This is a genomic window from Pseudomonas sp. MWU16-30323 (assembly GCF_020515595.1).
In the GTDB taxonomy this organism is placed as follows: Bacteria; Pseudomonadota; Gammaproteobacteria; order Pseudomonadales; family Pseudomonadaceae; genus Aquipseudomonas; species Aquipseudomonas yamanorum.
In genome coordinates this window covers 229,288-286,958 of the sequence record NZ_JAIWYM010000005.1, presented here as the reverse complement: position 1 = coordinate 286,958, position 57,671 = coordinate 229,288, and the positions used below count along the sequence as shown (strand labels likewise).

The following is a 57,671-nucleotide window of genomic DNA, read 5'->3' as shown; positions in this document are numbered from 1 at the left end:
ACACCGGCGTCGGCGGTTCCTTGCTGGTGATGAGCATTGTCGGCGGCGGGGTGATTCCGATCTTCCAGGGCCTGTTATCCGACGCCAGCGGGGGCAACATGCAGTTGGCCTACAGCGTGCCGTTGCTGTGCTTCATCGTGATCGTGATCTATGCGGTCAAATGCCTGCGCCAGTCAGACACAGCCCCATTGGGCGCGGCAGCGGCGGTGGCCTCATGAACACGCATATCCCGCTGTATCGCGCGGTATTTACCGAGCAGGAAAAGATCCTGTTGCAGTCCGGGGATTTCAAGGTCAGCGCCTGGACCTATCCGTCCGGCGTGCTGGCCGTGAGCCTGGAGAACAGCCGTGGGCGACTGGTGGTCCTGCCTTATCAGGGGCAGATGATCTGGTCGGCCGTGTTCGACGGCTGCGACCTGACCATGAGCAACCTGTTCGAACAGCCCCGTCCCAGCCCGACGATCATCGATACCTATGGCTGTTTCATGTTTCACAGTGGCCTGCTGCGTAATGGTTGCCCGGCGCCGGATGATACCCATGCCTTGCACGGTGAAATGCCCTGCGCGCCCATGGACACGGCGTGGCTGGAAATAGGCGAGGGCTTTGTGCGCCTGGGCGGCTCGTATCAATATGCCAAGGGGTTCGGCGATCGCTACCGGGCGTGCCCGAGCGTGACACTGCGCGCCGATTCGGCCGTGTTCGACATCGACATGGACGTGACCAACCTGGCCGGCAAGCCCATGGACCTGATGTACATGGCCCACATGAACTACGCCTATGTGGCCGGCGGCCGGTTCGTTGAACCGCTGGGCATGCAACGCCTGCGCCTGCGTACCAGCGTGCCGGACCACGTCAAGCCGACGCCTGACTGGAATGCCTACATGGCGCAGTTGGCCGAACATCCAGCCCAGTTGACCTGCCTCGATCAGCCGGCGCTGTACGACCCTGAGATTGTGTTTTTCTTCGACGGCGTGGGTACCGACGCCACGGGCCACGCGCACTGTCTGCTGGAGCATCGCGACGGCGCGGCGTTCTACACCCGTTACCGTCCCGAACAGTTCGAACACGCTGCACGCTGGATTCTGCACACGCCGGATCAGCAAGTGGCGGCGTTCGTGCTCCCGTCAACCTGCGAGCCCGAAGGCTATAACGCCGAGAAAGCCAAAGGGCACGTGCGTCAGCTGGCAGCCGGGGCCAGCGCCTCGTTCAGCGTGACCACCGGCTACTTGAACGCGCAGGAGCGGCAGAGGTTGCTGGGTTAAACCAGCAATTGCGCGCCGCTGGCCTGAATGGCGTCCTTGTAGGCGCGGGGGATTTTCTTGTCGCTGACCACGTACTGAAAGTCCCCCAGGGTGGCGAAGTGTGCGGTGCGCACCGTGTCGAACTTGCTGAAGTCGGCGAGCAGCACCCGTTGCTGGGCCTGGCGCAGGACCTTTTGCTTGACCTCGACTTCATTGAAGTTGAAGCAGGTCACACCGAATTCCTGGCTGACGCCCGCGGCAGTCACAAAGGCCCACGTCAGGCGCACGCTGTCGAGAATGCTGCTTTCGGCACTGCTTTCGAACACCTGGTTCTTGCGGTGAAAGGTGCCGCCGCATAACACGATGTGGCAGTTGGGCTTGTTCTGCAGCCTGAGCAGCACGTTCAACGAGCTGCACACCGCGGTGAACTCCAGCTCATCCGGGATGAAATCAATGACAAAGGGCGAGGTGGTGCCGCAGTCGAAAAATACCGTGTCACCGGGTTGTATCAACCGGGCGGCGAGTTTGCCGATGCGGCGCTTTTCCTCGACGTGGCGGGTGTCCTGGTCGGCTACCCGGTACTCGCTGGCTTCACTGCCGACCCGGGTGATATAGCCGCCCAGCAGGCGCACGTGATCGGTGAAGTGGTTGAGATCGCGGCGCAGGGTCATCTCGGAAACGTCCAGCAGCGCGGCCATTTCTCTCAGGTGAATGGCGTTCTGGTCCTGCAAGGCTTGTTGGATAAGCTTGAGTCGCTCGGCTTTTTTACTGTCCACGAGTATTCCAGTGCTTGATTGTTTCTGTTAAATAAGCAACATTAAGTGTGACTATAGTAACATTGTTATGTGGGCGCTGTGACAAGCGGCACACGATCATTGGCAACATACAGGCAAGGACTCGTTAAATGAACACTCTTCAACCTGCAGCATTGGCGAAGTACATCGATCACACCTTGCTGGCGCCCGATGCCTCCCGTGAGCAGATCCGCACCTTGTGCGAGGAAGCCCGGGAACATGGCTTTTATTCGGTGTGCGTCAATTCAGGCCAGGTCTCTTACGCCGCGTCGTGCCTGACCGACGAGAGCGTGGTGATTTGTGCGGTGGTGGGCTTCCCGCTGGGTGCCGGCCTGAGCGACACCAAGGCATTTGAAGCCCAACGGGCCATTGCCGCCGGGGCAGGGGAGATCGATATGGTGCTCAATATCGGTTGGTTGAAGGAAGGCCTGCTGGACGCGGTGCGCGATGACATTGCCCAGGTCCACAAGGCCTGTGGCGTCGTGCCGTTGAAAGTGATCCTGGAAACCTGCCTGCTCAACGACGAACAGAAAGTCCAGGCGTGCGAAATCTGCCGGGACCTGGGCGTGGCATTCGTCAAGACGTCCACGGGGTTCAGCCGAAGCGGCGCGACGGTCGAAGACGTGGCACTGATGCGCAAAACCGTGGGTGCCGGGGTTGGGGTCAAGGCCTCCGGTGGCGTGCGCGATTACGAGACGGCGATCAAGATGATCAATGCCGGGGCAACACGTTTGGGCAGCAGTTCGGGGATTGCGATTGTGGGCGGCGTGATGACAGCCGCGAGCGGTTATTGATCCTGATCGGTTTGATCGGTAGGCCCGCCTGTAACCTGATCCGCCAACTGCCTTGAACTCTGCCCGGCACCCGCGCTCGCAATAAGGAGGGCGCGGGTTTTGCCGCGTGCCGTGTTCATTCAGTCAAGGGAGCAGACCATGGATACCTACAACATCAACAAGACCGGCACCGGTTGGGCACTGACCAAGCAGGGCTCGGCGCGGCCGTCGAAAACGGCGGAGACCAAAGAGGCGATCGTTGAGTTGGCGAAGGAGTTTCTCAGCGACAAGGCGGCGTCGCTGAGGATTCACAGCATGGATGGGCGGATTCAGGAGGAGCGTACGTACCCGCGCAAAGCTGATCCGACACGATCTCCAGGTTAACCGAGTACCCAATGTGGGAGCGGGCTTGCTCGCGAAGGCGGTGGATCAGTCACACATGTATTGCCTGACACGCCGCTTTCGCGAGCAAGCCCGCTCCCACACTGGATTGGCGTCCTGCCTTAGAGAATTGGCTTACCACCGGTCACGGCATAGCGCGATCCGGAGATGTAACTCGCCTCATCCGACGCCAGCAGCACATAGATCGGCGCCACTTCCACCGGCTGCCCCGGGCGGCCCAGTGGCGTCTCGCTGCCAAAGCTGTTCACGTCCTCATCGGGCATGGTCGAGACAATCAGCGGCGTCCAGATCGGCCCCGGTGCCACACTGTTCACTCGAATGCCCTTGCTCCCCAGCAGTTGCGCCAGGCCGCCGGTAAAGTTGGCAATCGCGCCCTTGGTGGCCGCATACGCCAGCAACGTCGGCTTGGGCATATCGGAGTTCACTGAACTGGTATTGATGATCGACCCGCCGGCCTTCATGTGTGGCAGCGCTGCCTTGCAGATGCGAAACATCGCCGTGATGTTGATATCGAAGGTCTTGACCCATTCCTCGTCGGGAATCTCTTCCAGGGTCTCGTGGGTCATCTGAAACGCTGCGTTATTGACCAGCACATCGATACGCCCGAACTGCTCGACGGTCTGGTCGACAATGGCCTGGCAGTTGGCCTTTTGCGCAAGATCCCCGGGCAACAGCAGGCACTGGCGACCGGCTTCTTCGACCCAGCGTGCGGTTTCCTTCGCGTCCTCGTGTTCATCCAGATAGGCGATGGCCACGTCGGCGCCTTCCCGAGCAAAGGCAATCGCCACGGCGCGGCCGATGCCGCTGTCGGCGCCGGTGATCAGGGCGATCTTGTTGGCCAGGCGGCCGGAGCCGGTGTAGCTCTTCTCGCCGCAGTCGGGGTAGGGGTCCATCTTCTTCTGCGAACCGGGAACGGATTGGGCCTGGCTGGCGAAAGGTGGGCGTGGGTAGTCAGTCATCTCAATCTCCATAGATCACAACGGGTTCTATGGATTAGTGATTTTCAGCGGCGCGATAGTTGTAATCGATGCTGGCCGAGCCCGACGAATGGTTTGTGATCAACCGTGCTGGCAGGCATCGCCCAGGCGCATGTAGTCCAGCTCATGGCGCACGCCGTGGCTGTCGATGTAGACCATGTGGCCTTTCACCGGACCGCACTCGGTGGAGGTTTGGGTACTGACACGCACCACCTTGGCGATATCCAGGTCCTGGGAATAATCGTACGCCTCGCTGGCGGGTGCGTTGGCACTCACCGCGGGCGCCGGGGTTTCGCCTTGAGCGACGGCCAGTGTGCTGAACAGGCCCAGCACGGCGATAAGCAGATAACGCATGAGAACCTCCGACACCACGAAGGTGGTGGCTTGACTGTGAGGCTCATTCTACAAAGCGCTTGCAGCGGGCATGAACGCCTGCGGGCCAATAGAAGACATCAGCCAAATCGATATACACAGGCGCTCATGTTCATTGCTGAGGCTGCAAATGCGCCGGCAGGCGGCGCAGCGTCCACCACACGGTGAGCATTGCCGCCACAGCGCTGAGAGCGATGCCGATCAACATCGGCGCCGGTGTGTGGTCGGCGAACAGGCCGGCCAGGGACATGGCCACGGCAGCGGTGATCATCTGGATCGCGCCCAACAGCGCCGATGCAGAGCCCGCTACCGCGCCGTGGTCTTCCAGGGACAACACCCCGGCCGCAGGCAATAAGAGGCCGAGGAAACCAAAGCCGATAAACAGCAGCGCCATCATCAACGGCAGGCTGTTGGCCCACAGTGTGGTAAGTGCGAGCAAGGTCATGACCGTTGCGACGCCCGCTACGGACCAGCGAATCAAAGGGGCCAATCCGAAGCGTGCACTCAGGCGCGCAGTCAACTGGCTGAGGGCGAAAAACGATGCGGCGTTGAGGGCAAAGCACAGGCTGAATTGCGTTGGCGTGAGCCCGTAGTACTCGATGTACACGAACGGCGCGCTGCCGATGAACACAAAGAACGTCGCCAGGCCAAAACCGCCCACCACCGACAACCCGATAAACACCGGATCACGCAGCAAGGCGCCGTAGCTGCCAAACGCGTTGCCCAGGGTCTTGCCCAGGCGGCGTTCGGCGGGGTGGGTTTCCGGCAACTGCACGGCGGTCATGATCAGGCACAGCACTGCGGCCACACCCAGCACCAGAAACACTTCGCGCCAGCTCCATACCGCAATGATCAGGCTGCCTGCCAATGGCGCGAGGATCGGTGAAATACTCACTACCAGCATCAACAATGCCATCAAGCGTGCAGCTTCATGGCCGGTGTACAAGTCACGGACAATCGCCCGGGGAATCACCATCCCGGCACAAGCGCCAAAGGCCTGCAAGGCCCGGAAGCCGATCAGCACCTCGATGGAGGGGGCGAGGGCGCAACCAATGCTGCCCACGATAAAAATCACCAGGCCCGCATAGATCGGCGGCTTGCGCCCGAACACATCGCTGATCGGACCGTAGAACAGCTGGCACACACCGATGATCATGAAGAACACCGTCAGGCTCATCTGCACCGCAGCGGGAGAGGCATGCAGGCTGGCACCCAGGGTTGGCAGGGCCGGCAGGTAGATGTCGATGGCAAACGGGCCGACGGCAGTGATCAACCCCAGCAGCAGGGCGAGGTGGGCGATACTTCGAGACATGGTGATTCCGGGCAGCGGTAAAAAAGAGCGGCCAGCTTAGTGATCGCCCTGGGTGCATACAAGCTGGTGCTTACAGACTCAGTACATAGCCATGAGGGGCAGGGTGTCGCGACACGATCCCTGGATACGTAATATGCATGTAACTTATTGATTTAACTCAACTAAATATCCATTTAGTTGAGTTGTATTTAATAGTGATTAAAGTAGGAGGGTAGCTCACTCCAGAGCTGGCGACTTTTCTGGAAGGACATCAGGTTGATATGAGAAAGCATATTAAGGCTGCCGCATTGCTATTGGCTTCATTCTCAATGCTTGTGGGCGCAGTCATGGCCAACGAAACATTGCCCAGCAGCACAGCGGTTCACTATGAAAAGAAGGAGCTTTACGGTGTTTGGTACATCAACCTGAATGAAGGAAATTCCAAGGGGGTGGCGTTGCTGGTCCTGCATGAAAACGGTACGGCAACGGACTACCTGATGGTCAGCGATCAGAAGATAATCCAGAAGTCCTCTTGGTCGTATGACGCTGAACGCAATCTGTTCGAGCAGACTGTCAGTGAAGTCTCCATCCAAAATGGCAAGTCGGCAGCGGTCGTCTCGCATCCGCATGAAGTCATACGAGCATCGATCAGCCTGGCGAAACTGGGAGATGAGGTCATCGGCATCAAATTTAAAAAAGACGATGGCGAGCTCACGGGATACCTCAAAGGCAGTGACCGCATGCTGGATGTGATCACGCAGTAAAGGCTGAGGCGGTGACGCTGTTGTTGTTCTGTAGCCGACTCGGATGCAATGACTTTGGGCGGGCTCTTGTTGAAACTGACGTCACAGCCTGCCGGCAGCATCGTCCTGAACCTGTGTTGCTAGTAGCAACACCTGAGCGCTGATCACTAGGTGAAATGTAGCCTCCAGAGTCCGCCAGTCCCGTATAGGACGGTTCGCATAATGTATATTATGTTAAACGACAGGTCATGTCATAGATGTTCATGAGCTGCCTAAGCCACTGATTCGACAAATCCGTTTCTGACGTCCAATCTCTCAACGGGCCATGTCCTTCGTGTTCATGGCGAGTCATTGAATGAGGTGGCTGCCGATGAAGCTGATTCAATGCCGTTTCTCTTCAGGTCAGCGTGTACAGCTGCTCGTGCAGACTGGAGATGCGGAGCCTTTGCCCATACTTGTCCCGTTCATCTACGTTCAACTCAAGCTAAGGTACCGCGCTTACAACACTACTGCGGCACATCTGCGCGCGATCCAAGCTTTCTACATCTATGCCAAAAGCCGTGACCTCAATATTGATGACGCCATCTTGGCCTGCCACTTCGAGTCGATTCTGGCTTTACTGGATGGTTACGCCATCTGGCTCCAAAGCGGCCGTCAAGCCGACAACCTGGTCGCCCGAATCTGCAAAGCTGCAAAGGCACCTTTTCCGCAGATCGATCCGCGTACCCGTGACCAGTACCTGCGGTTGCTGAAGCAGTACCTGTCCTGGTGCGTGACTCGTTACATTCCGCGCGCCCGTCAGAACTCAACCACCCTGGCTAACATCGAAGTTGTATTTGCCGATGTCGCCGACGTCATTGAACGGCGCTTTGAGAGCCATATCATCAATCTTCGTCCCGACCGCACTCGTTACCGCAGCCTGACAGATATGCAACTTCAGATCGTTCGTACACTGATTCGCCCGGGTGCCGCGGAGAATCCGTTCCCGGAACGAGTGACGATATCGATTCGTGGAGAGGTTTTTATTGTGATGACCAGATCAGCCACCAGAAGGAAGAGCGTTGCCGGGATCATCTTCTCGCCCTTCTCCGACAAGGCCCCGAGGGCGTTGTCTACGATCCCGAAAAGCATATGGCGGCTGACAAGGAAGTAGACATCTGGTGCTCGACCGTGAGCGCTAGCATCCCTATCGAGATCAAAGGGCAATGGCATAAAGATGTCTGGGATGCAGCGGATCTACAGCTCGACAGGCTCTACACAACCGATCACCAGGCCCAGCGTTTGGGTATCTATCTTGTTCTATGGTTTGGCAAGAACGCCAAGCTGAAGGGCCCAGGTAGAGGTGCTGATGCACCTTCATCTCCAGAACAGATGGCGAGAATGCTTGAAGCGCGCAGTCAGGCAGCGACGCAAGGGCGTGTGAAAATCATCGTGCTGAATCTCGCTCATAATACTGAGGGAGTTTGAGCCCTCTCGCACACTCTTACGTCAGCAAAATTGCCACGGATTCCGCTGATGTCATGCTGCGATCCGCGCCTCCGATACCTACTGTCGTTAATATTCTGGATGCACAAAATCCAGATGGTACGGTTGCTCATTAACACTCAGCGCCTCAAGACGCTACCGGAGGCTGGGACGCCTTGCATCGCAGGCATCATTAAGAAGTCCGCGACCAGCCAACCGATCGATTTGTTCGTGGGCCCACTGCGTTCAGTTATCCTTTGCCATCCATTTTCAATCCAGTTCCCAAAACGCGTTTTCTGAAGACCAGCATCCCTCATCCCCAAGATATGGACCGTCAGAGATCGGGCTGTGGCGCAAAAGCGCGCGGACAACGGCTCAGATGTACATAAAACGATGAACAATCACATTCATTTCAGGAGCATTAAGCCAAAACTGGTAGACCTGCGAGCGACTTATGAACATCTGACATCGCCCATAAGTTAAATGATGTGTCATAGTCATAAGTGCGCCGCGTACAAAACCTGGGCCAGATGCTCCCAGGTTTTTCTTCAACCGCCGTATCCCTGCGTACCCCCTTCACTTCACCTTGCCGCTGCCTCAAGTACCACTTTTGACCTTACTCCAGATCCGCGTACGCACCCGCTCCAACTTCAGTGGCAACGGCTCCAAAGGAAACAGCGTATCCAGCACCGCTTTCGAAGGATAGACACCGGGATTGTCCCTGACCTTTTCATCTACCAGGCTGCGGGCATCCTTGTTGGCGTTGGCGTAACTGAGGTAGTTGGAGGACTGCGCAATCACTTCCGGACGCAGCATATAGTCGATGAAGGCGAGCCCTTGCTGAGGGTTCGGCGCATCGCTGAGCAGCACCAGGCTTTCGACCCAGACCGGCGCGCCTTCCTTGGGGATGCTGTACTGAATCTTCCGGCCACTGCCGGCGGCGTCGGCGGCTTTCCTGGCGTCCATTACGCCGCCGGCCCATCCCACTACGGCGCAGATATTGCCGTTGGCCAAGTCCGTAATAAACCGTGAAGAATCGAAGTAGCGAATATGCGGGCGCAGCTTCAGCAGCAACGCCTGGGCTTTTAAATAGTCATCAGGATTCTGGCTGTTATAGGGCAAGCCCAGGTAATGCAAGGCGATGGGAATGATCTCGCCTGGCGCATCCAGCATAGCCACACCGCATTCACCCAATTTGGCGAGGTTTTCTTCCTTGAAAATCAAATCCCAGGAGTTGACCGGTGCATCGCGGCCCAGGATCGCCCGGACTTTATCGACGTCATAGCCAATTCCCGTGGTGCCCCACAGGTAAGGCACGGCGTAGCGATTGCCCGGGTCGTTGGTTTGCACCTTCGCCAGAATATCCGGATCAAGGTGAGACAGATTGCTCAGTTGCGCGCGATCCAATTCCTTGAGCACACCGGCCTTGATCAGGTTCGGCAACAGGTCGCCGGTGGCCACCACCACGTCATAACCACTGCGCCCGGCCATGAGTTTGCTCTGCATGACCTCGCTGTTATCGAACACGTCATACGCGGCCTGGGTGCCGGTCTGCGCCTGGAAATTCTTCAGCGTGTCCGGGGCAATAAAGTCGTACCAGTTGTAGATATTGACTTTCGGTTCGGCGGCTTGAGCGCAAAGCACCAGGCTGCTGAAGACCGCAGCCAGGCTCCATTGCATGCATCGAATGGCGATCATGAGAACTCCCGATTATTGTTATGAGGGGGGTAAAGCGAGATCAGCGAATCAGTAATTCACGGCGCCCGTCGGCGTGTTCCACGGTCTCACCGGGGAGCGTCAGGCGGCGGTCATTGAGGTAGTGATAATCCGCGCGGGCGGCTTGGACCTGGGTCAGGTCGAGGCTGATCATTTGCCGTGTTTCCTCGCGTCCGGCTTCGAACAGCACACGGCCGAACGGGTCGACCACAGCGCTGCCGCCGGCAAACACCAGGCCGTCATCGCCCTGCCCCACGCGATTGACCATCACGCTGAACACTTGGTTTTCCTGGGCCCGGGCCATGATCGCGGTGCGATGCACCGGGCCGTAAGGGTCCATGTTGCCGTTGGTGATGATGATCAGCTCGGCGCCCAGTTGGGCGAGTGCGCGTGCGGTTTCCGGCAGTTCGATGTCGTAGCAAATCAGAATGCCGATACGCACACCGTTGAAAAGCACCGTGCCGAAGCGGTCACCGGGCGTGATGTCACCCCGCTCCGAGGGCCACAGGTGCGTCTTGCGGTAACCCAGTGAGAGTCCATCAGGCGTAATCAGTACCGACGTGTTGTAGAACACGCCCGCCTCGTTCTCGACCAGGCCGATGACCACCGAAACATCCCGTTCGCGTACCGCCTGTTGCACGGCTTGCAGCGTCGGGCCTTCGAGGGTTTCTGCAACCGCTGCCAACTGATCACCGGCGACGAAGCCCATCAAATGGGTTTCAGGAAATACCAACAGGTCGGTGTCCGCGTCGCAGTGGGCGATGGCTTCCAACGCCTGGCCCAGGTTATAGGCGGTATCGCCATCGCGACCGGCTAACTGCATGAGTTCAATGTTCATGGCTGATCCTTGCGTATAGTTGAGGCCTTACTGACACCGTGTGTATGCAGGCCTGAAACGAGTATGGGCTGTACCCACCTGGCAAAAAATCACTTCGATGGGGTACCCCCGAATGGGTAGTGAGATGAATCTGACGTTGCAGGACGTGGCTTGGCATGACTCGGTCGGCCGGTTGATCGAGACCCTGGACCGCCCGCACTTCTGGCGATCAATGGCGCGCTTGCTCGGCAGATATGTGCCGATGGACACTTGGGTGGTGCTGATCTTCAGCAACGGCAGGCCTCAGGTTCTCGCCGAATCCCAGAATGAAGATGGCAGCAGCGATTCGCTGTTCCAGGACTATCTCAAGGGGCTCTACCTGCTCGATCCCTTTTACCTGGCCAATCGGGAATCGCCGAAAAGCGGGCTGTTCCAACTGGACGATGTCGCCCCGGAATGCTTCGAGCAGACCGATTATTACCAACGCTACTTTCGCCTGAACGTGGTGGCTGACGAGATTCATATAAACGTGCAACTGGACCCTGAGCGGACCCTGAGCCTGTCACTGGGTAGCCACTGCCGCTTCAGCCAGGAGCAAATCGCATTACTGAGGCTGATCCAGCCGTGGGTAGCCGGTTTGATGCGCCAGCGTTGCGTGTTTGAGCAGGAACTCAAGAGCACGCCGGAACCGGCAGCGGACTGGCAGGAGCGTCTGCAGTCTCCCGCGCTGCAAATCAGCTCCGCACTGTCGGTCCGCGAAGCAGAGGTTGCCCAATTGATGCTCAGTGGCTGCTCGAACAAAGAGATCGCGCGCAAGCTGGCGATCTCGGCCGAGACCGTGAAGGTGCACCGCCGGCACCTGTACAACAAGCTGGGGATCAAGTCCCAGTCTGAGCTATTCCTGTTGTTTCTCCAGGCTCAGGACTAGGCCTTCAAGGCTGAGGCGCCCAACCGACTTTTGCCATTGCCGCCAACAACTGCTCAGGCTTGAGTGCCAGGGCTTTTCTGCCGCGACCTTGCACGTCGTCGGCGGCCAACATCGCGTTGAGGATCGCCTCCTCCACAGCATCCGCTGCGGCCACGAACAAGGCTGTCATGTAGTCGTTGTTGACCATTTTCAAGGGCGTCGTCGCGGGGCCCGGATGCCCCAGATTGGCGACCGGCAGGCCGCTGTTGCCTACCGAAAACGCGATGAAGATATCCCCACTGTCGTCTTCGGTGCCGCCGCCGACCCGTGCCAATCCGATGCTCGCGCGCTGGGCCAGGCGCGTGCACTGATGAGGCAGCAATGGCGCATCAGTAGCGATCGTGATCACGATGGAACCCATGCCGGGCACGCCGACATTCACCGGGCCGCTGTAGGGCGAAGGTATGTCCTTCAACACGCTGCCCACGGGGTAACCCGCGACACGCAGTGCGTCGCGCACACCATAGTTGGCCTGCACCAATGCACCGACGGTCCAACCGCCCTCCTCGCTGCTCAGAACCCGCGATGAGGTGCCAATGCCACCTTTGAACTCATGGCAGATCATGCCCGTGCCGCCGCCGACGCAACCTTCCTGCACCGGGCCGCTGCGGGCATCGGCCAGGGCGGCCTGGACATGTTCGGCGCTGACGTGTTGGTCCCAGATATCGCTGAGGATGCCGTCGTAGGTTTCCAGCACCACCGGCATGCACCAGTAGATGTGTTGCTTGCCCATCTCGCGCTCTGCGGCCACCAGCGCATCGCGTACCACCCCGACGCTGTGAGTGTTGGTGTAGGCAATCGGCGTGGTCAGCAAACCGGCTTCGCGAATCCATTCAAGGCCGGTGGCGTCACCGTTGCCGTTCAGTACGTGAACGCCTGCAAAACACGGAGCCAAATGGGCCGCCATCGGCCGCGGCTCGATGATGGTCACACCGGTGTGTATCGAGCCATCGCGGCTTTCAGCATTGAGGGTGTGGTGACCTACCCGTACACCGGGCACATCAGTGATGCCGTTGAACACCCCAGGTGTGCCTGTACCGATTGCGATGCCAAGGTCTCGTAAGCGCATGTTTTAACTCTCAATAGTCGAGTGAAGAACGTGCTGCGAGTCTAGGTTGGGGACTGTCCGCTGGCGATAACCCCCAATTGTTACCCCGCGGGCGTTAGGCCGGCATCCACCATTTACGCGTGAAATCTGGATTATCTCTGTTATAAACTGCTGATTACTTTATTCCTCGTCCAATCGGGTGCTGTATGGATCCTCTGTCCGACGTGCTTTCATTGTTGAGGGTGCGTAATTACCACTCCGCCACACTCTCCTTGGGCGGTGATTGGGCATTCACCTTTCCTGAGCGCGAAGGCATCAAGTTCACGGCGGTGGTCAAGGGCAGTTGCTGGTTGCATGTGGAAGGTGAGCAGCAGCCGCAGCGCCTTCACCAGGGCGATTGTTTTCTCATGACCCGCGGCATGCCATTTTCCCTCTACAGCGATATGTCCCAAGCGGTGATGAACTCCGACGGACACTTTCAAACGCTCGCGGCGGACGAGTTGGCCCTGCATTACGGCGGTGACGACATCCAGTTGGTCGGTGGCCGCTTTGACTTCAGCGGTGTACCCGCCCAGTTGTTACTCAGCAGCCTGCCTTCATTGGTCCACGTGCAGGCCAATGAACCGCAGGCATCGATCCTGCGCTGGGCGCTGGAGCGGTTCACCTCGGAACTGCAGCAGAAGCGCCCCGGCCGCTCGTTGATGAACGAACACTTGGCGCACCTGATGCTGGTGGAGGTGCTGCGCACCCACCTGGCGAACCTGGACAGCAGTGGCGTCGGTTGGTTTTACGGCTTGGCCGACCGTCACCTCAGCGTCGCCCTGAGCGCGATCCATGCTGACCCGGCCCATCGTTGGAGTGTCTTGGAACTGGCGCAGCTGGCAACCCTGTCGCGCTCGGCGTTCGCATTGCGCTTCAAGCAGGTGGTCGGTGCTGCACCGATGGAGTACGTGACGCGCTGGCGCATGCTGCTGGCCAGCGACCGGCTGAAGAGCTCCGATGACTCCATTTCCACCATCGCGTTTTCATTGGGCTATGAGTCCGAGAGCGCCTTCAGCACGGCGTTCAAGCGCGTCATGTCGCAATCGCCCCGCCACTATGTGCGCGGGCACACCGCCCAGGCTTAATGCAGGCCGCCGCCGATGATCAGGGTTTCACCGGTAATCCAGCTTGCATCCGACGACGCCAGGAACGCGACGGCGGGTGCAATATCCTCGGGCTGACCGATGCGACCCAGCGGCGTAATGGCTTCGATCTTCTGGCGGAACGCCTCTTCGAAAAAGCCGCTGGCATGCACACCTTCGGTGACCACCAACCCTGGGTTGACCGAATTGACACGGATATTCCTGGGGCCTAACTCATTGGCCAAGGTGCGGGTAATAGCGTCGACCGCCGCTTTGGAGGCGGTGTACACCGTCGAGTTGGCCGGTGTGAACGAGGTAACGCTGGAGCTGATGTTGACGATGCTGCCACCCGCCGAATTGAATACCTCAACCGCTGCCTGAGTACATTGGATCAGCCCCAGGACATTGAGGTTGAATTGGCGGTGGAACTCCTCCTGCGTAATGTCAGCCAACGGGTGGGTCGAATAGACGCCGGCATTGTTGACCAGGATGTCGAGGTGGCCATGCTCATGCACGATGGTTTTGAACAGGGCCTTAAGGTCAGTGCTGTTGGAAACATCGGCCTGCACTGCGTAGGCCCTGGCGCCGGTCTGCAGAATCTGTTCGACCACGCGGTCGGCATCCTCACGACTGCTGGCGTAGTTAACGATCACGGTGGCGCCATCCTTGGCCAATTGCTTGGCAATCGCCGCGCCGATGCCTTTGGAGGCACCGGTCACCAGCGCGACTTTCTTGTGCAGCTTTTTCATGTTCACACCCTTCTGTTGCTGGCTGAAAATCAGTCAGTCCAGCTTAGGAGCAACGCCCAGGCGGGTTAATAGCCAGTCCTCCAAAAAAGCTTCGCGATCGTCCAGCCGTGATACGCGGTGACGCGGGCGTGATTTCCCTCAGTACGCTGTCCCACGTCGTTCGTAAATACAGCTGAGTCGGTGCCGTCAGCGCTCCCTTATCAGGTCATGCTGACGGGCCAACACTTATGCGTGAGTGAGGTACCAGCGCCAGTCCTGCTCCCCGACCTCGGCGTTGAATTTACGGAACTCGCGCCATTTGATCGCCAGATACACTTTAAGGAATTCGGCCCCCAGCGCCTCGTGTGCCCAAGCTGAATCCTGCAGGGCCTGCAACGCTGTTAGCCAGTCGGTAGACAGGAAATCAGTTGCCTGTTCATACCCATTTCCTTCAATCGCCGCGCCGGGATCGCTTTGACGAGTGATGCCGTAGTGAATGCCCGCCAGTAATGCGGCAGCGGCAAGATATGGGTTGGCATCGGCCCCGCAAATGCGGTGTTCGATGTGCCGGCTTATTGCGGGGCCTCCGGGGACGCGGAACGACACTGTGCGATTGTTTACTCCCCAACTTTTGGCCAGCGGCGCGTAACTACCGGTCTGGAACCGGCGATAGGAATTGGCATGGGGGCAAAATATTGCCAGCGAGTCAAACAGGGTCGCCATCATCCCGCCAATTGAGTGACGCAACAGTGGCGTACCCTGTGGGTCTTCGCTCGCATACAGGTTATTGCCCTCCTCGTCGGCCAGGCTGACGTGCAGGTGCATACCGCTGCCGGCCTGGTCGCTGAACGGCTTGGCCATGAAGCACGCTTGTAGTCCATGTTTATTGGCGACACCTTTGACCAGGCGCTTGTAACGTACACCTTCATCAATAGCCTGAAGCGCATCGAAACGGTGCTCCAGCGTCAATTCGACTTGGCCTGGAGCGTACTCGGAGATGGCCGTACGTACCGGCAGCCCCTGTAGCGCGCACGCGGCGTAGAGGTCATCAAGAAAAGGTTGAAGCTGCTCCAACTCGTAAATGCCATAAACCTGCGGTGCCTGAGGGCGGACGCCATTGGTCTGCAACGCTGGCTGCGGCCGACCGTTGGCATCGCGTTGTTGGTCCAGCAGGTAAAACTCTAATTCAACGGCCATTACCGGGTGGAATCCATCGGCTTTCAGCCGGTCAATGGCATGCACCAGTACGTGTCGCGGGTCGGCCGGTGCGGCGGGAATGCCTTGGGTCGGGTGCATGCTTACCTGCACTTGGCCTGTGGGATGAGTGCGCCAAGGTTGCAAGGTCAGGCTTCCCGCTAACGGGTAGGTCCAGCAATCGGCATCAGCGACATCCCAGACCAAGCCCGTGTCTTCTACGTCTTCACCCTGCACGGTCAAGGCGAGAATGGAACTTGGCAGCGGCCGACCACTTTCGTAGATCGCCAGTAGTTCGTTGCGATGCAACAGTTTGCCCCGTGGAACACCGTTTGCGTCGATAAGAAACAACTCGATGCTCAGTACTTCAGGGTGGGCGGCCAGATAATCTACGGCCTCTTTTTTATCAGCAAATTGCATGTCAAACCTCTTGGCGCTCATTCAAGCGACTGGACAGTATTTAAGAACAATGGCGTTTTCAGGCGTGCCGTTATGAAGGGATAACCCGCGCTCCAGGTAGGGCAAGCAGCGTGGAAAGCGCGTTATCCAACTCACCGATCAGCCTGTCGATATCCGCATCACTTGTTTGCGGACAGCACAGGGTCATGTTGTGAAAAGGCGTGATCAGGATTCCGCGATTGATCAGATAAAGATGCAGCGCCATTTGAAGGCTGTCATGAAAAGCCGCCTCGGCTTGCGCGCCTGTTCTTGGCGAGGTAGCACAGAATTGAAACTCACAACGCGCGCCCAACTCTGTGACAGACCAGTTCAGTTGGTGCCGCTTGAACAACCCTCGAAATCCCTGGGCCAGCTTTGAGGCCAGGGGCAACATGTGCTCGTACGCAGACTCGGTCATGACCTCTTCGAGACTGACGCGCATGCAACGCATCGCCAATGCGTTGGCGGACAGCGTCGTTCCCATGCCACTGTGGCCATGCCCGCCGCTCTCCTCGCTGATGGTCTTCTGGACGTCGCGCATGGCCGAGGCGACTGGCTCGCTAACGCCAAACACCGCGCAAGGCACGCCACCGGCAATGGGTTTACCCACCACGAAAAAGTCAGGTTTCAAATCCCACTGGCGAGTGCATCCACCGAGGCCGGTGGAAATAGTGTGGGTCTCATCAATGACCAACAGGCTGCCATATTTAAGGGTCAGCTCCCGGCACGTTTGCATGAAACCCGGATCCGGCAGGACCATGCCAATGTTCGTCATCGCCGGCTCGCACATCAGCGCGCACACATCACCCTGGGCTAACGCCGCCTCCAGTGCGGCGACATCGTTGAAGGGGATGGATCGACTGTATTGGCTCAAGTCGTAGGCTTGGCCCACAAGACCTGAACGGGGCACTGTTTTGCCATCGCGGTAGCGCACCATCACGTCATCCACGGTGCCGTGGTAGCAGCCATCGAACACCAGCAAGACGTTGCGCTGGGTGATAGCGCGCGCCCAGCGCAGCACATACCGGTTGGCGTCAGTCGCATTGGCGGTCACTTGCCAGTAAGGCAGCTCGAATCGCTGAGCCAGCAACTCGCCGCAGATCACCGCGTCTTCGCCCGGCAGCATCGTGGTCAAGCCATTATTCGCCTGCTCGGTTATGGCGCGGACAATAGGATCAGGTGAATGGCCAAACATCGTGCCGGTGTCGCCCAGGCAAAAGTCTATGTATTCATGCCCGTCAACGTCGGTGAAGCGCGCCCCTTTGGCACGCTGGACAAAGAGCGGCGAAGGCATCGACCAATCGCTCATCCAGTGCATGGGCACACCGTTGAACAGATTCGCCTTGGCGCGCTCGGCCAGCGCCAGTGAAGTGGGGTTGTTTTCTATAAACCGGGCACGCTCGGAGGCGGTAAAAGCAGCAATCGCTGATTCACTAATTCCACTTTTCGACATGATCAATACCCTATGTCAATTATCAAATTAATTAAAAGTCCGTTGCTCAATGACAGCCGGATACGACTCAAGGAACTCAACTGTTCTTTGATACATCGCGCTTTTATAAATCTCGGTTATAGCCCCCCGCCCAATACCGTGGATTGAGCGCGCTGGAGCGTATTCAAACTTAATAATCGCCGTGAGGGGCTTTGTTCTCGATCAGACAGTTCCCGCCATCCACCACGAGGACTTCCCCCGTGATGTAACTGGCGTCAGGCGATGCCAGAAATGCAACCGCCGCCGCCACTTCGCGGGGGCTGCCTGCGCGCCCAATCGGGGTGAAGCGCCCCGCCTCGGCTTCAACGGGCGTGGTTGAGCCCGTGTTGATCCAGCCGGGGGCCACGCTGTTGACGGTAATCCCCTGGTGGGCGACTTCAAGCGCAAGCCCCATGTTCATGCCCACCATCGCTGCCTTGGCGGCGCTATAAGCGGCCTCCCCCGGATTGCTCCCCCGGGTGCCCGTGGTGGAACTGATATTGACAATGCGCCCGTAACTTCTCGCCCTCATACCGGGCAAAACGGCCCGTGTCAGAAGAAAAGCGGTGGTTAAGTTTCTGGCCAGCGAAAGATTCCACTCATGCAGTTCCATCGTTGCCAATTCCGAGAAAACTTCAGGGCTTCCTTGCATGGCCATACCGGCATTGTTCACCAGAATATCGACCCGCCCCCAGACTGACGCGGCCCATAGGCCGAGTTCACGCACCTGACTTTCATCGGTGAGGTCAGTTGCCCGGCCTTCAACTTCAAACCCTTCTGCGAGCAGCTCTTTAACTCGATCCTCGATGCGGTTGCTGCTAGCGGTGATGATCAATCTCGCGCCCGCTGCACCCAGCCTGCGTGCGATCGCCATACCCATACCCGCCTCACTTCCGGCACCACTGACAAGTGCCACCTGCCCCCTCAAATCAGTATTTAACATGGTGTACCCCACGTACTTAATTGGTAATAGGGGTGGAAATTAGGCGAATAAATCTGATAAATAAAGACGATCATTATCAGAAAATTTGACAACTGCTATGGCCTTTACCAGTGAGTCACTCAAAGTTTTCCTTGCGGTTGTCGACAGCGGCTCCTTTTCTGCCGCCGCGCGCAAATTGGGCCGGGTACCCTCGGCCATTAACATGGCGGTGTCGCAGCTTGAAGCAGAGCTGGATTTATTGCTGTTTGACCGATCAACCCGCAAAGCCATTCCTACGGCCGCCGCCAAAGCACTGGAGCCCCAGGCACGCCAGGTCGCCAGCCAGTTAAACCTGCTGGACGCCCATGCGCTCCAGCTTCATCAGGGGTTGGAGGAGCGCTTGGTCCTTGCGATGGCGCCGGAGTTGCAAACAGGCGTATGGAATCGTCCGCTGTCCATTATCGCCAGCGAGTTCCCCACGCTTGAAATCGAGATTCGCTCCGCGTCCCATCCGGAGGCGATGCGCATGCTCCATGAAGGGCGTGTGCAGTTGGCACTGGGTTTTGAACGACCAGGGCTTGACGAGCGGGAGACGTTTCTTGAGGCGGGGAGCCAATTGTTGGTAGCCGTTGCCTCTCCCGATCATCCTGCGGCCGCCGGCAAGAAACGCCCCTTAAGTGAAGAGCAACTGGTCAACGTTCGGCAGATCATCGTTGCGACTGGAGGCCCTACAGACTCTGATCCACGTGTTGTGCTGTCACGGCGGATTTGGCACAGCGACAACTATCTGGCAACGCTGGACCTGGTGCAGCAAGGATTGGGCTGGGCTTATCTTCCACAACCGCTGGTACAACCCCTGATCACTTCGGGCGCATTGACGGAGGTGGTGTTTGACTACATGCCAAGTCAGATGCGGTTATGGGTCGATATCATCTGGGTAAAGAACCGCCCCCTGGGGCTGGCAGCAAGTCGCTACCTGAGCCTGATGCGCAAGATTGCCGAGGGCGAGCCTCGTCGTGTTTAAGGCGTAAAAATACTGCCTGCGGCATGGCTCATTGCGGCCATTGCTCAAGCAGTATCGAGACGAATTTTTCCGCCGCCGGCGAAAGCGACGCCCCCCGGCGGTAGACCAAGCCCAAAGAGCGGTTCACAACCGGCTCGATCAACGGGACGCTGACCAGGGTTGGATGATCTTGCGCCGGCATGGCCAGGCTCGGCATCGCCGAAACCCCCAGGCCCGCCTCCACCAGCCCCAACGAAGTGGAAAGGTGCTGGACTTCGTAGAACCATTGTGGCCTCCAACTCAAGCCAGACAGGGCGTGATCGAGCAGCATGCGGTTACCGCTCAGGCGCCCTACCCCGATAAGACGGTAATCGCTCAATTCAGACCAGGTGACCGAGCTGCGCCCGGCTAACTCATGATCACGCCGGCAGGCCAATACAAAAGGTTCGCTGACCAATGGCACGAATTCAATATCCGGATGCTGCCCACTCATCATGTTGATACCGAAGTCGGCTTCACCCCGCAGTACCGCTTCAAGCCCTTCATTGGCGCTCAAATCCAGCAGGCGAATCCGGATTTTTGGATAGCGCTCGTTATACAAACGAATGACTGACGGCAAAAAATAGAAAGCGGCAGTAGGGATACATGCCAGGGTCACCCGGCCAATCTGGCGTTCGGCGAGTTCACGGATATTGAGAATCGACTCATCGAAGTCATCCAGCAACCGACGTGCCTTTGGCAGAAAGTCGCGGCCGACGCTCGTGAGGCTGACCTTGCGGGTGGTGCGATCGAGCAACGCGGTGCCCAACCCCTCTTCCAGTTTTTTTATCCGACGACTGATTGCAGGTTGAGACAGATGCAAGGCATCGGCGGCTTCGTGAAAACTGCCAAGTTCGGCGATTTTCACGAAGGATCGAATGTCGTTCAGCTCGTATTCCATGTCTTATCTCATCCGCAGAAGGCGTCAAAAAGTAATTCAGCGTAAATTCATCATTTGCAAAACGCAATAATCTCATCAATTTTTGCATTTGAAACATTTTTTAAAGCTTGCGACTCTTGCTCCAAGAACATCAATTAAGTCAATTGATCAACAAGAGTCAGGATCATGCAAAGAATTCCCTGTGTGCTGATGCGCGGTGGTACCTCTAAAGGCCCGGTTTTTCTTGATTGGGATTTGCCGGCAGCCGTTGAAGCGCGCGACGAGCTTCTGCTCAACCTGATGGGCTCGGGCCACGAGCTGGAGATCGACGGTATCGGTGGGGGCAGCCCGCAAACCAGCAAGGTCGCGATTGTCAGCCCTTCACTGCACCCGGACGCAGACGTTGATTACTTGTTCGTTCAAGTGATGGTTTCGCAACGCCGGGTCGACAGCGCCCCCAACTGCGGCAACATGCTGTGCGCGGTCGGGCCGTTCGCCATTGAACAGGGTCTGGTCAAAGGCAATCCAGGGCGTACCCGTGTACGCATTCGCAATGTGAACACCGGGACCTTTATCCATTCCGAGGTGTACACACCGGATGGCAAAGTCAGTTATGAGGGCGACACCGCCATCGATGGCGTGCCAGGTACTGCAGCGCCCGTGCAACTCACCTTCCTCGATGCGGCCGGCAGCAAGACCGGCAAACTCTTCCCGACCGGCAACACACAGGACGTCATCGATGGCATTGCGGTGACCTGTATCGACATGGCGATGCCCATGGTGCTCATCGAAGCCAGTCAACTGGGCAAGCGTGGCGATGAGAAGCCAGCAGAACTGGACGCCGATAAAGAATTCCTGCGTCGCCTTGAGTCTTTGCGGATCCAGGCCGGCCAGGCCATGGGCTTGGGCGATGTCAGCGACAAGGTGATTCCCAAACCGGTCCTGGTATCGCGTGCGAAAGCCGGCGGTACGATTCAGGTTCGCTATTTCATGCCGCACAACTGCCACCGTGCGCTGGCCATTACTGGCTCGATTGGCTTGGCTACCGCGTGCGTGATAGAAGGCAGCGTCGTCTCGCAGATGCTCGGCGGGATCAGTACGCCGCGCCTTGAAGCTGTGCGTATCGAACATCCCAGCGGCGGGATTGATGTCGTATTGTCCTACACCGGCGTCAACGGTGAGACAATTCAAGCGTCCGTCGTACGCACCGCGCGCAGGCTTTTTTCAGGTTACGTCTACGCCACGGGCTCTCGGCGCCTCGCCGGATAATTCCGGCGGTCGTTGGCATTTTTGCATCCGCACAATTCTAAAAATGGGTGATGCCATGAAAGTTGTTAAATCGCTCTACTTCCAGATTCTCTGCGCCGTGGTGCTGGGCATCGTGGTTGGCCATTTCTGGGCTCAGCAGGCCATCGCACTCAAGCCATTGGGTGATGCGTTCATCAAGCTCATCAAGATGATGATTGCCCCCGTGGTGTTCTGCACCATCGTCACCGGCATCGCCGGGATGAGCGACAAACGCTCGCTTGGACGCCTGCTCAGCAAGACCATGCTGCTGTTTTTTTGCCTGACGGTGATCAGCCTGGTGATTGGCCTCGTGGCGGTGTACGTGTTCCAGCCGGGCGCCGGCATGAATATTGATCCCAGCCAACTGAGCACCAAAGGCTTGGCCCAATACACGGAGTCGGCTGCAAAGCTTGGGGTTGTGGAGTTTTTCATGCACATCATCCCCGACACCTTTATCGGTGCCTTCAGCAAAGGGGAAGTGCTGCCGGTGCTTTTTATTGCGGTATTGTCCGGCTTTGCCTTGTCTTCACTGGGCGAACGCGGCAAACCGGTGCTCGACGTGCTCGAATCCGCCTCGCAAATGGTCTTCAAGATCTTCGCTTACCTGATGCGCTTTGCGCCGATCGGTGCCTTCGGGGCCTTGGCATTCACCGTTGGCCAGTACGGCATCACTTCGCTGGGTTCGCTGGCGAAGTTGATCATGACCTTGTACATCGCCTGCGGCTTCTTCGTGTTCGTGGTGCTGGGCAGCATTTGCCGCAGCAATGGCTTCAGCCTGTGGAAACTGTTGCGCTACTTTCGCGAAGAATTCCTGGTGGTGCTAGGGACGTCCTCCACGGAACCTGTCATGCCACGCATGCTGGAAAAACTTGAAGCGTTAGGCTGCAAGAAAGGCGTCGTGGGCCTGGTACTTCCAACCGGCTACTCGTTCAACCTGGACGGTACGGCCATCTATTTGTCGTTGGCGGCGATTTTCATTGCCCAGGCCTGCAACATTGACCTGAGCTTTACGCAAATCATCACCATGCTGGCGATCATGTTGTTGTCCTCCAAAGGAGCCGCCGGCGTGACTGGCAGCGGGTTCGTGGCGCTCGCCTCGACCCTGACGGTCATTCACGACATCCCGTTGGCCGGCCTGGCGTTGCTGATCGGGATAGACCGCTTCATGTCTGAAGCGCGCGCCCTGACCAGCCTGGCCAGCAACGCAGTCGCGACGGTGGTGATTTCGATATCCGAAAATGCCTGCCACCGCGAAACGCTGAACCGGATGCTCGACGCAAAACCCTCTGCGGCACCCGTAAATGCCTGGGAAGACCTGAAGATCGCAAAGGCGTCCAGCAAGACCGGATAACGCCCTCCCCTGACCTGACTGAACCGCCGACCCCGCCAGGCGCCGTTGTGCAGCCCGGTGGGCCAGGGCTCGTGCGCCTTGGCATTTGTCACCATTACGATAACAACAAGAGAACCGTCCTATGCTCGCTTTCCTTGGCTTGGCCATGGTAGTCGTATTCACCTTCCTCATCATGACCAAGCGCTTGTCGCCGATCGTCGCACTCACCGTCGTGCCTATCGTTTTTGCGGTGATCGGCGGTTTCGGCGGCACCACCGGCAAGATGATGCTCGATGGCCTGAAAATGGTCGCACCGTCTGCCGCATTGCTGCTGTTTGCGATCCTGTTCTTTGGCTTGATGATCGATGCGGGCCTGTTCGATCCACTGATCCGCAAGATCCTCAAGCGCGTCAATGGTGACCCCATGAAGATCGCGGTGGGCACTGCCCTGCTCTCGTTGCTGGTCGCTCTCGACGGCGATGGCACAACGACCTACATGATCACTTGTGCTGCGATGCTGCCGCTGTATAAACGTATCGGTATGAACCCGATGATCCTGGCCACCATCTCCATGCTGTCCTTGAGCATCATGAGTGGCATGACCCCCTGGGGCGGCCCCGCTACACGGGCCATCGCCGCGCTGGGTCTGGATGCCGGCGAGTACTTCGTGCCGTTGCTGCCGACCATGATCGGCGGCGCCATGTGGGTGGTTTTCACGGCCTTCCTGCTGGGGCGAGCCGAACGCAAGCGTATCGGCAACGTGCAACTGCAAAGCGGTGGCGGCGATTGCTACATCAACGCGATTCTTGAGGACACCCCTCACAAACGCCCCAGGCTGGCCTACGTCAATCTGGTGCTGGTGATTGCGGTGATGGCGGCTCTGGTGATGGGGTTGATGCACTCGGCGATCTTGTTCCTGATCGGCTTCGTGCTTGCGCTGATGATTAACTACCCGCAATTGGACATCCAGAAAGAACGCATTCTGGCGCATTCGGGCAACGCCATGACGGTGGTGTTGCTGGTATTCGCAGCCGGTATTTTCGCCGGTATTTTTTCCGGTACCAAGATGGTCGACGCCCTGGCACAGACCCTCGTCGACTGGATCCCACCCTCTTGGGGCCACCTGTTTCCACTGGTCGTCGCGATCACCAGCATGCCGCTGACGTTCGTGCTGTCCAATGACGCCTACTATTTTGGTGTCGTACCGATCCTGGCTAATGCCGCCGCAGCGTATGGCATCGACCCGATTGAAATCGCGCGCGCCTCGATCCTGGGACAGCCCGTGCACTTGATGAGCCCGTTGGTTGCCTCGACCCTTTTGCTGGTAGGCATGGTCGATCGCGACATCGGCGACTTCCAGAAAGCCACCGTCAAATGGGCAGTGCTGACCTCCCTGGTCGTCACTGCACTGGCCTTGCTGACCGGCGCCATTAGCCTGTTTAAATAATTCACGCACCCACCCCCGCTGACTTTCAACGCGCCTCACTCAGGGCGCGGGTGTAGCCGTGCATCCAAAATAACAACAACGAGTCATTTGCCATGAACCCTATGTATACCCGTCGAGCTTTGTTTTGCGCGTTAGGCTTGGTCCCCGTCGCGGGCGCCAACGCCGAAGGTTTTATTGATGACAGCAAACTCAAGCTGCAACTGCGCAATGTGTATTTCAACGAGAACTTTCGTGACGAGCACGGCTTGAGTGCACGAGCCGCCAGAACGGCAAAAAGCGAACGGACCGAGTGGGCCCAGGGATTCCTGCTGGACTATCAGTCCGGATTTACCGCGGGCACCCTCGGCTTCGGCGTGGATGCCCTGGGTCTCTATGGCGTAAAGCTCGATTCAGGGCGCGGTCGCAGTGGTACCGGGCTTATGCCGGTGGATGATGACGGGCGAGCGGCCGACGAGTTTGCCAGCGCCGGCGCTACCGCAAAAGCCAGGTTCGCGAAAACCACCGTCAAGTACGGCACCTTGCTGCCCAAGGTGCCGGTGCTGATTTACAACGATGCACGTTTATTGCCCCAGACCTACCAGGGCACCCAGGTCAGCAGCACCGACATCGAGAACCTGACAGTCACCGGCGGGCACTTGGACCGATTCAAATTACGCGACTCCACCAACAGCGTGCCCATCGTGCCTGATGGCTATAGCGGGGCAAAGTCGGGAGACTTCAACTACGCCGGGGCCGAGTACAAGTGGGGCAAAAATATCCGCCTGAGCTATTTCTATGGCGAGCTCGAAAACTTCTACCGGCAGAACTTCGCTGGCATTCAGTACGACCTGCCACTGGCGGGTGGCGTACTCACCAGCGACCTGCGTTACTTCAACAGCGCAGATAGCGGCTCTGCGTATGCAGGCAAAATCGACAATGACATGCTCAGCGGCCAACTGGCCTACGCGATCGCCGGCCACACCGTCGGCGGTGGCTATCAGACCCTTCGCGGCGATGCCGGTTTGCCCTACATCAGCGGCGCGACCGTGTATTCATTCAGCAACGCAGGCATCGGCAAGTTCATCGAGGAAGACGAGAAGACCTGGATGCTCAACTATGCCTACAACTTCGCTGCCGTCGGCGTGCCCGGCTTGACCTTCTCCGCGCGCTACCTGAGCGGCAATGACGGCAAGTCCACGACCACGGTCAAGGAATGGGAGCGTGATACCGAGCTGGCTTACGTAGTACAGGCGGGTACGTTCAAGGGGCTGGGTGTGCGCATGCGCAACTATGTCTACCGCTCTGAGTTCTCCCGGGGGCGCGACAGCAATCGCCTCTACCTCACCTATGACATCGCCCTCTGGTAGGTCGACGATCGTTCAATGCCTTTGCCGATAAGATTCACGGTCTGGTCAGCCAGATCGTCAGCATGGCCCGGGCGTTGAATACATCCGTCACCCAGGTGGCCGAACAGAGCAGTTGGGCACCCTGACCGAGGACCTGTCTGCGGGGGGCGTGTCGTTGAAAAGCCTGCAAGGCGATGTAGACGCTGGCAGGGCGATGATGTTGAACGCTCTGGCTCACGCGTGTTGGTCACGGGCCCCTTCTGAAAGAGGTTCCCCACGCCAACGGCTTCAACCCCAAATGCGCCGCCAGCGTCTGGCCAATATCGGCAAAGCTGTCACGCTCACCCAACCACCCCGCCGCCACGCCCGCACCATAAGCCAATACAGGCACATGCTCGCGGGTGTGATCGCTGCCCGGACGAGAAGGATCACAACCGTGGTCGGCGCTGATGACCAGTAACGTTTGCGGGTCCATCAACGCCAATAACTCCGGCAGCCTGCGGTCGAACGCTTCCAGCGCGGCCGCATACCCGGCCAGGTCCCGGCGGTGCCCGTAGAGCATGTCGAAGTCGACGAAGTTGGCAAACACCAGGCTGTTGTCTGGCGCTTCCCTGTAGGCCTTGAGCGTGGCATCGAACAGCGCGTCGTTGCCGTCGGCCTTGTACAACCGACTGATGCCTCGGTGGGCGAAAATGTCGCCGATCTTACCCACCGCATGCACGGTGCCGCCGGCTTCGCAGAGATGATCAAGCAATGTCGCCGACGGCGGTGGCACGGTGTAGTCGCGGCGATTGCCGGTGCGGCGAAACTCACCCGCGTGTTCCCCGGTGAACGGTCGGGCAATCACCCTGCCAACGGTGTATTCATCACACAAAGTGCGGGCGATTTCACATACCCGGTACAACGCCTCCAGCCCGAAATGGCTTTCATGGGCGGCGATCTGCATCACGCTGTCGGCGGAGGTGTAGCAAATCGGCTGCTTGCTGCGGATGTGTGCCTCACCCAATTCGTCCAGCACCGTGGTACCCGAGGCATGGCAGTTGCCCAGGATGCCCGGCAAGCCTGCCTGCTCAATCAGGTCGGCCAGCAACTGTGGCGGGAAGGAGTTGACCGGCTTTTCGAAATAACCCCAGTCGAACAACACCGGCACGCCCATCATTTCCCAATGCCCGGACGGTGTGTCTTTGCCAGACGATTGCTCCCGTGCATGGCCGAAGGCACCGCTCGGTGCAGCGTCGCCCCAGTCGCCCGGCAACGGGCCATCGCCACTGGCCGCCGCTGCAGCCCCCAATCCCAACCGTCCCAGGTTCGGCAGGGACAAAGGCCCCCGGCGCAACGGCCCATCCGCTTCGCCACGGGCGCACGCCTCGGCGATATGGCGCAAGGTGTCGGCGCCCGAGTCGCCAAAGAGGGCGGCGTCGGCACTGGCACCGATGCCCAACGAATCCAGCACCAACACGATGGCCTTGCTCATAGTATTTCCTGGATCAAGTTGCGTTCGGCCAGGGGGTTACCGCCTAACCGATAGGCTGCGCGCAAGGCGGATGCGCCCTGCCCGGCCTGCTCTGTATTGCGCGCGTGTACCCAGCCCAAGGGTCTTTGCGCGCTCACCTGTTCACCGACAAAGGCCAACTCGCTGAAGCCGACCGACAGGTCCAGCACGTCGTCTGGATGACTGCGCCCGCCGCCCAATGCCACCACCGCCAACCCCACCGCCCGGGTGTCGATCTCGCTGACGCAGCCCTCTTCCTCGGCCCACACCGGTATCGACACGGCGGCCTTGGGTAAATACGCATTGGGGTTGTGGGTAAAGCCCTGCGGGCCACCCAGGGCACTGACCATTTGCTCGAAGCGCTGCAAGGCTGCCCCGCTCTGCCAGGCCTGAAGCAATTGATCACGGGCCTGAGCCTCATCCCTCGCCAGGCCGGCCATCGTCAGTACCTCGGTCGCCAGGGCCAGGGTCACCGCCCACAGGCGTTCACTGCGCACCTCACCCTTGAGCAGCGCTACCGCTTCGGCAACCTCCAGGGCATTGCCGGCACTGCGGGCCAGCGGCTGGTTCATGTCGGTGATCAGGGCGCGGGTGTTGACCCCGGCACCGTTGGCCACGGCGACGATGCTCGCAGCCAGTTCGCGCGCCTGTTCGGGCTCGGCCATGAATGCGCCGTTGCCGGTCTTCACATCCATGATCAACACGTCGAGGCCGGCGGCGAGCTTCTTGCCAAGGATCGATGCGGTGATCAGGTCAATCGACTCGACCGACCCCGTCACATCGCGGATCACATACAAACGCTTGTCTGCGGGTGCCAGGTTGGCGGTCTGGCCGATGATGGCGCAACCGACTTCGGCCACCACCGTGCGCAAACGTTCAGGGCTGGGTTGGCAGTCGTAACCGGGGATGCTCTCGAGCTTGTCCAGGGTGCCGCCGGTGTGCCCCAGGCCACGCCCGGAAATCATCGGCACGTAACAGCCGCAGGCCGCCAGCAAAGGCGCCAGCAGCAAGCTGATCATGTCACCGACGCCGCCGGTGGAATGCTTGTCCACGATCGGCCCCGGCAGATCCCAACTCAATACTTGGCCGGAGTCGCGCATCGCTTCGGTCAAGGCGATGCGCTCGGTCACATCCATACCCTTGATAAAAACCGCCATGGCGAACGCGGCCACCTGTCCATCGCTGAGGCTGCCGTCGGCAATGCCGGCGACAAACCGTTGAATGTCCATTGCGGCCAGGGCGTGACCGTCGCGTTTACGGCGAATCACTTCTTGTGGCAACCACATACTGTGCTCCTTACAGCGAGATGAAAAAGCCGACAATCGCCGCACTCATCAGATTGGAAAGCGTGCCGCCGATCATGGCCCGCAGGCCCAGCCGCGCCAATTCTTGACGACGTTGCGGGGCGATACCGGTCAGGCCACCGAGTTGAATGGCAATTGAAGACAGGTTGGCAAAGCCGCACAGGGCGAAGGTGACGATTACCTGGGTGTGGACCGACAACAGCGGCACACCGGCTTCCGCGGCCTTGGCCGGGGTCAGGTAGTTGGCCAGGTCGGCATAGGCGACGAACTCGTTGAGGACCAGTTTTTCACCGATAAAACCGCCGGCCATGACCGCCTCGTGCCACGGCACCCCGAGCAGAAAAGCGATGGGCGCCAGTATGTGGCCGAGGACCAGTTGCAAGGTCAACTGCGGGTAGCCAAACCAGTTGCCCGCCCACCCCAGCAGCCCGTTGAACAGGGCGATCAACGCGATAAATGCCAGCAACATGGCACCGACGGACAAGGCCAGGCGCAAGCCGACCTGAGCCCCCTCGGCGGCAGCATCGATGATATTGGTGGGGCGATTCTCGGCCTGTCCCAGCTCCTCGATCACCTGTTCGGTGCGGGCTGATTCGGTCTCCGGCTCCATCAGCTTGGCCATCAACAGCGCCCCCGGTGCCGACATGAAACACGCCGCGATCAGGTACTTGAGTTCCACCCCTAGCCCGGCGTAACCCAACAGCACCGAGCCGGCCACCGCCGCGAAACCACCGACCATCACCGCGAATAACTCCGAGCGCGTCAGCTTGGCAATGAACGGCCGTACCACCAGCGGTACTTCCGACTGACCAATGAAAATCGCCGACGTCACCACCATCGACTCAATGCGGCTGGTGCCCAGCAGCAGGCGCAGGGCGCCGCCCACCAACCGTATGATCCAGCCCATCACGCCGATGTAATACAGCACCGAGATAAAGCTGCCGAAGAACACGATCATCGGCAATACCCGGATCGCGAACACAAACCCACCGCTGCCGAACACTTCAAACATGTGCGGCGAACTCAGGCCGCCAAACAGAAACTCGATGCCTTTGTTCGCGTACAGCTGCAGCGAGGCCACCGCCCCCGATAGCGAGGCCAGCACCGTCTGGCCCCAAGGCACGTACAGGGCAAAAGCGCCGATCAACACCTGGATCAGAAACGCTACCGAGACGGTGCGCCAGTTGATCGAGCGTCGTTGATGAGATAAAGCAATGGCAATGACAATAAGGGTCGCTATTCCGACAAGACTGATCATGCAGGCGTCTCAACAATGGACCAAGCGGACGCAGGCCCAACGGCCTGCCCAGGATTAGAAAGCGTCGAAGGCGCCCGGCAGCAATTGCGCCAGGGTCCAGGTACGCGTGGCCGCCGGGTCACTGCCCTGGCAAATCACCACTGCATCCTTGGCCATCAACTCCAGCATCACCTGGCGGCAGGCACCGCAAGGGCTTATCAGTGAAACGTTGGGTGCATAAACAGCCATCGCCTTGAAACTGCCCGGCGCATGGCCCTGGCTGATGGCGCTGAACAACGCGCTACGCTCGGCACAATTGGTCAGCCCGTAGGAGATGTTCTCCACGTTGCAACCCTGAACCACCTCACCGTCGGCAGTCAGCAACGCCGCGCCGACCGGGAAATGGGAGTAAGGCGAGTACGTGCTCTCGGCGGCCCGCTTTGCCTGTTCCATCAAACGCTCTTCAATTGTCATGCACAGGGTCATCCCATCTTGTTGCGAGCACGGCCAGGGAGGTCGTGACGCTATTGTGTTGTTATTTAAATAACAATAGATGTGAATATTCAATCTTTTTCTGCGCATATGCACAAACATTGCGCAAGCGTGGGCATACGGTGCTGCATCACATCGAAGCGTTGCTAAGGGGTGACGAGGCGCCGCCGCTGCCGGAACCTGAACAGCCAGTGGCGTCACGGAGGCTGAGGTGGTGGTGAACTTCGGTCGCATCGGCACCGAACGCGCCGTGCGCGAAGCGGAAAAGCTGATCGCGGAGAAACTGCGCAAGGGCTATCAAGAGCAGACGCGATCAATCACACCGGGATGATTCAAGGACGTTATAAATCTCGGAAATGACCTGCCGTGTCGCGCCGTCAAGGGTTCCTTCATTACGGCACAACACCCAGCCGTGATCCGCAACCGCTCGCTCGAACGCCTGGGTACAGGCGATGTGTTCTTCCAGCCTGTGGATCACGGTGCTGCTCAGCCCGCGCCGGCGTGCAGCGGCCCTTGCCCATGAAATATCGGGGTCGGTGACCACGCCGACATGCAGGTCCGGCACTTGCACATTTCGATCAATGTTCAGCCGCAGGATGTCTGCCAGCGGGACGCCACGGCGAAACGCGGCATCCGACGGGTACCAGCGGTCAATCAAGACAATGCTGCCTGGCGGCTGTTGAGTCAGCACGTGCCGGGAAATCCAGGCACGGCTCTCAGCGAAGCGCTGACAGACTTCCCACTCCAACTCCCGGCTGGGCGTTCTGGCGAGTTGGTTGACGAGGGCCATTGTTTCACTTCGGTAGGGATCGCTTTTTCTCTCGCACAGCCGGATCACCTTTTTGTTGTCAGCCCTCAGTGCTTTCGTAACGGCTTCCAGCAGTGTGGTTTTGCCGGTGCCCTTGGGCCCATCCAGAGAAACAAACAGCGGACGATTCCTTCTTCAACTAGCGATTGATAATGGATGAACTGTATCTGAATTGCCGGCTGACGGTTCTCACCATTCGGCAAAGGACGCATCTATTGCTGTTCGACTTCACGGGCATGCTCATCAGAATCGCCCACATAAATCTCGGCGCCGGGCATCACCAGCAATTGCGCCGGATCACGGCCATGGTGCACCGCCCTGTCCTTGATATCCCGGTAGAAAGCCTGGCCGTGCTCGATGCTGGCCGCGTGGGTGAAGATCACATCGGCGGTGGCGGCGCCCAAGTCACGTTCCAGCCAGCGCGGCCTTTGCTGATCAGGTCGAGTCATGTCAGTGGCTCCAGCCGATTCAAGTAATGGGATGGCGAGCCCTGGATGCCGCGTGCAAAATACTGATTGCGCATAACCTATTTCGATAAGTAACCGTTACCGGCGTTAGTGCCGGTGCCGATGAAACCTTCAGCCGCCTGGGTTGAGGCGCCAACACCCAACAAAAGAACGGTGAGCAGAATGCGAGAAGCTTTTTTCATGGTGAATCGACGTCCCTTTCGAGGTTAAACCGCGTTTTATCAAGCGGGCACTTTAACGTCATACAGGTCATTCGCGGTATGCCTCCATGCTTGATGCCCCCTACGCAAGATAGTCCGGAACCTCACCGACCCCCGCCCGATAAAGATTCCCTCTATTGGCGGTTACCGCAATCTTGAATTAACGTTCAACGCACCTGACCAACGCGACGTTACCCCAGTCAACCCGCGTCCTTCATGGGCCGGCCTGATGCACCGCCACTCATTGCTCAACCAAACAGTTAACCCGCTGATTAATCAGAGTAAATATGAAAGAGCAGCCTCGGCAGCTTGCATCGGCACCGCAACCAGTGGCGCATATACGCGCCCTTTTTCGACAACCACACCTTCTGGCTCCCTTGAGTCTGCTGTGCATCGCCCTCGCGGGTTGTACGGTCGGGCCGGATTTCACGCGGCCCGATGTGCCGGCGAATGCCGATTACTCACGAGAAAAACTCTCTGCCACCGCCAAGGCCGATATCGACGCCGGCGGCGCAGCGCAGCGGCTGATCGCGGGGATGGATATTCCCGGGCAATGGTGGACGCTGTTCCGCTCACCGGCCCTGAATGCCCTGGTGGAAGAAGCCTTGCGTGCCAACCCGGATGTCACCGCCGCTCAGGCCGCGTTGCGCCAGGCTAATGAACTGGTCTATGCCGACCAGGCGTCGCTCTTCCCTTCCGTCAGCGGCAATGTGCAGAAGGCCCGCGAGAAAGTCTCAGGCGTCACCTCGGGCATCCCGGAATCGCCGATTCTCACGGTGAGCTCGGCATCGCTGAGTGTGTCCTATGCGCCGGACGTGTTCGGCGGTACGCGCCGGCAAATCGAATCCACCTCGGCCCAGGCCGAGTACGAGCGCTTCCAGCTGGAGGCGACGTATCTCACCTTGACCTCCAACGTGGTCAATACGGCGGTCAGTCTGGCGTCGATACGCGATCAAGTCGCCGCCACCGAAGAAATCATCCGGATCCAGGGTGGCCAGCTCGACCTCCTGCAGGCGCAGCGCCGGCTGGGGGCCATCGGCGACACCGACGTGCTCACGCAGCAGACCGCACTGGCGCAAACCCGTGCCAGCCTGCCGCCCCTGCAAAAGCAATTGGCGCAGACCCGCAACCAGTTGATGGCCTACCTCGGCCGGTTTCCCAATCAGGACCGGGATGAGCGCTTCAACCTGGCCTCCCTGCACCTGCCGGAAGAACTGCCCCTCAGCCTGCCTTCGGCCATCGTCGGCCAGCGGCCGGACGTGCGTTCTGCCCAGGCGCAACTGCATCAGGCCAGCGCGAACATTGGTGTCGCCGTGGCCAATCAGTTACCCCAGTTCAGCATTACCGGGTCCGTGGGCTCCACGGTGGCCAGCGGGACTAAATTGTTTTCGGCGGGCAGTGGCGTCTGGAGCCTGGCCGGGTCGATCACCCAACCGATCTTTGATGCCGGCGCACTGGAGCATCGCAAACGCGCCGCCGTGGCGGCCTATGACGAATCGGCAGCGCGCTACCGTGGCACGGTGATCGGTGCGTTCCAGGACGTGGCCAACGCGCTGCGGGCGCTGGAGGCCGATGCCGATGCGCTCAACCAGCAGGTGGTGGCCGAGCGCTCTGCCCAAGCCAACCTGGACCTGGTGCAGGCGCAGTTCAAGCTCGGTGCCGTGGCCTACATCAACCTGCTTACGGCCCAGCAAAGCTACCAGAACACCGTGCTGGCCCGCGTCAAGGCCCAGGCTTCCCGTTACAGCGATACCACGGCGCTCTTCCAGGCATTGGGTGGCGGGTGGTGGAACCGAACCGATGTGGACCCTGCCACCAAGGGCCGGCCTGATCGCTTCGGCCTGCCGTCGTGGAACGAGATCATGCCGGCCAAAAACAAGGCAGCGCCTGCCGATTCGGCACGGTTCGACTGAACTGAAATCTGAAACAGCGAGAACACCCATGGCTGACGTCATTACTGCCTCTCCCCTGCCACCCGAGCCCGGCGCACCGCGCAAGCGTCGACTGTGGCGGCCGATGCTCATCATGATCGTGGTGGTGCTGGTGATTGTGGCGATCATTGCCGGGGTGAAGTTCGTGCAGATTTCGGCGCTGATCGCCCAGTCGAAAATGCCCAGGCCCGCCTCCGTGGTCACGGCCATGAAGGTGCCGTTCAGCGATTGGCAACCGAATGTCAGCGCCGTGGGGTCGATGAAGGCGGTCAGAGGGGTGGATGTGACCACGGAAGTGGGCGGCATCGTGCGCACCATCGGCTTTACGCCTGGGCAAGAGGTGGCGGCCCAGGCGCTGCTGGTGCAGTTGAATGCCGACTCGGACATCGCGCAACTGCATTCCCTGGAAGCAACGGCTGATTTGGCGGTGATCGTCCTCAAGCGTGACAAGGCGCAACTGGCGGTCAACGCCATCTCCCAGGCACAAGTGGACACTGACACCGCCGACCTGAAAGCCAAGCTTGCTGCCGCCGAACAACAGCGCGCACTGGTGGCGAAAAAGACCATACGTGCACCGTTCGCCGGGCGCATCGGGATCACCAGCGTCAACCCGGGCCAATACCTCAACCCCGGCGACAAGATCGCCACCCTGCAGACCTTTGATCCGATCTACATCGACTTCACGGTGCCCCAGACCCAACTGGAGGCGATCGCCATCGGCCAGGGGGTTTCTGTGACGGCCGACGGCCTGACCAATCAAACCTTCACCGGCAAGGTCAGCACCATCGACACCCAGTTCGACTCGACCACGCGCAACGTCACGGTGGAAGCGACCGTCGACAACCCCAAACAAAGTCTCGTGCCCGGGATGTTTGCCCGCGCCGTGGTCAACTCTGGTGCGACGCAGCGCTACCTCACCGTGCCGCAGACATCGGTGACCTACAACCCCTACGGCACCACGGTGTTCATCGCCACATCGAGCAAGGACGACAAGGGTGAGGAAGTGCTCACCGCGCAACAAACCTTTATCAAGACCGGGCCCACCCGGGGCGACCAGGTGGCGATCCTGTCGGGCGTGAAGGAAGGCGACCTGCTGATCACCAGCGGCCAGATGAAGCTCAAGAATGGCTCGCCGGTGAAGGTCGATAACAGCGCCGCGCCGCTGAACGATCCTGCGCCGACTCCCCAAGAACACTAAAGGTGTCCCATGAAGCTTACCGATACCTTTATTCAGCGGCCGGTCTGGGCGATTGTCGTCTCGCTGTTCATCCTGATCCTGGGGCTGCGCTCGATCTTCGAATTGCCGGTGAACCAATGGCCACGCACCGAAAACACCGTGGTCACCATCACCACCGCTTACTACGGCGCGGACGCGTCCACGGTAGCCGGCTTTATCACCCAGCCGCTTGAGTCGGCCATCGCCCAGGCCCAGGGCATCGACTACCTGTCTTCAACGAGCATCACCGGCGTCTCGACCATTACCGCCACACTGCGATTGAACTACGACGCCAGCAAGGCGCTTACCGAGATCAATACCCAGGTCAACTCGGTCAAGAACCAACTGCCGGCACAGTCCCAGGAGCCGGTGCTGACGGTGGCGGTCGGGCAGACCACTGACGCCATGTACCTGGGCTTCTACAGCGACACCCTGGCCACCAATAACATCACCGATTACCTGGTGCGGGTGGTCAAGCCCAAGCTGGACTCGATCCAGGGCGTGCAAACCGCAGAAATCCTCGGCGGGCGTCAGTTTGCCCTGCGCGCCTGGATGGACCCGGACAAACTCGCCGCACATAACGTGACCGCCCAGGACGTGTCCACCGCCCTGGCCAACAACAACTACCTGTCTGCGGTCGGCTCCACCCGCGGGCAAACGGTGACGGTCGACCTGACGGCCGGGACCGATTTGCACACGGTGGATGAATTCAAGCGGCTGGTGATCAAACAGAAAGGCGATGCCCTGGTGTACCTGGAGGACGTGGCCACCGTCACCCTCGGCGCTGAAAGCTACGACAGCAGCGTGGCGTTTTCCGGCAAGCGTTCGGTGTTCATCGGCATCAAGACAGCGCCGACTGCAAACATCCTGACGGTGGCCGACAGCGTGCGCGAGGCCTTCCCCGAGCTGCAATCCCAGTTGCCCACCGGGGTACGCGGCGAGATCGTGTATGACTCCACGGCGTTCATCAACACCTCGATTTATGAGGTGGTGAAGACCCTCGTCGAGGCGATGATCATTGTGTCGGTGGTGATCTACCTGTTCCTCGGCTCGTTCCGTGCGGTGATCGTGCCGTTGGTGGCGATCCCGCTGTCCCTGGTGGGGACCTTCTTCATCATGTACCTGCTGGGGTACTCGATTAACCTGCTGACCCTGCTCGCCCTGGTACTGGCGATCGGCCTGGTGGTGGACGACGCGATTATCGTGGTGGAAAACGTCGACCGGCATATCAAGGAGGAAGGCAAAGGCGTGCTCGAGGCTGCGCTGGTCGCGGCACGGGAACTGGGTGGCCCGATCGTTGCGATGACCGTGGTGCTGATCGCCGCGTACGTGCCCATCGGGCTGCGCAGCGGGCTTACCGGTGCGCTGTTCAAGGAGTTCTGCTTCTCCCTGGCAGGTGCCGTGACTGTATCGGCCGTGGTGGCGTTGACGCTTTCGCCGATGATGACTTCCCGGCTGTTCAAGACCGGGCAGGAAGAAGGTCGTTTCGCCCGCAAGCTCGATCAGTACTTTGACGGGTTGCGGGGTCGTTATCACCGCGTGCTCTCAGGCGGCCTGAACGTGTGGCCGGTGCTGGTGACATTTGGCTTTGTGCTGTTCCTGCTGGTGGCCGCCAGTGGCATGACCGCCAAAAGCGAACTGTCGCCCACCGAGGACCAGGGGCTGGTGTTCATGCAGATCAAAGGCCCGCCCACCGCCTCGCCGCAGCAGATGGAGCGGATTGCCGACCAGGCTTTCCAGATCGCCAACAAAGAGCCTGAATACGCGCAGATGTTCCAGTTGACCGGGCTGCCGATCCTCAACCAGGGCCTGGGCGGTGTGCTGCTGAAAAACTGGGGCGACCGCACACGCTCCCAGGCCCAACTGATCCTGGATCTCCAGCAAAAATGGAACCAGGTGCCAGGCGCTACCATTGCAGCCTTCCCGTTGCCGTCGCTGCCGGGTGCCCAAGGGTTGCCGGTGCAGTTTGTGATCACCACCACCGACTCGGTGGAAAACCTGAATGAAGTCGCCCAGGCCGTGGTGGCCGAGGCCCAGAAACAACAGCTGTTCTATTTCTCCGACATGGACCTGAAACTCGACAAGCCACAAGCCAAGCTGGTGGTGGACCGGGAAAAAATTGCCGCGCTGGGCATGACCCAGGCCGACGTCGGTGCGGCGTTGTCCGCTGCACTCGGTGGCAACTACGTGAACTACTTCTCCACTGCCGGGCGCTCGTACAAAGTCATTCCCCAGGTGTTGCAGGTTGATCGCCTCAACCCCGACCAGATTCTCGATTACTACATCCGCACGCCATCCGGCAGCATGATCCAGGCGCGCACCGTGGCGCATATCGAAACCTCGACCCAGCCGGAATCCATCAACCACTTCCAGCAACTCAACTCGGCGACCTTGTCGGGTGTGAGCGGCGTGGCCCAAGGCGAACTGCTGGCAAAACTGAACACCATCCTGACCAACGTTGCACCTTCGGGCTACACCTCGGACTTTTCCGGCGAGTCGCGCCAGTTCATGCAAGAGTCCGGCGGGTTCTTTGGGTTGCTGATGTTCTCGATCCTGATCGTGTACCTGGCCCTGGCCTTCCAGTTCGAGAGCTTCCGCGACCCGGTGGTGATCCTGTTCTCGGTGCCCCCTGCTCTCTTTGGTGCGCTGGCGTTTATCACCATGGGGTTTGCCTCGATCAACGTGTACACCCAGGTGGGCCTGGTGACGTTGCTGGGGTTGATCACCAAGCACGGGATCCTGATCGTGCAGTTTGCCAACGAGCTGCAGCGCGCCGGTCACAGCAAGCGTGAGGCGATAGAAGAAGCCGCCGGCGTGCGTCTGCGGCCGATCCTGATGACCACCGCCGCCATGGTGCTGGGCGTGGTGCCGCTGGTGTGGGCCTCCGGCGCCGGGGCTGCGGGACGGCATGACATGGGCCTGGTGATCTTCGCCGGGTTGTCGATCGGTACCGTGCTGACGCTGTTCATGGTGCCGGCGATGTATATGTTTATTGGCTCCACACACCGTCAGGAGGCGAAGCAGCCGGTCCCCGTGTAGGAGCGAGCTTGCTCGCGAAGAACCTGAGGGCGCCGCGTTCATTCTGAATGCCCGCGTCATCGTTAACGTCCTTCGCGAGCAAGCTCGCTCCTACAGTGGATCAGTGGGTCAGTGGTTCAGATCACTACCCGCAGCGCCAAGCCTTCATACGCATCCAGGGTGATGGTGAAATCACCCTCGGGCGTCAGGTCGCCTTCCACCCGCTCATTGATGATGTCCACCACCGGGCCCGGCGCGATATTGGGCAGGTGCAGGGTTTCCGTAATCGGCGTCGAGCCGAAGTTCAGTGCGGTGATCTGGGTACCTTTGCCCGCCGGCAGTTCGTGCACCATGATCAACAGCCCCGGGTGCTGCACATCCGGCACCAGGATCTGGCGGCTGGCGGCGATGTCGTAGGCACGGCGCACGGCGAGGATTCTTTGCAACTGCGAGGCGAACGAGTCCGGGTCGGCTAGTTGGCTGATCAGGCTGCCGTACAAGGTCTTGGGGCGTGGCATCTGCCCGGCGGATTGCTCCGCCTCCGGATTCAGGTCCACCAGGTCATAGGCGCCACGATGGATCCAGCGTGTGTCGCCATCGAGCATCAAGTGGGCCACCTCCTCCGCCGGTAACGGCAATGCGCCCACCAGGTCCCAGCCGGACAGTGCAAACACTCCCGGTTGCATCGCGTTGTACATCACCAGCAGCAGGTGAATCTGGCGGATCTGCTGGATATCCGCCGGGGTAATCGCCTCGAGGTCGCGAATCCCCAGTGCCGCCGTGATGATGCTGGCGGTGGTGCAGGACACGCCATTGGTCACGAACTTCAGGTTATAGGGTGCGTGTTCGCCGGCCAGGCGTTCGTACATCTGCTCGCGGATATGCTCGCGCAGGATGCCGCCGGGAAAGGTCTGCCCCTGATAGAGGTAGGTGTCATGGGCGTGCAGGGTCCAGAAGTGCACCAGTTCCAGGGTCAGCTCGTCATGGTTCTGCAAGGCATGGATCAGCGAGCCAGGGTCGATGCCCTGGGTGTGCATCTCCCGCAGCATCAGGCGCAGGAATTCGGTGTCGCCCATCAGTAAGGCGTGCTGATACGCCGGCCGGGTGATGAAGTCGTAGGACAGGTCGGCGCCGCCGTGGGACATGGCGGCGATGTCGTCCACCGTCAGGTTCAGTTCCTGGAAGCTGAAACCGCCCGCCTTGCGAATCGCGCCCCCCAGGATCTGGTTGCCGGTGATAGACAGCGGATGGCTTTCGGACCAGGCGTTACCTTCCAGTTTACGTTCCACGCCGAGGAAACCGTTGGCGTCCAGGCGCAGGATTTTCGCGCCCATCACGTCGATGGCGTGCAAGGCGTCGCCAATGATCATCTGCTGCGCAGCGAAGGTCGGGTCCAGCCAGTTCAGGGACGGCTGCCCTTCCTTGAAGTAATGCAGGTACACCCAACGCCGGGGCTTGCCGTCCACGCCGATCACCACGTCGGTGGCGCTCCAGTCGGTTTCCTTGACCCCGGGCTCGAAGAAGATCACCCGTTGCAACTGGCCGACGATGTAGTGCTTGTCCCTGAGTACGTCCACCTGCTGCGGGCTGAGGTTCTGCGCATCGCGGCCCTCGCTGATGTCGGGCAGCAGCGGCCAGTCTTCTTCGCGGATCTCCACCATGTGGTAGAGCCCGGGATAGTCTTCGTAGGCCATCTCGGCCAGGCGGAAGTCCGCGCCCTTGCCGGTGTGGGACGGGATCACGTCGTCGATGATCACCGCGTTGTGCGCGGCGGCCATGCGGGCCAGTGCCTGAAGCTGGGCTTCGGTGCCCAGTTGCGGGTCGATGTCGAAGCTGATGCGGTCGAAATTGCCGTCAATGGTCGGGGTGTGCTCGGTGCCGGACAGACCGCCCGAGCGTTTCAATGGGCCGTTGTGAATGCCCTGGATGCCGATTTTTGACAGCGCGTGCCACAAGGTTTCATCCCCCAGGGCCTCCAGTACGCTGCCGTTCTCGCGGGTGACGATGGACGCCGGGTAGGCCGTGAACCACACCGACGACAGGGCTGAAGCATCACGGGGCCGGGTATGGGCATACGGCTGTTGCCACAACCGGCCCTGCCCCGAGTAGAGCCTGGCGCGCTGCTTCGCAGCCTGCAGCATCGATTGTTCCACCAGCCAGGCCACGTGTTTCTTATCGGCGTCCGTCATAAATCAATCACCTGAACCCATGAAGTAGTCGGTTGCGGTGGCTGCATGTGAACCACCGTTCGTTACTGTATGAGGCCCCGGGCGACGATTCGTTGCATCCGGGATGGCGACCCTTCCCCGGCCTAGACCCAGCCACCGTCCACAATGAAGTTCTGTGCGGTGCACATCGCCGACACATCAGAGGCCAGGAACAGCGCCATATTGGCGATATGTTGCGGCTCCACACTGCCCGGCAGGCACTGGCTGCGGGCGATCAATTCCCGGGCCGCGTCATCCACCCACATCGCCAGTTGTTTCTCGGTCATCACCCAGCCGGGCACCAGTGTATTGACCCGGATCCGGCTCGGGCCCAGTTCCCGCGCCAGGGCCCGGGTCATGCCGTGGGCAGCGGCTTTGCTGGCGGCGTATACCGGGTAGCCGCTGGAAGCCATCATCCAGCCAATGGAGCCCAGGTTGATGATCGACCCACCGCCGGCGGCCTTCATCATCGGCACCACGGCCCGTGCCGCGAAAAAGGCGTGCTTCAGGTTGACCGAGATCAGTTGGTCGAACCGCTCTGAATCGATGTCATCCAGGGTGTGCCGAACGTCGTTGGCGGCATTGTTCACCAGCACGTCGATCGGCCCAAGGCTCTGCGCCAGGCACGCTATCGCGGCCTTGTAAGCGATCTCGTCGGTGATGTCGCAATGGGCGAATTCGACGGCATGGCCCTCGGCCGACAATATCGCCGCCAAGCGGTCACCCTGCCCTTGCGCCCGGTCCACGAACGCGACCTTGGCCCCCTGGCGTGCGAAGGCACGCACCATCGACTCGCCGATCCCGGAAGCACCACCGGAGATCAACACGGTTTTATCCCGCAGGTCCGGGTACATCGCTTGGGCGCCGGGCTGTTTTTCAGTGTTCATGGGGCAGTCACTCCGCTGTATTTAGTCTTATTTTATATTGCATGTTTCGCGATATTGGCTATAAATCAGCCTTGCAACCGAATAAATAGTAGAACTATTTAATTAACAACAATAAAGGTAGCTCAGTCATGCGGCAATCCCGATTCCTGCTTACCGGCCTCGGCCTCTCCCTGGCGATGGCCAGCCTAGGCGCTCAGGCGGCTGGCTTGTCCAGCGAACACAAACCTTTCGGCAAAACCAACGACGGCACTGCTGTCGAGCAGTACGTGTTGCGCAACAGCCATGGCGTACAAGCCACGGTGATCACCTACGGCGCTGTGTTGCAGTCGCTTAAGGTACCGGACAAACACGGCCAGTTCGCCGACGTGGTACTGGGCTTCGATGACGTCCAGGGCTACCAGGCCGGCACCGCGTTCTTTGGTGCGACCATTGGCCGTTTTGGCAACCGCCTGGCCAAGGGCAGCTTTGAACTGGACGGCAAACGCTATCAAGTGCCCCTCAACGATGGGCCGAACTCGCTGCATGGCGGCCCCCAGGGTTTCGACAAGCACGTGTGGAAAGCCCAGCCGGTCAAGCAAGACGACTCGGTGGGCGTGACCCTGAGCTACCTGTCGAAAGACGGCGAGATGGGCTTTCCCGGCAACCTGAAAGTGGATGTCACCTATAGCCTCAACGACAAAAACGAACTGCACATCGACTACAAGGCCACCACCGACAAACCCACGGTGCTGAACCTCACCAACCACAGTTACTTCAACCTCGCCGGCGCCGGTAACGGTGACGTGCTCAAGCAGCTGGCCACCTTGCACGCCAGCCATTACACACCAGTCAACAGCACCTTGATTCCCACGGGTGAACTGGCCCCGGTGGCCGGTACACCGATGGACTTTCTCAAGCCCACCGCCATCGGCCAGCACATCAAGGACGATCATCCCCAACTGAAATTCGCCGAGCCGAAACAAGGCGGCTTTGACTTCAACTGGGTGCTGGATGCCAAGGGTGATATCGGCAAACTGGCCGCCGACGTTCGTGACCCGCAGTCCGGTCGGCGCTTGCAGCTGTATACCAGTGAACCCGGTGTGCAGTTCTATACCAGCAACTTCCTCGACGGCTCGATCAAGGGCAAAGGCGGCAAACCATATGCCCACTGGAGCGCGTTTACCCTGGAAACCCAGCATTTTCCTGACGGGCCCAACCAGCCGAATTTCCCCTCAACCCGCCTGGATCCCGGCCAGACCTACACCCAAAACACCGTCCTGAAATTCTCCGCCGACTGAATCAGCTTGATCGTTCCCACGCACAGCGTGGGAACGATCGCAGCTCCTCCCAAGGATCAGCGTTGTTTCATACGGTCGATCACCACCGCCAGCAGCAGGATCGAGCCGCGGATCACGTACTGATAGAAGGTGTCGATGTTCTTCAGGTTCATCGCGTTCTCGATGATCGCCAGAATCAGCACCCCGGCAATCACGTGGCGAATCATGCCGACCCCGCCGCTCAATGACACCCCGCCCAGCACGCAGGCAGAAATCACCGTCAACTCGAAACCCTGGCCAATCATCGGCTGCCCCGAGGTCATGCGCGAAGCAAGGATCACGCCGGCCAAGGCGCCGATCACCCCGTGCACCGCGAAGATGACGATCTTGGTGCGATCGACGTTCACCCCCGCCAGCAACGCGGCCTCCGGGTTGCCGCCGATGGCCATGGTGTTGCGCCCGTAAGTGGTGTAGTTGAGCAGCCAGCCGAAGAACAGGAAGCACAGGATGGTGATCAGGATCGGCACCGGCACGCCAAACAACTGGCCGTTGCCGAACACGAAGAACCCGTCCTGGGAGACGCCCACCGCCTTGCCATTGGCAAAGATATAGGCCAGGCCGCGCACGATCTGCATGGTCGCCAGCGTGGTGATAAGCGCATTCACCCGCAACTTGGCGATCACGATTCCGTTGATCAACCCCACCACCAGGCCCATCAGCAGTGCGGCACCGATGCCGAGCAAGACGCTGTCGGTGTCGCGCATCACGATCGCCGCCACGACCCCGGCGCAGGCAATCACCGAGCCCACGGACAGGTCGAAATGCCCTGACGCCAGGCAATACAGCATGGTGCACGCGGCAATCCCGGTGGTGGAGATCGCCAGCCCAAGGCCGCGCATATTGAGCGGCGACAGGAAGTTGTCGATCAGCAAGGTGCAGAGCACGAAGATCCCCACCGCGGCCATCAGCATCGCCCAGTTGTCGAGCAGGCTGCGCAGGTCCAGCGGTTTGCGCGCTGTGGGCACAGCCGTGTTTTGGCTTGTCATAGTCACCTCGTCAGTTCCCCTGGCCAGCGGCGCGTTGGCGCGGCAGGGCCATTTGCAGCAAGTTGGATTCATTGGCGTGTTCGCGGCTCATCTCACCGCACATCGCGCCTTCACACAGCACCAGGATGCGGTCGGAAATGCCCATCACCTCCATCAGGTCGCTGGACACCACAATCACCGCAATGCCGCGAGCGGCCAGGTCATGGATGATCTGGTAAATCTCGGCCTTGGCGCCGATATCGATGCCACGGGTAGGCTCGTCGAGCAGCAGGACTTTCATCGGCATCGACAGCCACCGCCCGAGAATCGCCTTTTGCTGATTGCCGCCGGACAGGTACATGATCTTCTGTGCAGCCGTGGGCGTCTTGACCTTCAGCGCCTTGATCTGCGTGGCGGCGTTGTCTTTCTCCCAGCCACCGCGCAACAACCAGCCAAAGCGCGAATGGGCACTGCGCGCGCTGATATTGATGTTCTCGGCGACACTGGACAGCGGCACGATGCCCTCCTTCTTGCGGTCCTCGGGGCACAGCAAAATACCGGCGTCGATGGCGTCACGGGGTGAACGCAGGCGCAGCGCATCGCCGCACAACTCAAGGCTGCCGGCGCTGTTGCGCTCAAGACCGCCCAGCAGCCGCAGCAACTCGGTACGCCCGGCGCCCACCAACCCGAACAGGCCGAGAATCTCGCCCTGGTGCACCTCGAAACTCACCGGTTCACGCAAGCCAGGGCCCTGCAAGCCATTGACCTTGAGGGCCACCGCACCCCGCTCGCGGGGCCGGTAGTCGTAGATGTCCTGAATGTCGCGACCGACCATGCAGGTCACCAGTTGATCGTGGGTCAGCGTGCTCATGTCCTCGAACGTGCGCACGTAGCGGCCGTCCTTGAACACCGTCACCGCGTTGCAGATGCGGAACACCTCCTCCATGCGATGGGACACGTACAGCACCACTTTGCCCTCGTCCCGCAGGCGACCGATGATTGCCATCAGGCGGTCGATCTCCCGCGCTGACAGGCTGCTGGTGGGTTCGTCGAACGCAATCACATGGGCGCCACGGGACAGCGCCTTGGCGATTTCCACCAACTGGCGCTGGCCCAGGGACAGGCGGCCGACTTTCTCCTGGGGATCGATTTCATCCGCCAGGCCCTTGAGGCACGCCAATGCCTGTTGGCGCAACGCGCTGCGATTGATCAAGCCAAAGTTGGCCGGCAGATGCCCGAGGAACAGGTTTTCGGCGACGCTCATTTCCGGCACCAGGTGCAGCTCCTGGTGGATCACCGCGACGCCGCTGGCGATGCTGTCCGCCGCGCACTTGAAGGCCATGGTGTGCGCGCCGATCTGGACGCTGCCGGTGCTCGGCACATAGGCGCCACCGAGGATTTTCAGCAGCGTGGATTTACCGGCGCCGTTCTCGCCCATCAAGCCGTGGACTTGCCCCGGGTGGGCGCTGAAGCTGATGCCATCCAGCGCCTTGACCCCGGGAAACGCCTTGCCGATACCGTTGAAACACAAGCTGGCGCCGGTGTTGTCGGGTTGTTTCTGTTGCGCGTGCATAACCACCTCGTCACACAGGTCAGGCGACCCTGTCAGCAGGGCCGCCGGGGAACGTCAGCGGTCTTCAGTTCCACAGACCGATCTTTTCCAGCTCCTGCTTGAAGTTCTCGCGGGTGATCAGCGTCACCTCGTCCATCGCGGTGTACTTCGGTGGTTCCTTGCCGGTGGTGACCCACTCGAACATCATGCTTGCGGTGTTGTAGCCCTCGATGTGCGGGCTGGGCAGCATGGAGCCGAAGAATCCGCTGTTGGCTTTCTTCAACTCGCCGATGGCGTCGGTGCCGTTGATCCCGATGCCGATGACATTGGCAGCGGCAAAGCCGGCGCTTTCGGTGGCGCGCACGCCGCCGAGCACCGTGTTGTCATTCATGCCGCCGATGATCAGGTTTTTCGCACCGCTGGGCAGTTTCACCAGTGCCGAGTTGGTGGCGTCCATGCTGCCGGGGACGTCGAGGGTCTTGAGGGCGGCATACAGGATGTGGTCGTCCGGAATACCCGCGGCCTTCAGGGATTTGACCGAGCCGTCGGTGCGCTTTTTGCCGGTGTCGAGTTCGTTGTAGGTGTTGATCACGGCATAGGTGTCTTTCCAGTCCCAGCCGCGTTTTTTCGCTTCAGCGGCCATGGCACTGCCCTGCTTCTCGCCCACTTCAAACGCGGCCATGCCCAGGTAAGGCACGTCTTCCATGAAGTTGCCCTTGGCGTCCACAAACCGGTCATCCACGGCGATCACTTTCAAGCCATTGGCTTTGGCCTTGGCCATGATGGCCGGGCCGAGGGACACGTCCGGCGGGCAAATCACAAAACCCTTGGCGCCGTTGGCCGCCAGGCTGTCGATGGCCGAGAGGGTTTTCTCGCCGTCGGGCACGGCGATCTTGATCACTTCAAAGCCCTTGTCCTTGCCGGCCTTTTCGGCGAAGGCCCATTCGGTCTGGAACCAGGGCTCTTCGGCCTGCTTGACCAGAAAGCCGATCTTCACCGGCTCGGCCGCCAGCAACAGGCTGCTCAGGCTGACGGCGGATACCGCCACAGCGGCGCAGCACAGGGAACGGATACCACGACGACGATTCATAGGGTGACTCCTTGTTGTTGTATTTGAATGCGTTAAACAGCCTGTTGGTTATCCTGCAAAGCGGTGACAGATTTTCCCCGGTACATCGACCTCCATCGCCAGCACCGCACCGTCCAGCGGGTGATCCAGCGGGCTGGCGGCACTGGTGATGTACAAGGTCTTGAGGTCCGGGCCTGCGAACACGCAACTGGTGGGACGGCTGACCGGCAGCTCGATCACCCGGTCGACTTCACCGCCCGGCGTCAAGCGCAGCAGGCAACTGCCGTCCCAGCGGGCGTTCCAGATATAGCCTTCGGCGTCCATGGCCGAGCCGTCCGGGCCACCCCGGGAGTGAGGCCCGAACCAGAGCTGCGCGGGTGCGAGCAGGCCCTCTTGATTAATCGGATATTGATAGAGCGTGCCGTCCAGGCTGTCGCCGAAATGCACATGGGTGGCGGCGTCGTTCCACAGCAAGGTGTTGGGAATCCCCAGGCCTTGCAGCAGCGGCGTGACCTGCCCGTCGGCATCGACCCGGAACAGGCCGCCGGAACGCCGCAGCACCGGCAAGTCTTCACCCTGCTCGCCGATGTTGTTCTGCATGGTGCCCAGCCACAGCCGGCCCTGAGCATCGCAACGGGCTTCGTTGGCACGGTTGCCCGGTTGCGGGTCAGCGACGCAGAGCAAGGTCAGGCGTGGATCCCTTGGTGCCGAATCGAGGTCGAGGCGATACACGCCACTGCTCAGGGTTACCAGCGCATCGCCGCTGGCACACGGGATAAAGGCCGAGACGGGCTCAGGCAGTTGCCAGGTGTGCAGTTGCCCGTCTTTCAGGCGTAACGCCTGCTGGCCGATGATATCCACCCAATACAGCGCCTGGCCCTGCTCGTCCCAGAACGGGCCTTCGCCCAGCCGAGCGCGGTGCGGTGTGACGGCATTCCACGACATGAAACCTCCTGCTTTCTTGTTGTTTTCAGGTGGTACCGGTTACAGCGCGTCCCGCGACGGCTGCCCATCTACCAGACGCTGAATGCGCAACGGGTTGGCATTCTTCAGCGCGTCGGGGAGCAGGCTATCAGGGTAGTTCTGAAAGCACACAGGTCGCAGAAAACGCTCGATTGCCAGGGTGCCCACCGAGGTGCCACGGGCATCGGACGTTGCAGGGTACGGCCCGCCGTGGACCATCGCGTCACACACCTCGACGCCCGTGGGGTAACCGTTGAGCAGGATGCGGCCGACCTTTTGTTCCAGCAGCGGCGTCAACTCACCAAACTGGGTGAAATCTGCCGGCTCGCCAATGATCGTCGCCGTCAGTTGGCCGTGCAGGCCGTGCAACGCGGCACTCAATTGCGCCTGATCAGCGACTTCCACGAACACGGTGGTGGGGCCGAACACTTCTTCCTGCAGCACTTCATCGCCGTTGATCAGCAGGCTGGCATCCGCTTTGAACAGCTGTGGCTGCGCCTGATTGCCGGCCTGCGCCTGGCCCGCCAGGTGCTCGATGCCTGGATGGGCGAGAAGTGTGTGCAGGCCTTTGCCGTAGCTGCTCAAGGTGCCGGCATTGAGCATGGTTTGCGCCGGTTGGTCGCCGATCAGTTGGGCGACCTGTTGGGTGAAGGCTGTGAACGCTGGCGATGCAATCCCGATCACCAGGCCTGGGTTCGTGCAGAACTGGCCACACCCTTGCACCACCGACGCCACCAGGTCGCGGGCGATGGTGTCTGCCCGGGTTTGCAGGGCCTGGGGCAAGACGATCACCGGGTTGATGCTGGACATCTCGGCGAACACCGGGATCGGCTGCGGGCGTGCCGCCGCCATATCACACAGGGCCCGGCCCCCCTTGAGCGAGCCGGTGAACCCCACGGCGCGGATCGCCGGGTGCTTGACCAGTGCTTCACCCACCCCACCGCCGAAGATCATGTTGAACACGCCGTCGGGCATCCCGGTGCTCTGCGCCGCCCGCAGGATCGCATCGGCGACACGCTCGGCAGTGGCCATGTGGCCGCTGTGGGCCTTGAACACCACCGGGCAGCCGGCCGCCAGCGCGGCGGCGGTGTCACCACCGGCAGTGGAAAAAGCCAAGGGAAAATTGCTTGCGCCGAACACCGCGACCGGCCCGAGACCGATGCGGTATTGGCGCAAGTCCGGGCGTGGCAAGGGCTGACGATCCGGCAGCGCCAGATCGATCCGCGCCCCGTAGAAATCACCGCGCCGCAGCACCTTGGCGAACAGCCGCATCTGGCCGCTGGTGCGGCCGCGTTCGCCCTGGATACGTCCGGCGGGCAATGCCGTTTCGCGGCAGACCAGGGCGATAAAGTCATCGCCAAGGACGTCCAGCTCATCGGCTATCGCCTCCAGGAACGACGCACGATGTTGCGCGCTCAGGCTGCGATAGGCCGGGTAAGCCGCCGCTGCGGCGTTGGCTGCGGCGTCGACTTCCTGCGCCGTCGCCTGGTAGAAATCATAAGGCAACGCTTCGCCGGTAGTGGCGTCGACGCTGTGCAGTGTGACGCTGCCGGCAGCGCTACGCTGGCCGCCGATGTAGTTGTGGCCGTAAATCCGGGTCATGCCTGTCTCCTTCAAAGGGTGCCTATGCCGCCAGGTGCCACGCCGCCATTGGCCACGGCAATGCCGTTGATCAAGGGCGCGCCGAATTCGGCCTGGCTGATTTCAAACACATCGCCTGGCTGGGTACGAATGCCGTCGGCAAACGATAAGGTTGCGGTGCCGAAAAAGTGGATATGCACATCCCCTGGGCGCAGGAACTGGGTGTATTTGAAATGGTGGTATTCAAGGTTCTCGAGGCTGTGGCACATGTTGGCTTCGCCACTGAGGAATTCGTGCTGCCACAGCACCTCGCCGTTGCGCAGGATACGGCTGGTGCCCGCCAGGTGCTGGGGCAGTTCACCCAGGCGCAATTCGGGACCATAGCTGCAACTGCGCAATTTGGAGTGGGCCAGATACAGGTAATTCTTGCGTTCCATCACGTGGTCGGAAAACTCGTTGCCCACCGCGTAGCCCAGGCGATACGGCTTGCTGTCGTGACCAATTACGTACAGCCCGGCAATTTCCGGCTCTTCACCGGCGTCTTCGGCAAACGCCGGCCACGGAAATGGCTGGCCCGGGCGCACCACGATGCTGCCGTCGCCTTTGTAGAACCACTCCGGTTGTACACCGGTCTGGCCAGAAGCGGGCTTGCCGCCCTCCACGCCCCATTTGAAGATGCGCATGCTGTCGGTCATCGCGCTTTCGTCACTGGCGTTCTGGTGCATCTTGTCCCGCGCCGACGCACTGCCCAAGTGGGTCAAGCCGGTACCGCTGACCAGCGTGTGCGCCGGGTCCGGGTGATCCAGCGGTGGCAGGATCCTGTGCCCGGCCAGCAGTTCGGCGTAGGCGTGGCGCTCGCCCAGGCCGAGGTGGTCTATGTGCTGTTGCAAGGTCACGCCGGCCTCGATGGCGGCGAGTGCCAGGTCGCGTACCGTGCGTGCGGCGCGCACTTCGCGTACCTGATCGCCCTCGACCACGCCCACCCGGCGTTCGCCGTTGTTCAATTCAAACTGCACTAACCCCATGAGTGTTCTCCTGATTGCCAATTAAGTACGGGTGGCGCCACGGGCGCTGGCGGCGAACGAGTCCGGCGGCAGTACGTGCTTGCGCTCCAGCAGCCGATAGACCACAGCCGTCAGCACCACCCCGAACAGCATCACGCACGCCAGGAAGTACAGGCCCGACGCAAGGTTGCCGGTGTACTCCTTGAGGGCGCCGATCACGAACGGCCCGATGTAGCCGCCGAGGTTGCCCACCGAGTTGATCAAGGCGATGCCCGCCGCTGCACTCGCGCCGGCAAAGAAACGTCCCGGCAAGGTCCAGAACACCGCCGTGCAAGAGAACAGCGCGAACGCCACCAGGCACAGCGCTGCCAGTTGCCACAGCGGCGCTGTCAGCCAGGCGCTGAGGAACAGGCCGATGGCGCCCAACACGTAGAGCACCGCGAGGTGGCCGTAGCGATCATTCAGGCGATCGGAACTGCGCGGGACGATCAGCAGACCGATGATCCCGAAGATGTAGGGCACCGCCGACACGAACCCGGTGGTCAGGTCGCTGCCGCCGAACTGCTTGATCAAGGTCGGCAGCCACAGGCCCAGGCCATAAATGCTCAAGGTCACCGGCAGGTAGAACAGCGCCAGCAGCAACACGCGTTTGTCCTTCAGGGCATGCAGCGGGTTGCCGTGCCGGGTCTGGCCGTAGGCTTGCAGGTCTTTGGCCAGCTCGCCGGTGAGCCAGTCCTTCTCGGCCTGGTCCATCCATTTGACCTGTTGCGGGCCGTCCGGCAGGTAACGCAGCACCGGCCAGGTCAGCAGGATCGCCGGGGTGCCGATGACGATGAACAACCACTGCCAGCCGTGCAGGCCGAGGATCCCGTCCATGCCGAGCAAGCCGCCCGCCACGGGGCCGGTGATCATCATGGCGATGGGCTGGGACAGGATGAACAACCCGAGGATCTTGCCGCGGTGGCGCACCGGGAACCATTGGGTGATGTAGTAGAGGACACCCGGGAAGAACCCGGCTTCGGCGGCGCCCAGCAGAAAGCGCATCACATAGAAACTGTGGGGACCCTGGACGAACGCCATGCCGATGGTGATGGCGCCCCAGGTGACCATGATCCGCGCAAACCAGCGCCGGGCACCGAAACGGTCGAGCATCAGGTTGCTGGGGATTTCCAACAGGAAGTAACCAATAAAGAACAGCCCTGCCCCCAAGCCATACGCCGCATCGCCGATGCCGACATCCGCGCCCATGTGCAATTTGGCGAAGCCCACGGCCGAGCGATCCACGTAGGCAATCAGGTACAGCAAGATCAGGAAGGGAATCAGTTTCAGCGTGATGCGACGTATCAGCCGCTGTTCCTGGCTCATGTGAGCAGTCTCCGATTGTTATTTTTATAGAGCGTTGCGGGTCGCCTCTCGCGAAAAACCGCCAGGGCCAGGCCTCGTTGAATCGGACTATATAGTAATACTATTTAATCAACAATACTTCCAAAGCTTCGAATTTGCGCCTATGTTAAGCCAGGATTAGATCGATATAGTCTTACAATAAGAGAGTCAGCCATGTCCGAGAAAAAGCCCGTCCTGCGCTCCGCCAGCTGGTTTGGTACCGCCGATAAAAACGGCTTCATGTACCGCAGCTGGATGAAAAACCAGGGAATTGCCGATCATCAGTTCCATGGCAAGCCGATCATCGGGATCTGCAACACCTGGTCGGAACTGACGCCCTGCAACGCGCACTTCCGCCAGATTGCCGAGCATGTGAAACGCGGCGTGATCGAAGCCGGTGGCTTTCCCGTGGAGTTCCCGGTGTTTTCCAACGGCGAATCGAACCTGCGCCCCACCGCGATGCTCACCCGCAACCTGGCCAGCATGGACGTGGAGGAAGCCATACGCGGCAACCCCATCGACGGCGTGGTGCTGCTGACCGGCTGTGACAAAACCACCCCGGCGCTATTGATGGGTGCCGCCAGTTGCGACGTGCCGGCAATCGTTGTCACCGGCGGGCCGATGCTCAACGGCAAGCACAAGGGCCAGGACATCGGCTCGGGCACCGTGGTGTGGCAGCTCAGCGAACAGGTCAAGGCGGGCACCATCACCCTCGATGATTTCCTCGCGGCCGAAGGCGGCATGTCCCGCTCGGCAGGCACCTGCAACACCATGGGCACCGCCTCGACCATGGCCTGCATGGCCGAAGCCCTCGGCACTTCCCTGCCCCACAACGCGGCGATTCCGGCGGTGGACGCGCGGCGTTATGTGCTGGCGCACATGTCCGGCATGCGTGCGGTGGAGATGGTGCGTGAAGACTTGAAACTGTCGAAGATCCTGACCAAGGAGGCGTTCGAAAACGCGATCCGTGTGAACGCGGCCATCGGCGGCTCCACCAACGCGGTGATTCACTTGAAAGCCATCGCCGGGCGTATCGGCGTCGAGCTCGACCTGGACGACTGGACCCGCATGGGTCGCGGCATGCCGACCATTGTCGACCTGCAGCCATCCGGGCGCTTCCTGATGGAAGAGTTCTACTACGCCGGCGGCCTGCCAGCCGTGCTGCGCCGCCTCGGTGAAGCCAATCTGATCCCGCACCCGAACGCCTTGACCGTCAACGGCAAGTCCCTTGGGGAAAACACCCGGGAAGCGCCGATCTACGGCCAGGACGAAGTGATCCGCACCCTCGACAACCCGATCCGCGCCGACGGCGGCATTTGTGTGCTGCGGGGCAACCTCGCGCCACTCGGTGCAGTACTCAAGCCTTCGGCTGCCAGCCCCGAACTGATGCAGCATCGCGGGCGTGCAGTCGTATTCGAGAACTTCGACATGTACAAGGAGCGGATCAACGACCCGGAGCTGGACGTGGATGCCAACTCGATCCTGGTGATGAAAAACTGCGGGCCCAAGGGTTACCCGGGCATGGCGGAAGTCGGCAACATGGGCTTGCCGGCGAAACTGCTGGCCCAGGGCGTGACCGACATGGTGCGGATTTCTGATGCACGCATGAGCGGCACGGCCTACGGCACCGTGGTGCTGCACGTGGCGCCGGAAGCGGCGGCCGGCGGTCCATTGGCGACGGTGAAGGAAGGCGATTGGATCGAACTCGATTGCGCCAACGGCCGCCTGCACCTGGACATCCCGGACGCCGAACTGGCGGCGCGCATGGCCGACCTCGCACCGCCGCAGCAGCTGATTGTCGGGGGCTACCGGCAGTTGTACATCGACCATGTACTGCAGGCCGACCAGGGCTGCGACTTCGACTTCCTGGTGGGTTGCCGTGGTGCGGAAGTGCCGCGTCATTCCCACTAATTGGGACGGGAGCAGTGCTATGATGCCGCGTATTTCGCCAGAGTAGCCTCCCTGTTATGGATCAGCAGCCGACCAAGCCGCGCAAGAGCATGCACGCCCAAATCGTTCAGGACTTGGGCATGCACATCGTTTCCGGACGCTTCAAGCCGGAAGAACGATTGCCCATGGAGGCCACCTTGTGCGAGGAGTACAAGGTCAGCCGCTCGGTATTGCGTGAGGCGACTCGGGTGCTGAGCGCCAAGGGCCTGGTGATGTCCAAGCCCAAGGTCGGCGCCGTGGTGCGCCCTCGGGTGCAGTGGCACTTGCTGGACCCGGACGTGCTGTCCTGGCTGATGCAGTCGACGCCCCACAGCGAGTTTTTCAATACCCTGGCCGGTGTACGCCGGATCCTCGAGCCGGAAATCGCCGCCATGGCTGCGACCACCGCCACCGACGCCGACATCGCCATCATCGAAAAAGCCTACCTCGGCATGGAAACCGCCAATACCCACGACGCGCTGTTACAGGCCGACCTGGACTTCCACCGCGCAATTGCCGATGCCACCCGCAACGACTTGCTGGCCTACATGTGCAACATGCTGTCGCTGCCACTTCGCGAGTCCATCAACATCACCAACCGCCGCCCCGACATCCAGGGCCTCAGCCTGCCCCGGCACAAGGCGATCCTCACCGCGATCAAGAACCGTGACGCCCTCGGCGCGCGGCATGCTTCCCTGGTGCAACTGGACGATACCCGGGTCGCGCTGGACACCGTGATGAATGTGCTGACGCCGCTGTAGCGCCAGGCAACCCACCGTCAAGATCGAGGCCGCCCTTGGATTACTTCGCTGCGTTAACCGCCTTTGTCGAAGCCGCCGAGGGCAATAACTTCTCCCGCGCCGCCGACCGGCTTGGCATCAAGGCCTCCACGGTTTCACGCTATGTGAAGGACCTTGAACAGGACCTCGGCATCGCCTTGTTCAACCGTTCCACCCGTACGCTGCACCTGACTGAAGGTGGCCAGACATTCCTGATGCACGCACGCCGGGTGCTGGACGAACTGGAGCAAGCCAAGGCCGCCACCTCCGCGCTGAACGAACAGCCACGGGGCTTACTCAAGCTCAACCTGCCGCCCGCTTTTGCCCGTCACCATGTCCTTCCCACCTTGAATGCCTTCCTGGCCCGCTACCCGCAGATCAAGCTGGAACTGGTGCTGGACGACAGCCACGTCAACCTGATTCATGCCGGCGCCGACTTGGCGATCCGCATTGGCACCCTGGCGGATTCCACGTTGAAGGCACGCAAGATCTGCGATGAGCGCTACCGGCTGGTGGCCAGCCCGGCGTTTCGCCGGGAGTATCCGGCGCCGTCCGCGCCTTCGGAACTGGCGGCGCTGCCGGTGATTCTGGGGCGGGATATCGCGGCGGATATCGCGTTTGCCAACGGGCATGAGGTGTCGCCGCTGGTGCACAAAGACGTTATCCGGATCAACGACCTCGACGCACAGCTGATCGCCGCGCAACAAGGCCTGGGGTTTGCGTTGCTGCCCGATTGGCTGGTGGCCAAGGGCATTGAGGCCGGGGAGCTGGTGGTGTGGCTGCCAGAGTGGACTGTCCGGATCGCCGGCCGCGAACCGGCGGTGTGGTTCGTCTATCCACCCAAGCGCATCGTGTCTTCCAAAGTGCGGTGCTTCATCGACTTTATCGTCGAGCAGTTGGGCGAAACACCGCACTGGAAACGGCTCAACTGAAGCGGATATCCAGCGACCGCAGATAGGTTTGCAGCCCGGCGTCCTGGATCGGAATCAGGAAAGCTTCCGTGTCGGATTCGTTGAAGTGGGCATGCCAGTAGCCAGGAGGTGTGACGAACGCCAGGCCCGGCGACCAGTCGACCCGCACCGGGTTGCGGATTTGGCCATCGGCGTCCAGTTCGGTGCCCACCAGCGAGTAGCAACCCTTTGGGCAATCGATGATGAAATCCAGCGCAATCGACTGGTGCCGGTGAGGCTTTTGAATCGACCCGGCGGGCAGGATGCCATACATCGCCCACAGCACATGGGTCACGGTACGGGTCTGCGGGAAGTTGCGATTACCCAGCAGGATACTGATACGGCTACGGTCCTGGGCGCGGGGATCATCGGCGGCTTCGCGCAGTTTTGCGTTGGCCAGTGCTGCGGGATACAGCGTCGGCACGAAGCGATCGGCACTGCGGGTCACGCCCAGGTAACGCAACAGCGGCTCATCGTGCACGTAGTACAGGCGCGTATCCTCAGATGCGCTGAACTGCGCCTGCTGCAGGCCTGGCAGCGCGATGAAGCAGCCTTTGGACCATTCGATGTGATGCTCGCCCTGAACCACACTGCCCTGCCCGGCGATGACATAAAACACCTGTGAAGTGGCATTGGGCTGCAGGCTCAGCGTGTCGCCGGCGTTCAAACGAATGAAGTTCGCACACAACCCCGGGCCGGTCGCCGGGCCTTCGCAGTCCAGTGCCTCGCTGAGGTCCAGCGGGACCACCCGGGACGGGCCGCTGTCATACAGCGAGGCCGGGAAGCTGTGGTAGGGAATGCGAGTGATCAGGTTGGCGCTGATGGGGTTGGCGGCCTTGCTGTATTCGAAGTACTCGGCGTCGAGCAGGTGCAGGGGTTGGGTATCGGTCACATCAGGCTTGAATTCGCTGTTCATTATGATCACCTCAATCTACGGCTGGATTTCGCAACGCTCCGTGGGGCGCTGCGGCGGTGAGAGGACTATAGGCATTCAGCGGTGGTGGATTAACCCCTCATCTTGCACAGCAGTTATGCGAAATGGGGCAGGCACGAGCTCGTCTCGGTGTATTGATAGTTCGGTTCAGCCAACTATCAAAGTGCCACTTTATAAATCAGTTAAATATATATACATCAGCACCCATAAAAAATCCGCCGCAGAGACTGCGGCGGCAAACCAAAGGATGTTGTCGAAGCAGAGCGGCTAAGACAGGGTTGAAATTACAGCAGTGTGCGCGTATGCACAGTGAATTTTAATTAATCGAGTTTAACCAGTCGTGCACCTGCGCGCGCAACTATTGGCAATTAAACTCTCCGCGAAAACAACAAGCCTAGTTAAACAAACACGGTTGATCGTGGACTTCCGTTTTACTTTGCTGTTTCGCAGAAAAGGCCTGGATTTGCCCCGGGCCTTTTTTTCGGGGACCATAACGGCCTTCTTTTTGACGTCACCCAAGGGAATCCCATGGCCAACCACGACCTCGCCTTCACCCCCGACCTCGACCCGGATTCCATCTCCTCCGACGTCATCGGCTTCAACGGCATCCTCGTCTCCACCCAGATTCCCACCCGCGTTGACGGCAGCCTGGAACTGGGCGACATCACCCTGCAAAGCGAATGCACCCTGCAAGCCCTCAAGGTGGCCCTGGAACGTGCCGGCAGCTCGATCGACCGGGTCATGCACCTGACCATTTATCTGACCGACATGGCCGACCGCGCCGCGTTCAACGAAGTCTACAAGCGCTACTTCGCCAAGCCTTGGCCGGTGCGTGCGGCGGTTGGTGTTGCCGCCCTGGCCGTCGAAGGTATGCGAGTGGAAGTCACGGCGATGGCTGCCAAGGGCTGAGCCAAACGCTCTATATCAACCAACGATGATCAAATGTGGGAGCTGTCGAGCCCCAGCGAGGCGGCGATGGGATCGCCTCGGTGTCACTGATACACCGCGGCGTCTGCATCGCGGGCAAGCCCGGCTCCCACAGTTGAGTGCATTCCAACTTGGGAGCACACATAGGGCTTGATAGATGTCGATCAGGCATTTCACAGCTACAATGCCCGCCTCCGTGACAAGCCTGACTAAAAAAACTATGTCCTTGCCCAAGCATCACCTGGAATTGCTCAGCCCTGCCCGCGATGTTGCCATCGCCCGCGAGGCCATCCTGCATGGCGCCGACGCCGTGTACATCGGCGGCCCGAGTTTCGGCGCGCGCCATAACGCCTGCAACGACGTGAGCGATATCGCGCAGTTGGTGGAGTTCGCCCGGCGCTACCATGCGCGGGTGTTCACCACCATCAACACGATCCTGCACGACAACGAGCTGGAGCCGGCGCGCAAGCTGATCCACGAGCTTTACGATGCCGGCGTCGACGCGCTGATTGTCCAGGACCTGGGGGTGATGGAGCTGGATATCCCGCCCATCGAACTGCACGCCAGCACCCAGACCGACATCCGCACCCTGGGCCGGGCCAAGTTCCTCGATCAGGCCGGGTTCTCGCAACTGGTGTTGGCCCGTGAGCTGAACCTGCAAGAGATCCGGGCGATTGCCGATGAAACCGATGCCGCCATCGAGTTTTTCATCCACGGCGCCTTGTGCGTGGCCTTCTCCGGCCAGTGCAACATCTCCCACGCCCAGAATGGCCGCAGCGCCAACCGCGGCGATTGCTCCCAGGCCTGCCGCCTGCCCTACACCCTGAAAGATGACCAGGGCCGTGTGGTCGCCTTTGAAAAGCACCTGTTGTCGATGAAAGACAACAACCAGAGCGCCAACCTGCGCGCCCTGGTGGATGCCGGCGTGCGTTCGTTCAAGATCGAAGGCCGCTACAAGGACATGGGCTATGTGAAGAACATCACCGCCTATTACCGTCAGCGCCTGGACGAAATTCTCGAAGACCGCCCGGACCTGGCCCGCGCTTCCAGCGGTCGCACTGCGCATTTCTTCCTGCCGGACCCGGAAAAGACGTTCCACCGTGGCAGCACCGACTACTTCGTCACCGACCGCAAGGTCGACATCGGCGCCTTCGACACCCCAACCTTTACCGGCCTGCCGGTGGGTGTGGTGGAAAAAGCCGGCAAGCGTGACTTGCAAGTGGTCACCCATGAGCCGCTGTCCAACGGCGACGGCCTCAATGTGCTGA

The 57,671-nt window shown here is 60.2% G+C and carries 52 protein-coding genes and 1 pseudogene (2 of these 53 only partly in view); 24 read left to right on the top strand and 29 right to left on the bottom strand.

Translation table 11 applies throughout. The features are described 5' to 3' along the window. Both fucP and LIY45_RS09200 read left to right on the top strand, forming a co-directional pair. A protein-coding gene (fucP, locus tag LIY45_RS09205) for an L-fucose:H+ symporter permease (RefSeq protein WP_226476076.1) crosses the window boundary here: on the top strand, positions 1-218 show its 3' end. 1,114 nt of this gene lie to the left of the window's left edge; 218 of the gene's 1,332 nt are visible here — the last part of the coding sequence; its start codon lies beyond the left edge, outside the window; it ends in the stop codon at positions 216-218. After that, positions 215-1,261 (top strand): aldose 1-epimerase family protein, encoded by a 1,047-nt coding sequence (locus LIY45_RS09200; protein WP_226476075.1) that lies wholly within the window; start codon positions 215-217, stop codon positions 1,259-1,261. Before fucP ends, LIY45_RS09200 begins: the two co-directional genes overlap by 4 nt. Here LIY45_RS09200 and deoR read toward each other — a convergent pair. After that, on the bottom strand, positions 1,258-2,016 hold the full coding sequence (gene deoR, locus LIY45_RS09195; protein WP_017480333.1) for a DNA-binding transcriptional repressor DeoR: 759 nt from the start codon (positions 2,014-2,016) through the stop codon (positions 1,258-1,260). The genes LIY45_RS09200 and deoR overlap by 4 nt on opposite strands. A gap of 128 nt (positions 2,017-2,144) precedes the next feature. Between deoR and deoC the strand changes: the two genes are divergently transcribed. Together deoC and LIY45_RS09185 are read left to right on the top strand one after the other, a co-directional pair. Beyond that, the gene (gene deoC, locus LIY45_RS09190) at positions 2,145-2,828 is read left to right on the top strand and encodes a deoxyribose-phosphate aldolase (RefSeq protein WP_226476074.1); all 684 of its coding nucleotides are present in this window, start codon (positions 2,145-2,147) and stop codon (positions 2,826-2,828) included. A gap of 138 nt (positions 2,829-2,966) precedes the next feature. Then, entirely contained in the window at positions 2,967-3,191 is a 225-nt protein-coding gene (locus LIY45_RS09185) for a DUF2188 domain-containing protein (RefSeq protein WP_226476073.1), read from the top strand. Between the two features lie 119 nt (positions 3,192-3,310). Here LIY45_RS09185 and LIY45_RS09180 read toward each other — a convergent pair whose 3' ends face one another. The 3 genes from LIY45_RS09180 to LIY45_RS09170 form a co-directional block, all read right to left on the bottom strand. Beyond that, complete coding sequence (locus tag LIY45_RS09180; protein WP_003217640.1) at positions 3,311-4,168, bottom strand: SDR family oxidoreductase; 858 nt, start codon at positions 4,166-4,168, stop codon at positions 3,311-3,313. A 99-nt stretch (positions 4,169-4,267) separates the two neighbouring features. Then, on the bottom strand, positions 4,268-4,540 hold the full coding sequence (locus tag LIY45_RS09175) for a DUF2790 domain-containing protein (RefSeq protein WP_226476072.1): 273 nt from the start codon (positions 4,538-4,540) through the stop codon (positions 4,268-4,270). 130 nt (positions 4,541-4,670) lie between these two features. Next, positions 4,671-5,870 (bottom strand): multidrug effflux MFS transporter, encoded by a 1,200-nt coding sequence (locus LIY45_RS09170; protein WP_226476071.1) that lies wholly within the window; start codon positions 5,868-5,870, stop codon positions 4,671-4,673. A gap of 260 nt (positions 5,871-6,130) precedes the next feature. Here LIY45_RS09170 and LIY45_RS09165 point away from each other — a divergent pair, with 260 nt between their 5' ends. The 3 genes from LIY45_RS09165 (at position 6,131) to LIY45_RS09155 (ending at position 8,059) form a co-directional block, all read left to right on the top strand. Continuing rightward, positions 6,131-6,613 carry a hypothetical protein gene (locus LIY45_RS09165; protein ID WP_226476070.1) on the top strand — a complete coding sequence of 161 codons (483 nt, stop codon included), beginning with the start codon at positions 6,131-6,133 and terminating at the stop codon, positions 6,611-6,613. Positions 6,614-6,962: 349 nt separating this feature from the next. Further along, positions 6,963-7,745, top strand: coding sequence for a hypothetical protein (locus LIY45_RS09160; protein WP_226476069.1), 783 nt, complete (start codon positions 6,963-6,965; stop codon positions 7,743-7,745). Between the two features lie 17 nt (positions 7,746-7,762). After that, complete coding sequence (locus LIY45_RS09155; RefSeq protein WP_226476068.1) at positions 7,763-8,059, top strand: hypothetical protein; 297 nt, start codon at positions 7,763-7,765, stop codon at positions 8,057-8,059. A gap of 594 nt (positions 8,060-8,653) precedes the next feature. Here the strand turns inward: LIY45_RS09155 and LIY45_RS09150 are convergent. Both LIY45_RS09150 and LIY45_RS09145 read right to left on the bottom strand, forming a co-directional pair. Continuing rightward, entirely contained in the window at positions 8,654-9,754 is a 1,101-nt protein-coding gene (locus tag LIY45_RS09150) for a polyamine ABC transporter substrate-binding protein (RefSeq protein WP_226476067.1), read from the bottom strand. Positions 9,755-9,794: 40 nt separating this feature from the next. After that, positions 9,795-10,610, bottom strand: a complete 816-nt coding sequence (locus LIY45_RS09145) for a carbon-nitrogen hydrolase family protein (protein WP_226476066.1) — start codon at positions 10,608-10,610, stop codon at positions 9,795-9,797. 124 nt (positions 10,611-10,734) lie between these two features. Here LIY45_RS09145 and LIY45_RS09140 point away from each other — a divergent pair, with 124 nt between their 5' ends. Next, positions 10,735-11,517 (top strand): helix-turn-helix transcriptional regulator, encoded by a 783-nt coding sequence (locus LIY45_RS09140; protein WP_226476065.1) that lies wholly within the window; start codon positions 10,735-10,737, stop codon positions 11,515-11,517. A gap of 4 nt (positions 11,518-11,521) precedes the next feature. On the opposite strand, the gene LIY45_RS09135 is transcribed toward LIY45_RS09140, so the two are convergent. Beyond that, the gene (locus tag LIY45_RS09135) at positions 11,522-12,625 is read right to left on the bottom strand and encodes a P1 family peptidase (RefSeq protein ID WP_226476064.1); all 1,104 of its coding nucleotides are present in this window, start codon (positions 12,623-12,625) and stop codon (positions 11,522-11,524) included. A gap of 185 nt (positions 12,626-12,810) precedes the next feature. On the opposite strand from LIY45_RS09135, the gene LIY45_RS09130 reads away from it, so the two are divergent. Continuing rightward, positions 12,811-13,731 (top strand): AraC family transcriptional regulator, encoded by a 921-nt coding sequence (locus LIY45_RS09130; RefSeq protein WP_226476063.1) that lies wholly within the window; start codon positions 12,811-12,813, stop codon positions 13,729-13,731. Here the strand turns inward: LIY45_RS09130 and LIY45_RS09125 are convergent. From LIY45_RS09125 to LIY45_RS09110, 4 genes are all read right to left on the bottom strand, one after another. Beyond that, positions 13,728-14,477 (bottom strand): glucose 1-dehydrogenase, encoded by a 750-nt coding sequence (locus LIY45_RS09125; protein WP_226476062.1) that lies wholly within the window; start codon positions 14,475-14,477, stop codon positions 13,728-13,730. The genes LIY45_RS09130 and LIY45_RS09125 overlap by 4 nt on opposite strands. A gap of 225 nt (positions 14,478-14,702) precedes the next feature. Next, a complete protein-coding gene (locus LIY45_RS09120) occupies positions 14,703-16,070 on the bottom strand; it encodes a glutamine synthetase family protein (protein WP_226476061.1) in 1,368 nt (455 codons plus the stop codon). A 70-nt stretch (positions 16,071-16,140) separates the two neighbouring features. Next, a complete protein-coding gene (locus LIY45_RS09115; protein WP_226476060.1) occupies positions 16,141-17,541 on the bottom strand; it encodes an aspartate aminotransferase family protein in 1,401 nt (466 codons plus the stop codon). A gap of 169 nt (positions 17,542-17,710) precedes the next feature. Then, entirely contained in the window at positions 17,711-18,502 is a 792-nt protein-coding gene (locus LIY45_RS09110; RefSeq protein WP_226476059.1) for an SDR family NAD(P)-dependent oxidoreductase, read from the bottom strand. 97 nt (positions 18,503-18,599) lie between these two features. On the opposite strand from LIY45_RS09110, the gene LIY45_RS09105 reads away from it, so the two are divergent. Continuing rightward, the gene (locus LIY45_RS09105; RefSeq protein ID WP_017480302.1) at positions 18,600-19,505 is read left to right on the top strand and encodes a LysR family transcriptional regulator; all 906 of its coding nucleotides are present in this window, start codon (positions 18,600-18,602) and stop codon (positions 19,503-19,505) included. Positions 19,506-19,533: 28 nt separating this feature from the next. Here LIY45_RS09105 and LIY45_RS09100 read toward each other — a convergent pair whose 3' ends face one another. After that, a complete protein-coding gene (locus tag LIY45_RS09100) occupies positions 19,534-20,424 on the bottom strand; it encodes a LysR family transcriptional regulator (RefSeq protein ID WP_017480301.1) in 891 nt (296 codons plus the stop codon). Positions 20,425-20,589: 165 nt separating this feature from the next. Between LIY45_RS09100 and LIY45_RS09095 the strand changes: the two genes are divergently transcribed. From LIY45_RS09095 to LIY45_RS09080, 4 genes are all read left to right on the top strand, one after another. Next, the gene (locus tag LIY45_RS09095) at positions 20,590-21,672 is read left to right on the top strand and encodes a 4-oxalomesaconate tautomerase (protein WP_226476058.1); all 1,083 of its coding nucleotides are present in this window, start codon (positions 20,590-20,592) and stop codon (positions 21,670-21,672) included. Positions 21,673-21,715: 43 nt separating this feature from the next. After that, positions 21,716-23,041, top strand: a complete 1,326-nt coding sequence (locus LIY45_RS09090) for a dicarboxylate/amino acid:cation symporter (RefSeq protein WP_017480299.1) — start codon at positions 21,716-21,718, stop codon at positions 23,039-23,041. Positions 23,042-23,162: 121 nt separating this feature from the next. Further along, complete coding sequence (locus tag LIY45_RS09085) at positions 23,163-24,467, top strand: citrate:proton symporter (protein ID WP_017480298.1); 1,305 nt, start codon at positions 23,163-23,165, stop codon at positions 24,465-24,467. A gap of 92 nt (positions 24,468-24,559) precedes the next feature. Next, positions 24,560-25,813, top strand: coding sequence for an OprD family porin (locus LIY45_RS09080; protein ID WP_226476057.1), 1,254 nt, complete (start codon positions 24,560-24,562; stop codon positions 25,811-25,813). A 226-nt stretch (positions 25,814-26,039) separates the two neighbouring features. Here the strand turns inward: LIY45_RS09080 and LIY45_RS09075 are convergent, their stop codons facing one another. The 4 genes from LIY45_RS09075 to LIY45_RS09060 are packed head-to-tail and all read right to left on the bottom strand — an operon-like array spanning position 26,040 to position 30,299. Further along, entirely contained in the window at positions 26,040-27,266 is a 1,227-nt protein-coding gene (locus tag LIY45_RS09075; protein WP_226476056.1) for a phosphopentomutase, read from the bottom strand. After that, entirely contained in the window at positions 27,263-28,570 is a 1,308-nt protein-coding gene (gene deoA / locus LIY45_RS09070; RefSeq protein WP_226476055.1) for a thymidine phosphorylase, read from the bottom strand. Before deoA ends, LIY45_RS09075 begins: the two co-directional genes overlap by 4 nt. Before the next feature lie 10 nt (positions 28,571-28,580). Continuing rightward, a complete protein-coding gene (locus LIY45_RS09065; protein ID WP_226476054.1) occupies positions 28,581-29,846 on the bottom strand; it encodes a NupC/NupG family nucleoside CNT transporter in 1,266 nt (421 codons plus the stop codon). Between the two features lie 54 nt (positions 29,847-29,900). Beyond that, a complete protein-coding gene (locus tag LIY45_RS09060) occupies positions 29,901-30,299 on the bottom strand; it encodes a cytidine deaminase (RefSeq protein WP_152416432.1) in 399 nt (132 codons plus the stop codon). Positions 30,300-30,528: 229 nt separating this feature from the next. On the opposite strand from LIY45_RS09060, the gene LIY45_RS09055 reads away from it, so the two are divergent. Continuing rightward, positions 30,529-30,648, top strand: coding sequence for a WGR domain-containing protein (locus LIY45_RS09055; RefSeq protein ID WP_226476053.1), 120 nt, complete (start codon positions 30,529-30,531; stop codon positions 30,646-30,648). On the opposite strand, the gene LIY45_RS09050 is transcribed toward LIY45_RS09055, so the two are convergent. The 3 genes and pseudogenes from LIY45_RS09050 to LIY45_RS30695 all read right to left on the bottom strand — a co-directional run bounded on the left by LIY45_RS09050 (position 30,631) and on the right by LIY45_RS30695 (position 31,774). Next, the gene (locus tag LIY45_RS09050; RefSeq protein WP_226476094.1) at positions 30,631-31,245 is read right to left on the bottom strand and encodes a dTMP kinase; all 615 of its coding nucleotides are present in this window, start codon (positions 31,243-31,245) and stop codon (positions 30,631-30,633) included. The genes LIY45_RS09055 and LIY45_RS09050 overlap by 18 nt on opposite strands. A 98-nt stretch (positions 31,246-31,343) precedes the next feature. Continuing rightward, positions 31,344-31,535: pseudogene (locus tag LIY45_RS09045) on the bottom strand (LLM class flavin-dependent oxidoreductase); the annotation flags it as partial. 116 nt (positions 31,536-31,651) lie between these two features. Further along, the gene (locus tag LIY45_RS30695; protein ID WP_260525269.1) at positions 31,652-31,774 is read right to left on the bottom strand and encodes a hypothetical protein; all 123 of its coding nucleotides are present in this window, start codon (positions 31,772-31,774) and stop codon (positions 31,652-31,654) included. A gap of 395 nt (positions 31,775-32,169) precedes the next feature. Here LIY45_RS30695 and LIY45_RS09040 point away from each other — a divergent pair, with 395 nt between their 5' ends. From LIY45_RS09040 to LIY45_RS09030, 3 genes are read left to right on the top strand one after another with little or no spacing between them, the layout of a single operon-like run. Then, positions 32,170-33,705 (top strand): efflux transporter outer membrane subunit, encoded by a 1,536-nt coding sequence (locus tag LIY45_RS09040; RefSeq protein WP_226476052.1) that lies wholly within the window; start codon positions 32,170-32,172, stop codon positions 33,703-33,705. Positions 33,706-33,733: 28 nt separating this feature from the next. Further along, positions 33,734-34,921, top strand: coding sequence for an efflux RND transporter periplasmic adaptor subunit (locus LIY45_RS09035; RefSeq protein WP_226476051.1), 1,188 nt, complete (start codon positions 33,734-33,736; stop codon positions 34,919-34,921). Between the two features lie 9 nt (positions 34,922-34,930). Further along, positions 34,931-37,978 (top strand): efflux RND transporter permease subunit, encoded by a 3,048-nt coding sequence (locus LIY45_RS09030; protein ID WP_226476050.1) that lies wholly within the window; start codon positions 34,931-34,933, stop codon positions 37,976-37,978. Positions 37,979-38,094: 116 nt separating this feature from the next. Here LIY45_RS09030 and treS read toward each other — a convergent pair whose 3' ends face one another. Together treS and LIY45_RS09020 are read right to left on the bottom strand one after the other, a co-directional pair. Continuing rightward, positions 38,095-40,146 (bottom strand): maltose alpha-D-glucosyltransferase, encoded by a 2,052-nt coding sequence (treS, locus tag LIY45_RS09025; RefSeq protein WP_226476049.1) that lies wholly within the window; start codon positions 40,144-40,146, stop codon positions 38,095-38,097. A 122-nt stretch (positions 40,147-40,268) separates the two neighbouring features. Beyond that, positions 40,269-41,051, bottom strand: a complete 783-nt coding sequence (locus LIY45_RS09020) for an SDR family oxidoreductase (RefSeq protein WP_017480283.1) — start codon at positions 41,049-41,051, stop codon at positions 40,269-40,271. A 128-nt stretch (positions 41,052-41,179) separates the two neighbouring features. On the opposite strand from LIY45_RS09020, the gene LIY45_RS09015 reads away from it, so the two are divergent. Then, positions 41,180-42,328: an aldose epimerase family protein gene (locus tag LIY45_RS09015; RefSeq protein ID WP_017480282.1), complete on the top strand. Its 1,149-nt coding sequence runs from the start codon at positions 41,180-41,182 to the stop codon at positions 42,326-42,328. A gap of 56 nt (positions 42,329-42,384) precedes the next feature. Here the strand turns inward: LIY45_RS09015 and araH are convergent, their stop codons facing one another. The 7 genes from araH to LIY45_RS08980 all read right to left on the bottom strand — a co-directional run bounded on the left by araH (position 42,385) and on the right by LIY45_RS08980 (position 50,866). Further along, entirely contained in the window at positions 42,385-43,353 is a 969-nt protein-coding gene (gene araH / locus LIY45_RS09010) for an L-arabinose ABC transporter permease AraH (RefSeq protein ID WP_226476048.1), read from the bottom strand. A 10-nt stretch (positions 43,354-43,363) separates the two neighbouring features. Next, entirely contained in the window at positions 43,364-44,905 is a 1,542-nt protein-coding gene (gene araG, locus LIY45_RS09005; RefSeq protein ID WP_226476047.1) for an L-arabinose ABC transporter ATP-binding protein AraG, read from the bottom strand. 64 nt (positions 44,906-44,969) lie between these two features. Continuing rightward, entirely contained in the window at positions 44,970-45,974 is a 1,005-nt protein-coding gene (locus LIY45_RS09000; protein ID WP_017480279.1) for a substrate-binding domain-containing protein, read from the bottom strand. A gap of 48 nt (positions 45,975-46,022) precedes the next feature. Continuing rightward, the gene (locus LIY45_RS08995) at positions 46,023-46,898 is read right to left on the bottom strand and encodes an SMP-30/gluconolactonase/LRE family protein (RefSeq protein ID WP_226476046.1); all 876 of its coding nucleotides are present in this window, start codon (positions 46,896-46,898) and stop codon (positions 46,023-46,025) included. A gap of 39 nt (positions 46,899-46,937) precedes the next feature. Beyond that, positions 46,938-48,518, bottom strand: coding sequence for an aldehyde dehydrogenase (NADP(+)) (locus LIY45_RS08990; protein WP_226476045.1), 1,581 nt, complete (start codon positions 48,516-48,518; stop codon positions 46,938-46,940). An 11-nt stretch (positions 48,519-48,529) separates the two neighbouring features. Then, positions 48,530-49,522: an AraD1 family protein gene (araD1, locus tag LIY45_RS08985; RefSeq protein ID WP_017480276.1), complete on the bottom strand. Its 993-nt coding sequence runs from the start codon at positions 49,520-49,522 to the stop codon at positions 48,530-48,532. A gap of 21 nt (positions 49,523-49,543) precedes the next feature. Then, positions 49,544-50,866: an MFS transporter gene (locus LIY45_RS08980; RefSeq protein WP_226476044.1), complete on the bottom strand. Its 1,323-nt coding sequence runs from the start codon at positions 50,864-50,866 to the stop codon at positions 49,544-49,546. 192 nt (positions 50,867-51,058) lie between these two features. Between LIY45_RS08980 and LIY45_RS08975 the strand changes: the two genes are divergently transcribed. The 3 genes from LIY45_RS08975 to LIY45_RS08965 are packed head-to-tail and all read left to right on the top strand — an operon-like array spanning position 51,059 to position 54,524. Next, entirely contained in the window at positions 51,059-52,795 is a 1,737-nt protein-coding gene (locus tag LIY45_RS08975) for an IlvD/Edd family dehydratase (RefSeq protein WP_017480274.1), read from the top strand. A gap of 56 nt (positions 52,796-52,851) precedes the next feature. Continuing rightward, positions 52,852-53,574: a FadR/GntR family transcriptional regulator gene (locus LIY45_RS08970; protein ID WP_017480273.1), complete on the top strand. Its 723-nt coding sequence runs from the start codon at positions 52,852-52,854 to the stop codon at positions 53,572-53,574. 35 nt (positions 53,575-53,609) lie between these two features. Next, the gene (locus tag LIY45_RS08965) at positions 53,610-54,524 is read left to right on the top strand and encodes a LysR family transcriptional regulator (RefSeq protein WP_226476043.1); all 915 of its coding nucleotides are present in this window, start codon (positions 53,610-53,612) and stop codon (positions 54,522-54,524) included. Here the strand turns inward: LIY45_RS08965 and LIY45_RS08960 are convergent. Next, the gene (locus LIY45_RS08960) at positions 54,517-55,458 is read right to left on the bottom strand and encodes a cupin (protein ID WP_226476042.1); all 942 of its coding nucleotides are present in this window, start codon (positions 55,456-55,458) and stop codon (positions 54,517-54,519) included. The genes LIY45_RS08965 and LIY45_RS08960 overlap by 8 nt on opposite strands. Before the next feature lie 546 nt (positions 55,459-56,004). Between LIY45_RS08960 and LIY45_RS08955 the strand changes: the two genes are divergently transcribed. Next, a complete protein-coding gene (locus LIY45_RS08955) occupies positions 56,005-56,385 on the top strand; it encodes a RidA family protein (RefSeq protein ID WP_226476041.1) in 381 nt (126 codons plus the stop codon). 238 nt (positions 56,386-56,623) lie between these two features. Beyond that, positions 56,624-57,671, top strand: partial view of a U32 family peptidase gene (locus tag LIY45_RS08950; protein ID WP_003217801.1) — the 5' portion only. It continues 941 nt past the right edge of the window; 1,048 of the gene's 1,989 nt are visible here — the first part of the coding sequence; it begins with the start codon at positions 56,624-56,626; the stop codon falls past the right edge of the window.

Coding starts and splice junctions, on each gene's coding strand:
- LIY45_RS09200 (WP_226476075.1), top strand. CDS start 215: ATGAACACGCATATCCCGCTGTATCGCGCGGTATTTACCGAGCAGGAA.
- deoC (WP_226476074.1), top strand. CDS start 2,145: ATGAACACTCTTCAACCTGCAGCATTGGCGAAGTACATCGATCACACC.
- LIY45_RS09185 (WP_226476073.1), top strand. CDS start 2,967: ATGGATACCTACAACATCAACAAGACCGGCACCGGTTGGGCACTGACC.
- LIY45_RS09180 (WP_003217640.1), bottom strand. CDS start 4,168: ATGACTGACTACCCACGCCCACCTTTCGCCAGCCAGGCCCAATCCGTT.
- LIY45_RS09175 (WP_226476072.1), bottom strand. CDS start 4,540: ATGCGTTATCTGCTTATCGCCGTGCTGGGCCTGTTCAGCACACTGGCC.
- LIY45_RS09170 (WP_226476071.1), bottom strand. CDS start 5,870: ATGTCTCGAAGTATCGCCCACCTCGCCCTGCTGCTGGGGTTGATCACT.
- LIY45_RS09165 (WP_226476070.1), top strand. CDS start 6,131: ATGAGAAAGCATATTAAGGCTGCCGCATTGCTATTGGCTTCATTCTCA.
- LIY45_RS09160 (WP_226476069.1), top strand. CDS start 6,963: ATGAAGCTGATTCAATGCCGTTTCTCTTCAGGTCAGCGTGTACAGCTG.
- LIY45_RS09150 (WP_226476067.1), bottom strand. CDS start 9,754: ATGATCGCCATTCGATGCATGCAATGGAGCCTGGCTGCGGTCTTCAGC.
- LIY45_RS09145 (WP_226476066.1), bottom strand. CDS start 10,610: ATGAACATTGAACTCATGCAGTTAGCCGGTCGCGATGGCGATACCGCC.
- LIY45_RS09140 (WP_226476065.1), top strand. CDS start 10,735: ATGAATCTGACGTTGCAGGACGTGGCTTGGCATGACTCGGTCGGCCGG.
- LIY45_RS09135 (WP_226476064.1), bottom strand. CDS start 12,625: ATGCGCTTACGAGACCTTGGCATCGCAATCGGTACAGGCACACCTGGG.
- LIY45_RS09130 (WP_226476063.1), top strand. CDS start 12,811: ATGGATCCTCTGTCCGACGTGCTTTCATTGTTGAGGGTGCGTAATTAC.
- LIY45_RS09125 (WP_226476062.1), bottom strand. CDS start 14,477: ATGAAAAAGCTGCACAAGAAAGTCGCGCTGGTGACCGGTGCCTCCAAA.
- LIY45_RS09120 (WP_226476061.1), bottom strand. CDS start 16,070: ATGCAATTTGCTGATAAAAAAGAGGCCGTAGATTATCTGGCCGCCCAC.
- LIY45_RS09115 (WP_226476060.1), bottom strand. CDS start 17,541: ATGTCGAAAAGTGGAATTAGTGAATCAGCGATTGCTGCTTTTACCGCC.
- LIY45_RS09110 (WP_226476059.1), bottom strand. CDS start 18,502: ATGTTAAATACTGATTTGAGGGGGCAGGTGGCACTTGTCAGTGGTGCC.
- LIY45_RS09105 (WP_017480302.1), top strand. CDS start 18,600: ATGGCCTTTACCAGTGAGTCACTCAAAGTTTTCCTTGCGGTTGTCGAC.
- LIY45_RS09100 (WP_017480301.1), bottom strand. CDS start 20,424: ATGGAATACGAGCTGAACGACATTCGATCCTTCGTGAAAATCGCCGAA.
- LIY45_RS09095 (WP_226476058.1), top strand. CDS start 20,590: ATGCAAAGAATTCCCTGTGTGCTGATGCGCGGTGGTACCTCTAAAGGC.
- LIY45_RS09090 (WP_017480299.1), top strand. CDS start 21,716: ATGGGTGATGCCATGAAAGTTGTTAAATCGCTCTACTTCCAGATTCTC.
- LIY45_RS09085 (WP_017480298.1), top strand. CDS start 23,163: ATGCTCGCTTTCCTTGGCTTGGCCATGGTAGTCGTATTCACCTTCCTC.
- LIY45_RS09080 (WP_226476057.1), top strand. CDS start 24,560: ATGAACCCTATGTATACCCGTCGAGCTTTGTTTTGCGCGTTAGGCTTG.
- LIY45_RS09075 (WP_226476056.1), bottom strand. CDS start 27,266: ATGAGCAAGGCCATCGTGTTGGTGCTGGATTCGTTGGGCATCGGTGCC.
- deoA (WP_226476055.1), bottom strand. CDS start 28,570: ATGTGGTTGCCACAAGAAGTGATTCGCCGTAAACGCGACGGTCACGCC.
- LIY45_RS09065 (WP_226476054.1), bottom strand. CDS start 29,846: ATGATCAGTCTTGTCGGAATAGCGACCCTTATTGTCATTGCCATTGCT.
- LIY45_RS09060 (WP_152416432.1), bottom strand. CDS start 30,299: ATGACAATTGAAGAGCGTTTGATGGAACAGGCAAAGCGGGCCGCCGAG.
- LIY45_RS30695 (WP_260525269.1), bottom strand. CDS start 31,774: ATGAAAAAAGCTTCTCGCATTCTGCTCACCGTTCTTTTGTTGGGTGTT.
- LIY45_RS09035 (WP_226476051.1), top strand. CDS start 33,734: ATGGCTGACGTCATTACTGCCTCTCCCCTGCCACCCGAGCCCGGCGCA.
- LIY45_RS09030 (WP_226476050.1), top strand. CDS start 34,931: ATGAAGCTTACCGATACCTTTATTCAGCGGCCGGTCTGGGCGATTGTC.
- treS (WP_226476049.1), bottom strand. CDS start 40,146: ATGACGGACGCCGATAAGAAACACGTGGCCTGGCTGGTGGAACAATCG.
- LIY45_RS09020 (WP_017480283.1), bottom strand. CDS start 41,051: ATGAACACTGAAAAACAGCCCGGCGCCCAAGCGATGTACCCGGACCTG.
- LIY45_RS09015 (WP_017480282.1), top strand. CDS start 41,180: ATGCGGCAATCCCGATTCCTGCTTACCGGCCTCGGCCTCTCCCTGGCG.
- araH (WP_226476048.1), bottom strand. CDS start 43,353: ATGACAAGCCAAAACACGGCTGTGCCCACAGCGCGCAAACCGCTGGAC.
- araG (WP_226476047.1), bottom strand. CDS start 44,905: ATGCACGCGCAACAGAAACAACCCGACAACACCGGCGCCAGCTTGTGT.
- LIY45_RS09000 (WP_017480279.1), bottom strand. CDS start 45,974: ATGAATCGTCGTCGTGGTATCCGTTCCCTGTGCTGCGCCGCTGTGGCG.
- LIY45_RS08995 (WP_226476046.1), bottom strand. CDS start 46,898: ATGTCGTGGAATGCCGTCACACCGCACCGCGCTCGGCTGGGCGAAGGC.
- LIY45_RS08990 (WP_226476045.1), bottom strand. CDS start 48,518: ATGACCCGGATTTACGGCCACAACTACATCGGCGGCCAGCGTAGCGCT.
- araD1 (WP_017480276.1), bottom strand. CDS start 49,522: ATGGGGTTAGTGCAGTTTGAATTGAACAACGGCGAACGCCGGGTGGGC.
- LIY45_RS08980 (WP_226476044.1), bottom strand. CDS start 50,866: ATGAGCCAGGAACAGCGGCTGATACGTCGCATCACGCTGAAACTGATT.
- LIY45_RS08975 (WP_017480274.1), top strand. CDS start 51,059: ATGTCCGAGAAAAAGCCCGTCCTGCGCTCCGCCAGCTGGTTTGGTACC.
- LIY45_RS08970 (WP_017480273.1), top strand. CDS start 52,852: ATGGATCAGCAGCCGACCAAGCCGCGCAAGAGCATGCACGCCCAAATC.
- LIY45_RS08960 (WP_226476042.1), bottom strand. CDS start 55,458: ATGAACAGCGAATTCAAGCCTGATGTGACCGATACCCAACCCCTGCAC.
- LIY45_RS08955 (WP_226476041.1), top strand. CDS start 56,005: ATGGCCAACCACGACCTCGCCTTCACCCCCGACCTCGACCCGGATTCC.